Genomic DNA, 56,944 nt, shown 5'->3' with positions numbered 1-56,944 from the left:
TCGTTCGGCAACACCTGGCCGACGAGCTCGAGGTGGACCCGGACGCGATCTCCGAGGGGACCCGTCTGCGGGAGGACCTGGAGGCCGACTCGCTGGACCTGTTCACGCTGGTCCAGGAGCTCGACGACAGCTACGGGGTCACGCTGCCCGATGACGAGGCAGCGCGGATCACGACCGTCGGCGAGGCCATCGACTGCGTCCTGCGCCACCTGCCGGCCGCCGCGTAGGGCGGGATGTCCGACGACGTCCCCACGCGGAAGCTGCGCGAGCTGCTGGACGCCCTGCCCGCCTCCGCGCGCCGGCCGGTGCTCAGCCACGCGTCGTGGACGGCCCGTCGTTCAGAGAGCTACGAGCGGCTCGCCTTCCTCGGCGACAGCGTGCTCGAGCTGGCGATCTCGACCCACATCTTCCGGACCCTCGACGCCGACGCCTTCGGGGCCGGACGGCTGACCGAGGTCCGCGCCGGGACGGTCTCCGCGGTCCCCTGCCAGCGGGTCGCCGAGCGGCTCGGGGTGCCCGAGCGGATGGCGGAGATCGCTCCGGACAACCTCCGCAAGCGGGTCGCCGAGCTGACCCGGACCGAGCGGGTGCTGGCGTCGGTCTGCGAAGCGGTGATCGGGGCCTGCTACCTCGAGTTCGGCTACGAGCGGACGGCCGAGGCGGTCGTCGAGGCGTTCGCGCCCGAGCTGGGGGAGGCGCTCGACCACCCCGCCGACCACAAGAGCCGGCTCCAGGAGCTGCTGATGGCGCGCGGCCAGAAGGTCGTGTACCGCGTGACCGAGGAGATCGGCGAGCCGCACGCGCGGACCTTCGTGGTCGAGGCCGACGTCGAGGGCGACGCCGTCGGAGCCGGTCGCGGGCGCTCCAAGAAGCTCGCCGAGCAGGAAGCGGCGCGGAAAGCGCTCGGCACGCTCGGAGCCTGAGCCGTGCACCTGAAGGCGGTAACGCTCAAGGGCTTCAAGTCGTTCCCCGACCGGACCCGGCTGGAGTTCGATCCCGGCGTCTCGGTCGTCGTCGGCCCGAACGGGTCGGGCAAGAGCAACGTGACCGACGCGATCCTCTGGGCGCTCGGCGAGCAGCGGCCGCTCGCGATCCGCGGCCAGTCGATGCAGGACGTGATCTTCGGCGGCGGCAAGGGCGTCCAGGCCCGCAACGCGGCTGAGGTCGAGCTGATCCTCGACAACTCCGACGGCACGATCGACCTCCCGGTCAGCGAGATCTCGGTGATCCGGCGGCTCGACCGCTCCGGCGACGGCGGCTACCGGCTGAACGGCGCGAAGTGCCGGCTGACCGACGTCCAGGAGGTGCTCTCCGACACCGGTCTCGGCAAGGAGGCGCACTCGGTCATCTCGCAGGGGCGGGTCGAGGCGATCGTGACCTCGAAGCCGAAGGACCGGCGGCTGCTGATCGAGGAGGCGGCCGGACTCGGCAAGCACCGCAAGCGCCGGCGCCGTGCGCAGCTGAAGCTCGACCGGACCCGCTCGAACCTCGACCAGGCGCTGCTCGTCGAGCAGGAGGCCCGCAAGCAGCTCGGCCCGCTCAAGCGCCAGGCCGAGTCGGCGGAGCTCCACGAGCGGCTCGAGCGGCAGACCGTCGAGGCCCGCTGGGAGCTGGTCCGCGACGGGCTCCGGGCGCGACGGGCTCAGCGCGCCGCCGCCGAGACCGAGACGACCGCCGCCCGCGCCGAGCGGGAGCTCCTCCAGGGCGAGCTCGACCAGGTCGTGGCCGAGCGCCGCGAGGCCGAGGAAGCGCTGGCGCAGCAGGCCCAGCGTCGCGACCAGCTCGCCTCGCGGGCGCGACGGGTGAGCTCGTCGGGCGAGCGCGTCGAGCTGCGGCTGGAGCGCGTCGCCGACCGCCGTCAGACCCTCGCCGAGCGGATCGAGCGGCGTCAGGAGCAGTTGCAGGAGCTGCAGGCCGCGGCCGCGGTCGACCAGCCCGACGAGGTCGGTCGCTCGCGGATCGCGGCGCTCGAGGACGAGCTGGAGCGGCTCGACCAGGAGCGGCAGGAGCTGCTCGAGCGCGAGGTCGCCCAGCTGGAGACGGCTCGGGTCGCGGCCGAGCAGCAGGTCACCGTCGCCCAGGCCGCCGCCGAGCAGGTGCGGGAGGCGGGGCGCGAGACCGAGCAGCGGGCGGAGCAGGTCCGGACCCGCCGTCGTGAGCTCGAGCAGGCCGCCGAGCGGGCCCGCCGTGAGGCCGCTGCGGTCGGCGCGCAGCTCGCCGCCGCCAACCAGTTCCTCCGGAGTCACGGGGGCGGGGCCTTCCCCGGCGGACGCAAGGGCGGACCGGCGGTCGGATCGCTGGCCGACGGGCTGCGGGTCGACGACGGCTGCGAGCTCGCCGTCGCCGCAGCGCTCGACGGGCGTCTCAGCGCCGCCGTCACCAACGACCCCCGGATCGGCCGCGAGCTGCTCGGCCACGGCGGCCGGGACGGTGCTCGGGTCCTGCTCGGGGGCGCGGCCGCGACCGCCGAGGCCGCCGACGACGTGCCGCCGGTGCCGGACGCCGTCCCGCTCGCCGACCGGGTCCGCGGCGACGACGTCGCGGTCGCGATCGCCGGGCGCCTGCTGACCGACGTCTGGCTCGTCGAGGTCCTGCCCGACGTCGTGCCGCTGATCTTCACCGGCACCCTCGTGACCCCCGACGGACACGTCTGGCGGGTGGGACTCGGCGAGCTGCAGCGGCACCCGCAGGGCGGCGAGGATCGCGTGCTCGCCGAGCGCAACCGTCGCGACAAGCTGGTCGGGGAGAGCGAGCAGGCCGCCCGCGCCGAGCAGGTCGCCGTCGCCGAGGTCAGCGCGCTCAAGGACGAGCTGTCGAGCGTCGACCGCGATCGCGAGACCGCCGAGCAGCAGTCCCGCGAGGCCCGCCGTGCGGTCGTCGACGCGGAGGAGGCGCTGCGCGACGCGACCCGCGCCGTCGACCGTCGCCGCAACGCCCCGGACGAGGGGCCGAGCGCCGTCCGCCGGGCCCAGATCGTCGGTGAGCTCCAGGCCGAGCGGCGGACCGCCGAGCGGCAGCAGCGCGAGCGGGCCGAGCGCAACGTCCGGGTCGAGGCGCTGGAGCGGCAGATCGCCGCCGACGAGGCACTCGTCCCGACCGGGGAGCGGATCACCGCGGCACTGGCCGAGGCGCTCCGGATCGTCCGTGAGCGCGGCGTCGTGCTCGACCGGGCCGTCGCCGAGGACCGGGCTGCGGGTGACGACGTCGCCGGCCGGCTGCGCTCGTGCGCCCAGCGCGAGGCCGACCTCAGCCAGCGGCTGCGCCGGGTCGGCGACCGGCTGACGACGGCCGAGGTCGCCGCCCAGCGCGCCCGCGACCAGGAGCAGGAGATCGTCGCCGAGCTCGAGGCGCTCGCCGAGCAGCTGGGGCTGCCCGCCGAGCCGGCGGAGGACGCGCTCGACCCCGAGGTCGCCGAGCAGCTGCGGCAGCGGATCGCGAAGCTCCAGCGCCGGCGCGAGCAGCTCGGCCCGGTCAACCCGCTGGCCAAGCAGGCCTACGACGAGGCGTTCGAGCACGTCGAGACGTTGGAGGCGCAGCGGACCGACCTCGAGACCGCCCTCCGCGAGCTGCGGGCGTTCGTCCGCGACACCGACCGCCAGATCCAGGAGACGTTCGAGCAGACCTTCCGGGCCTGCGCCAAGAACTTCGAGGAGCTGGCCGAGCACGTCTTCCCCGGGGGACGCGGCCGGCTGCGGCTGGTCCACGAGCACGAGGACGCGGCCGAGGACGGCGATGGCGAGCCGACCACCGGCGACGGTGACGAGGAGCAGCCCGACACCGACCGCGACGACGACGTCGGGGTCGAGATCGAGATCACCCCGGCGGGCAAGCAGATGAAGCGCCTGACGCTGATGTCCGGCGGCGAGAAGACGATGACGGCGATCGCCTTCCTGTTCTCGGTCTTCCTCGCCAAGCCGAGCCCGTTCTACGTGCTCGACGAGGTCGAGGCGGCGCTCGACGACCTCAACATCGACCGCTTCCTCCAGCTGCTGCGGCGCTACCGCGACCGCGCCCAGTTCATCGTCGTCACCCACCAGAAGCGGACGATGGACGTAGCCGACGCGCTCTACGGCGTCTCGATGGGCGGGGACGGCGTCTCCAAGGTCGTGTCTCGGCGTCTCGATCAGAACGGCGCGGGAACCCCGGAGGTCCCGGGCGCCACCACGGGCTGAGCGGGCAGCAGGCGGTCTGCGTCGTCCGTAGGCGCTTCGCATCTCGGCACGCCCGACGCTCGGCAGTGCGGGTGCACAGCTCTCGCATCGCGCGCGCCGACCTGCTCGACCTGCGAACACCTCAGACACGCCTGCGCCGGTCTGAGAGCCGGGCGGCGTGAGGGGAAGTGGAGGCCGAGCAGGTCGGGGCGGATGATGCGAGAGCTGGACGCCAGTCCTGCCGAGCGTCAGGCGGCCCGAGACGCGATGCGCCTACACACCCCTCACGTCCGCCCGCGGTATCTTCGGTTGTCGATGGCACGCGAGTGGACCGACCTCTTCCTCCTCGATGCGGACCGCGTGCCCGCACCGGCCGCGGACGCCCCGGAGAAGCGCGGACGGTTCTTCAAGCGCCTACGCCAGAACCTCAAGAAGACCCGTGAGGCGCTCGGCGCCGAGCTGACCCAGACGCTCTTCGACACGCTCGACGAGGAGACCTGGGAGCGCCTGGAGGAGGCGCTGATCATGGCCGACTGCGGCGCGAAGGCGACCGCCGAGATCGTCGGCCGGCTCGAGCAGGAGGCGACCACCGGCGGCGTGACCGATCCGCAGGCGCTCCAGAACCGGCTCGCCGAGCTGCTCGCCGAGGCCGCGCGGCCGACCGCCGAGGCGACGATCGACCTCCGCCACGGGCCGACGGTGATCATGGTCTGCGGGATCAACGGGACGGGCAAGACCACCTCGATCGGCAAGCTCGCCAACACCCTTACCACCGAGCTCGGCCAGAAGGTCGTGCTCGGCGCCGCCGACACCTTCCGCGCCGCGGCGGTCGAGCAGCTCCAGATCTGGGGCGAGCGAGCCAACGTCGAGGTCGTCACCGGGGCGCAGGACACGGACCCGGCGTCAGTCGCCTACGAGGCGGTTCGCCGCGGCCGCGAGGTCAAGGCCGACGTCGTGATCGTCGACACCGCCGGCCGGCTCCACACCCAGCTGCCGCTGATGGAGGAGCTGTCGAAGGTCCGCCGCGTCGTCGACAAGCTGATGCCCGGGGCCCCGCACGAGATCCTGCTGACGGTCGACGCGACCACCGGCCAGAACGGCCTCCGCCAGGCGGCCGAGTTCTCGAAGGTCGCGCCGGTCAGCGGGATCGTCCTGACCAAGCTCGACGGCAGCGCCAAGGGCGGGATCGCGATCGCGATCGCCCAGGACCTCGGGATCCCGGTCAAGCTGATCGGGATCGGCGAGGCGCTGGAGGACCTGCGCCCGTTCGACGCCGACGACTTCGCGCAGGCCCTCGTCCGTCCGGACGAGGTCGCCGCCCCGCGCGGCTGATCGCGATCGACCCGAGCCACCGGAGCCGCCCGTGACGCCGACCCACGACGACGGCATCACGCTCCGGCAGCTGCGCTATCTCGTCGCCCGTCGCCGAGCACGGCTCGTTCACCGCCGCCGCGGTCGAGCTGCACGTGGCCCAGCCGTCGCTGTCGCAGCAGGTCCGGCTGCTGGAGCGGACGGTCGGCGGCCCGCGGCTGGAACGGACTCCGCGCGGCGTCCGCCCGACGCCGGCCGGGCAGGTCTTCCTGCCGAAGGCCCGCAGCGCGCTGCTGGCCGCGGCCGACGGCGCCCGGATGGCCCGACGCGAGGTCGAGGAGCCGGGTGGCGTCTGCCTGGCGGTCGTCCCCGGCGCGCCGAACGGCCTGCTGGCTGCCGCCGTCGCCCGCTGGCGTGACGTCCACCCCGGCGCCGTCGTCCGCTGGCACGAGCATGCCGACGCCCGCCGCGTCGAGGAGAAGCTGCGCGACAGCCCCGGCGTGGTCGCGGTCTCGGTCGATCCGGGCCCCGGCCCGGGACGGCGGATCGCGCTCGGCGCCGACCCGCTGGTGCTGGTCCGTCCCGGGCACGAGACGGACGAGGGCCTGCCGCTGGCGGCCAGGGGCTTCGAGCAGCACGCGCCCCGTGGCCTGACCACCGCCGGCCAGATCGATGCCCCCGGGACGGACGCGGCGCTGGCTCTGGTCCGGGCCGGGATCGCCCGCGCGATCGTTCCGTCCTCGTTGGTCGAGGGGCTGACCGACCTGACGATCACGCCCTTGCCCGACCTGCCGCCCCGGCGCTTCGTCGCGCTGCTCGCCGACGAGCCGACCGAGGCCGCGGCGGCACTGGGGGAGCTGCTCGCCGACGTGGTCCGGCGCCGTGGGCCGCGCTCGCTCACCACTGCTGCCGTGGGCTGAGCCGCGCGCCAGAGGCGATGCCTCTGGCGTCATCGGCGATCGCTGTTGGCAGGGCGTCCGGCGCGGGCCTAGCGTGTCGTCCATGAGCTTCACCGGATCCCTCGCCCCGCGCACGCTCGGCCCCGACGCGGTCCCCGTCGGCCCGGTCGGTCTCGGCTGCATGGGCATGTCCTGGGCCTACGGCACCGACGACGACGAGGCCCGCTCGCACGCCGCGATCCACCGCGAGATCGCCCTGGCGGCGGAGGCGGGCCTGCGTCCCCTGATCGATACGGCCGACGTCTACGGGCCGTTCGTGAACGAGGAGCTGGTCGGGCGGGCGCTCGCCGGACGCCGCGACGAGGTCGTGCTCGCGTCCAAGGTCGGCCTGACCGCCGAGATCCCCGCCGCGGGTGAGGCGCCGGTCCTTCGTCGCGACGCGCGTCCGGAACGGATCCGTGCGGCCTGCGAGGACTCGCTCCGGCGGCTCGGGACCGACGTGCTCGACCTCTACCAGCTCCACCGTGTCGATCCGGAGGTCCCGATCGAGGAGAGCTGGGGCGCGCTCGCGGAGCTGGTGAGCGCCGGTCTGGTCCGCCAGATCGGGCTGTCGGAGGTCACCGTCGAGGAGGCCGACCGGGCGCACGCGATCCACCCCGTCGCCTCGATCCAGTCCGAGCTCTCGCTCTGGACCCGCGATCCGCTCGAGAACGGCGTGCTCGCCTGGACCATCGACCACGACGCGAGCTTCCTGCCGTTCTCGCCGCTCGGCCGGGGAGTCCTGACCGGTGCGGTCGATCCGGCCGCGCTCCCCAGCGGGGACTTCCGGACGACGCTGCCGCGGTTCCGCGGCGACGCGTGGGAGGCCAACCGCCGGTCGCTGGCGGTCGTCGCGGAGCAGGCGGAGCGGCTCGGCGCGACGGCGGCCCAGGTCGCACTCGCCTGGGTCCTGGCTCAGGGCGAGCGGGTCGTGCCGATCCCGGGCACCACCCGGCCGGAGCGGGTCGACGAGAACGTGGCCGCCGCGACGCTGGTCCTCGACCGCGAGGCGCTGACCGCGCTGGACGCGATCGGGTCGGCGGTCGGCGGCCGCTACTAGCGGGGCGGCGACCCCGGAGGGCGTTTGCGGCGACCTCGGAGCGGCGCCGCAGTAGGCTCCGTGCATGGACGCCTGGATCATCTGGTTGCTGCTCGCGGTGGCGTTCACGGTCGGCGAGGTCCTGACGATCTCGTTCTTCCTCGCTCCGTTCGCCGTCGGCGGCTTCGCGGCGGCGGCGACGTCGGCCCTCGGCGGCGGTACTGGGGCCTCGGTTGCGGTCTTCGCGATCGTGACCGGGCTGTCGCTCTGGCTCGTCCGGCCGATCGCGCGACGGCACCTCCGCCAGCCGCTCTCGACGATCACCGGGACCGCCGCGCTCGTCGGTCGCACGGGGGTCGTCGTCCAGCAGCTGGAGGGGCCGGAGCGGATGGGCCTGGTCCGGATCGACGGCGAGGTCTGGTCGGCGCGCTCGGCCGGTCTCGCCGAGATCGAGGCGGGGGAGACGGTGACCGTGCTCGAGATCCGCGGTGCCACCGTCGTGGTGACCGACTAGGCTGGAAACAGGCCGGTCGGGATGCCCCCGAAGACGCCGGCGAAGTCGCTCGATCCCCTCTGGAGCCACCATGGCTGTCCTCATCGTTCTCGTCGTCCTCGTCCTCCTGGCGCTGATCCTGGCGGCACGGACCGTTCGGATCATTCCCCAGGCACGGGCCGGGATCGTCGAGCGCCTCGGCCGCTACCAGCGGACGCTCGAGCCGGGTCTGCGGATCACGGTCCCGTTCGTCGACCGGCTGCTGCCGCTGCTCGACCTCCGCGAGCAGGTCGTGAGCTTCCCGCCGAACGCGGTGATCACCGAGGACAACGTCTCGGTCTCGATCGACACCGTCCTCTACTTCCAGATCACGGACCCGAAGTCGACCACCTACGAGGTCGCCAGCCCGCTGCAGGCGATCGAGCAGCTGACGGCGACGACGCTCCGCAACGTGATCGGCGGCCTGACGCTCGAGCAGGCGCTGACCTCGCGCGACGAGATCAACGGCCAGCTGCGGACGGTGCTGGACGAGGCGACCGGCAAGTGGGGGATCCGCGTCGGCCGCGTCGAGCTGAAGGCGATCGACCCGCCCGCCTCGATCCTCGACGCGATGGAGAAGCAGATGCGTGCCGAGCGCGACCGTCGCGCGGCGATCCTGACCGCCGAGGGCTCGAAGCAGGCGCAGATCCTGACGGCTCAGGGTGCCAAGGAGTCGGCGGTCCTGACGGCCGAGGGCGCGAAGACCGCGGCCGTGCTCCGCTCCGAGGGCGAGGCCAAGGCGATCGACACCGTCTTCCAGGCGATCCACGCCGGCAACCCCGACCAGGGGCTGCTCAGCTACCAGTACCTCCAGATGCTGCCCGAGCTGGCCAAGGGCGAGGCCAACAAGCTGTTCATCATCCCGTCGGAGTTCACCCAGGCGCTGGCCGGGCTGGGTGGCGTCGTCGACAGCCTCCGGGGTGCGGCGGCACCCGCTGCCGCGCCGTCGGCCTCGGACCGCCCCGCCGACGCGGCGCGCCCGTCGGACCCCCCGCGTGAGATCGACCCGCCGCGTCCGGCGGATCCCGCCCGCCCCAACTAGGCCCGCGGCCCCGGCCCGTCCCGGGGCCTCGCTCCTCCCGCCCGCCACGCTCGGTCGGGTGGGCGCGGTTCGGCCGGGAACGGCGCCGCGTGCGACACTTCAGGTTCCGTGTTCGACGCCCTCTCAGAGAAGCTCCAGGCCACCCTCGACGACGTTCGCCAGCGCGGGACGCTCACCGAGAGCGACGTCAACGCCGCGATGCGCGAGATCCGTCTCGCGCTGCTCGAGGCGGACGTCAACTTCAAGGTCGTCAAGTCGTTCACGAACACCGTCAAGGAACGGTGCCTCGGGTCCGACGTGATCGGGCAGCTGAACCCCGGTCAGCAGGTCGTCAAGATCGTCCACGAGGAGCTCGTGGACCTGATGGGGGGCCAGTCGGAGGGCATCACCTTCGCGTCGAGCCCGCCGACCGTGATCCTCATGTCCGGCCTCCAGGGCTCGGGCAAGACCACCGCGGTCGCCAAGCTCGCGCGCTGGCTGAAGGAGGAGAAGGGCTCCTCGGTCGCCGTCGCCGCCTGTGACGTCCAGCGCCCGGCCGCGGTCGAGCAGCTGCGTCTGGTCGGTGGCCAGGCCGGGGCGACGGTCTACGACCGCGGCACCGAGCTGTCCGCGGTCGAGGTCGCCCGCTGGGCGCTCGACCAGGCGAAGCAGGACGGCAAGGACGTCCTGATCGTCGATACCGCCGGCCGTCTGCACGTCGACCAGGACCTGATGGACGAGCTGGTCGCGATCCGCGACGCCGTCCGTCCCGACACGGTGCTCCTGACCGTCGACGCGATGACCGGTCAGGACGCGGTCAACGTCGCCGAGCAGTTCGCCGCTGCGGCGGGCTTCGACGGCGTGGTGATGTCGAAGCTCGACGGCGACGCTCGCGGCGGTGCCGCACTCTCCGTCAAGGCCGTCACCGGCAAGCCGATCCTGTTCGCCTCGACCGGCGAGAAGCTTCCCGACTTCCAGGCCTTCCACCCGGACCGGATGGCGCAGCGGATCCTCGGCATGGGCGATGTCCTGTCGCTGATCGAGCAGGCCGAGAAGCAGTTCGATCAGGACGACGCCAAGGAGATGGAGCGCAAGCTCCGGCGCAACGAGTTCACGCTCGAGGACTTCCTCAAGCAGATGAAGATGATCCGCAAGATGGGGCCGCTGAGCAAGGTCCTCGGGATGCTCCCGGGCGTCGGCCAGCAGCTCCAGGGCGCGCAGATCGACGACCGTGAGATGGACCGGGTCGAGGCGATCATCCTCTCGATGACCCCGAAGGAGCGGCGCTCGCCGGAGCTGATCAAGGGCGGACGCCGCCTGCGGATCGCCAAGGGCTCCGGGACGACGGTCCAGCAGGTCAATCAGCTGGTCAAGAACTTCCAGCAGATGCGCAAGATGATGAAGCAGATGAGCCGCGGCAAGATGGGCGACCTCGGCCAGATGATGGGTGGTGCCGGCGGTGCCGGTGCCCTCGGCCAGGGTGGCCAGGGTGGCCCGGGCCAGCAGGTCGGCGTCCGTGGCGGTAGCCGCGCGGCCCGCCGCCGGAAGCGCTAGCGAGACGCCTGGGGCGCTCCGCGAGGCCGGCTCGGTGCCGTCCGCGGGCTGCTCGACGGGTGGCGCGCGACGACGTTACCCCTGGTCGCGCTACTCTTTCTGATCTTCGGTGTGGGGGTTCTGGATCGCCCTGCGCCAACCTTTGACCGTGACTGAAGGACGTTCGTGGCTGTTCGACTGAGGCTCACCCGTGTGGGGAGCAAGAAGAACCCGGTGTGGCGCGTTGTCGCCACAGACTCGCGCAACCAGCGTGACGGTCGGGTGATCGAGACCGTAGGCCAGTACAACGCGCAGACGGAGCCGTCCACGATCGTCCTCAAGGAGGATCGCGTGCGTCACTGGCTCGGGGTCGGCGCACAGCCGTCCGGCACGGTGAAGAAGCTCCTGCGCACGCAGGGCATCGAGGTCAGCTGACGCCCGACGTGTCGCCCGACGCCGAGCCCAGCGTGGTAGCCGATCTGCTCGCTGAGCTGACGCGGGCGATCGTCGATGACCCGGACGCCGTCGAGGTGGAGCCGGTCGAGGACGAGGGCGACGGCAGTGTCGTCCTCGAGCTTCGGGTGGCCGACGGCGACTACGGCAAGGTCATCGGCCGGGGCGGACGCACCGCGTACGCCCTGAGGACGGTCGTGAAGGTCGCGGCCGCCCATCGGGACCAGCGTGTGCTCGTCGACATCGTCGACGACTGACGTGGCTGCTGCCACGCCGCCCGCGGAGCCGGAACGCTCCGCCGTACCCAACGACGCGCAGGCGCAGCCCGCCGACGAGGCGCCCATGAATTCTCTGGACTCCGACGCGGTCGACGCGTCGGCCCCCGGCGACGCGGATCCCGCGGTCGCCTCTTCGGCCGCAGACGAGCCGATCGATCCGTCGATGCTCTCGCTCGGCCGGGTCGGCAAGCCGCACTCGCTCGACGGCACGATCCGCGTGACGCGACCCCGCGGCCGCCTGCTCCTGGCCGGCACGGTCGTCACGATCGCCGGCGTCGAGCGCGAGATCGTCCACCGCGGGGGCACCGATGCCCGTCCGCTGCTGCACCTGGCCGGTGTCGACGGGATCGATGCCGCCGAGGCGCTGCGGGGCCGGGAGATCCTGATCCCGCGCGAGGTCGCGCCGGAGCTGGACGAGGACGAGTACTGGCCGGAGGAGCTGGTCGGCCTGCCCGTCAGCGCCACGACCGGTGAGTCGATCGGCGAGGTCACCCAGGTCCTCGGGCTGCCGTCCTGCGACGTGCTCGAGGTGCGACGGCCCGAAGGTGCCGACCTGCTGGTGCCGCTGCACCACGAGGCGGTCCCGGAGCTGGACGTCGCCGCGCGGAGGATCGTGATCGACCTCGAGTTCCTCGGCGAGGCGCCGTCCGCGCCGTCCGGCGACGACCGGCCCGCCGAGCAGGGCTGATCCGTGCAGCTCGACGTCGTCACCCTCTTCCCCGACTGGTTCGACTGGTTCCACCAGCAGCGCCACGTGCAGAACGCGGCCCGGGACGGTCATGAGGTCCGGACCTTCAACCCCCGCGATCACACGGTCACGACCGCACGTCAGGTCGACGACACCCCCTTCGGTGGTGGCGCGGGCATGGTGCTCCGCGTCGACGTGATGGATCGCGCGCTGCGCGGCATCTACGACGAGGATCCCGTCGAGCTCCGCAAGAAGCGGCGCGTGATCGCGCTGACCCCCGGCGGGCGGGTCCTCGACGATGCCTACGTCGACGAGCTGGCGGCCGAGGAGGAGGGCATCACCCTGCTCTGCGGGCGCTATGAGGGCTTCGACGAGCGGATCGTCCAGCACTTCTGCTCCGACACGCTCTCGATCGGCCGCTACGTGCTGGCCGGGGGCGAGCTGGCGGCGATGGTCGTCTGCGATGCGGTCCTGCGCAAGCTGCCCGGTGCGTTGGGGCACTCCGCCTCGGCCGTCGAGGAGAGCTTCAGCGTCGCGCTCGGCGGCGATCCCGAGTACCCGCACTACACCCGGCCGGCGGAGTACCGCGGCTGGAAGGTCCCCGACGTGCTGCTCTCCGGGCACCACGCGGAGATCGAGACCTGGCGTCGTGCCCGGAGCCGCGAGCGCGGCGACGAGGGCACGCGTCTCGGTCGCGACGGCTGAGGAAGCTGTTTCCCTGCACCTTGCGGGTGCCACAGCGCGTGAAGCGGTCGCCTTCGCTAGGCTGGTCACCTTGCCCGGATCACGCGCTGGTGCGTGTTTTCCGACCAGTCCGGGCCCCTCGCTGATGACCACCGTAATCGAGAAGCTCGAGCGTGAACAGCTCCGCTCGCAGCCCGACTTCCAGCCCGGCGACCGCGTTCGCGTGCACTTCCAGGTCGTCGAGGGCACGCGTCGCCGTACGCAGGTCTTCGAGGGCATCGTCATCAAGCGCCAGGGGCACGGTGCTCGCGAGACGTTCACCGTCCGCAAGCAGTCGTTTGGCGTCGGCGTCGAGCGCACGTTCCCGCTGAGCTCGCCGAAGATCGAGAAGATCGACGTTGCCGCCCGCGGCGACGTCCGTCGCGCGAAGCTCTACTACCTGCGCGGCCGGGTCGGCAAGGCCGCCCGCGTGCGGGAGAAGCGCTACGTCGCCCCGGAGCCGGCTGCGGCCGCGCCGGTCGACGAGGCGCCTGTCGCTGCCCCCGAGGCCCCGGCCTCCGACGAGGCCGCTGCCGCGACCTCCTCGGACGCCTAGGCGGCAGCACTCCGCCCGTGGACGAGGACGCCCGCTCATCCCGGTCTAAGACCGGGGTGACGGAGAGGCCCCAGGAGAAGCGCAAGCGCCGTCTCAACCCGATCGTCGAACTGGTCGGGCTGGTGGTGATAGCGCTGCTGCTGGCGCTCGGCATCCAGGCGTTCCTCGTCAAGCCGTACCAGATCCCCAGCGGGTCGATGCTTCCCACGTTGGACATCGGCCAGCGGGTCCTGGTCAACCGCATCTCGCACCGCCTCGGCAGCGATCCGAAGGTCGGCGACGTCGTCGTCTTCCATCCGCCGCGCGGTGCCCAGCCCGACAAGTCGGGCCTGGAGGTCGGCAGCGAAGGCGCCGGCGAGTGCGGCGTGCGGGACAACATCCAGCTCGGCGAGCCCTGCCCGAAGACGGTCGGCGGCGAGTGGTCGGATGAGAACTACATCAAGCGCGTAGTCGGCGCCCCGGGCGACACGATCGCCGTCCGCGCCGGCCGGGTCATCCGCAACGGTGCCCCGACCCGCGAGCCCTTCATCAGCTCGACCTGCGACGGCCAGGGAAGCGGGAACAACCCCTGCACCCTGCCGAAGGCGATCAAGATTCCGCCCGGTCAGTACTACATGATGGGTGACAACCGTGGCGAGTCGAACGACAGCCGCTTCTGGGGCCCCGTCCCGCGCAGCTCGATCGTGGGCAACGCCTTCGCGACCTACTGGCCGCCCAAGAAGATCGGTGGCCTCTGAGGCCAGCACATCCACCGGGTCAGCCGCATGAGTCGCGGCCGGCAACTGGTGGAGTTCGACCGCGGCACAGGGTCGCGGTTCGTGGTCGGGGCCGACGAGGCCGGCCGGGGATGCCTGGCCGGGCCGCTCGTGGCCGGAGCCGTCCTGATCGACCTCGAGCGGATCGGTCCGCGTGAGGTGCGCGCTCTCGGCGCGCTCGACGACTCGAAGAAGCACACCGCGGTCGAGCGCGAGCGCCTCTTCGGGATCGTGCTGCGGACGGTGGAGCGGATGACCGTGGTCAGCCGCTGCGTCGAAGGACTCGACGCTCGCGGGCTCCACGTCACCAACCTCGAGGCGCTCTCGACCGCCGCGGGCGTCGTCGCGCGCCCGGGATCGCTCTGCCTGATCGATGGCTTCTCGGTCCCGGACAACGGGTACCAACAGCGCGCCGTCGTCGGCGGCGACGGGCGAAGCGCCGCGATCGCGGCGGCATCGATCGTGGCCAAGGTCACCCGCGACCGGTTCATGCACCGCGCCGCCGATCGGCTCCCGCACTGGGGCTTCGAGCGGCACATGGGCTACGGCACGGCGGCCCACCAGTCGGCGATCCGGAGCCACGGGCTCAGCGAGATGCACCGGCGATCCTTCCGTTCGGCCGCCTACGAGGGTCTGCTCTAGTCCCGAAGGTCAGCACCGGCTCAGAAGGCCCCTTCGATGTGGTCCAGCCGGATCAGTCGACCGCCCGGGTCGAGCAGGACGCCGATCGCGTCGAACCGGAGGTCGCGGGAGCGGGGGCGCTCCGGCGTGTCGGCGAGCCAAGCGGCCGCCAGCCGGCGGACCTGGCGCTGTTTGCCGGCATGGAGCGAGGTCCAGGGGACGCCCATCGCCCGCGCGATCCGCGTCTTGACCTCGCAGAACACGATCGTCGTGTCGTCGTGGACGATCAGGTCGATCTCGCCCCAACGGGTCCGCGCTCGCTCGGCGAGCACCACGAAGCCCAACCGGATCAGGTGCTGGCGGGCGTGACGCTCGCCGACCCGTCCGGTCTGCGGGCGGTGGTCGGGAGGGGCGGAGTCGGGGGACTGGCGGTGGGAGGGCACACGGTCGACGCTACGGACGAAGATGTGACTCGTGGCGCGCCAGATGTGCCAACTTCGTGCCGATGTCGCCCCGACATCGTGTCGTCGATCCAGCAGCTCCGTTCGGCACGGAATTGGTTCGCGCTCGGCACGGAATTGGCACGCTTCGGGGGCTGATCGGACACAGGCATCGGGCCTAGCGTGGTCGACATGTTGGCCCGCGTTCACACCTTCACCATCGACGGCCTCGAGCCGCGTCCCGTCGTCGTCGAGGTCGACGTCCGGCCCGGACTCCCGGCGTTCACGATCGTCGGACTCGGGGACCTGGCCGTCCGCGAGTCCCGGGAGCGGGTCCGTGCGGCCCTCGGCAACCAGGGCTTCGAGCTGCCACAACGGCGGATCACCGTCAACCTGGCTCCGGCGAGCCTGCCGAAGGGTGGCCCCGGCTTCGACCTCGCGATCGCGATCGGTCTGCTGGCGGCGAGTGGGCAGGCCCCGGGCATCGATCTGGCCGGGGTGGCGGTGGTCGGGGAGCTCTCGCTCGGCGGGGCCGTGCGCTCCGGTCGCGGTGCTCTGGTCGTCGCCGAGGGCGCACGTTCGGCCGGCCTGGTGGCCGTCGTCCTGCCGCGGGCGCAGATCCGGGAGGCGGCGCTGGTCCCGGGCCTGGCGGTCCGCGGGGTGGAGACGTTGCGCGAGGCGGTCACCGCGATGGCGAATCCGGCCCGCGACGATCGCGCAGAGCTGCCGATCGCGGAGTCGGTCGTGGCCAGCGGCGCCGCGGTCCCGGATCTCGCCGACGTCCGCGGTCAGCGGTTCGCTCGCCGCGCCCTCGAGGTCGCTGCCGCTGGTGGTCACAGCCTGCTCCTCCTCGGACCGCCCGGGACGGGCAAGACGATGCTGGCCCGGCGCCTGCCCGCGTTGCTCCCGCCGTTGCGTCCGGGCGAAGCGCTCGAGGTGACGCGGATCCACAGCGTCTGCGGGCTGCACGACAGTGGTGGGCTGGTCCAGGAGCGGCCGTTCCGCGCGCCCCACCACGGAACGTCGGCGGCCGGGTTGGTCGGTGGCGGCAGCGTCGCCCGCCCGGGAGAGATCACGTTGGCCCACGGAGGGGTGCTGTTCCTCGACGAGCTCCCCGAGTTCCGTCGTGACGCGCTCGAGGCGCTCCGCCAGCCGCTGGAGGACGGGAGGGTGGCGCTGGTCCGGCAGGGGCACACGCGGACGTTCCCCTCACGCACGTTGCTGGTTGCGGCGGCGAATCCCTGCCCCTGCGGCTACGGCGGCGACGCCCGATGCCGCTGCACCGAGGCCGACCTCGACCGCTACCGGCGGAAGCTCTCCGGGCCGTTGCTCGACCGGATCGACCTGCACGTCCACTGCCCGCGGCCGTCGACGACGGAGATCGCCGGGCCTCCATCGTCCGGATCCGCGGAGGTCCGCGGGCGAGTGATCGCCGCGCGCGGGTTCCGCAGCGAACGCCACCGGATGGCCGGCCCGCGACCATTGGAGGACGATCTCTCGCGGAGCGCGCGGGAGACGCTCGAGCGGTGCTACGCGAGCGGGTTCCTCTCCGCCCGAGGACGCGCCCGGGTGCTCCGACTCGCGCGTACGATCGCGGACCTCGAGGGTTCGGCGGGGATCGACGCCGCCCACCTCGGGGAGGGGCTGCACCTGCGGCAGCAGGTCGAGAGCGACCGCCGGGCGGTGGCGGCGTGAGGGCCTGCGCGGCGTGCCTCCGCCGGACCCAGCTCGTGGCGGAGCTCAGCCCGGCGCTGGAGCGGCGCTTCTCGGGCAACCGACCGGGCGGGGTGCTCGCGCTCGCCGACGAGGAGCTGGTCGAGACGTTGCTCGGCCGCTCCGCCGATGCGGGGACGCGTCCGGCAGCCCTGAGGCGTTCCGCCGACGAGCTGCTGACGCAGGCCGACAACCACGAGCGGCTGCTCGGGGTGACCGCGATCTGTCGCCACGACGCCGCCTATCCCGACCGGCTGTTCGACCTCTACGACCCGCCCGCGGTGCTGCATGTGCTGGGTGGGGTCGAGCGTCTGCCGGAGGCGTTCGTGGACGGGGCGCAGCAGCCGTCGGTGGCGATCGTCGGGGCGCGACGTGCGTCCGACGAGGCCCGCACGGTGGCTCGCCGCTTCGCGGAGGCAGCGGCTGCGACCGGGATCGTGGTCGTCAGCGGCATGGCGTTCGGGATCGACGCCGCCGCCCATGATGGGGCGCTCGCCGGCCTGGCCGCGGGGCGCGCACCCGGAGCCGCTCTGCCGGGGACGACGGTGGCGGTGCTGGCGGGAGGCGTCGAGCGGCCGTCACCGGCCCGGTTGCGACCGCTCTACGAACGGATCGCCGTCCACGGTGCGGTGGTCGGGGAGCTTCCGCCGGGCACGACACCGCGCCGTTGGGGCTTTCCGGCCCGGAACCGCCTGATCGCCGCGCTCGTCGACGCGGTCGTCGTCGTGGCAGCGACGAAGAAGTCGGGTTCGCTGATCACGGCCGGCTTCGCTAGCGAGCTCGAACGTCCGCTCGGGGCGGTGCCCGGATCGGTGACGGCCGCGGGCTGCGAGGGCTCCAACGCCTTGCTGCGGCTTGAGGGCGTACGGCCGGTCATCGAGCCCCAGGACATCCTCGACCTGCTGCCGGAGGACCTGACCGCACCGCTCGGCGGGCGGATCGCGACGGTCGATCCGCTGAGCGGACTTGAGGGCGGGGCTCGGTCGATCGCGGCTCGGCTGGTCGACGGCCCGTGCACCATCGAGCAGCTGCTGGAGGAACGGGACGCTCACGAGATCCTCGAGGGGCTGGGGGCGCTGGAGGCGAGTGGGCGGCTCCAACGGGGCCTGACGGGGCACTTGAGCCTGCTGCCGCGCCCGTCTCCCGGCAACGGATGAGGAGGAAACGGCCGGGATGTCGCTCGCACGGTTGCCAGTCGCGGTAGCCTCGGTTGACATGGTCGTTCGGACACGCATCTGCTTGACCATCGCCTGCTCCGACTCCGGTGGCGGCGCGGGGATCCAGGCGGACCTCAAGGCCTTCGCGGCCCAGGGCGTGCACGGCACGAGCGCGATCGTTGGGCTGACCGCGCAGAACACCGTCGAGGTGACGCGGATCGAGGCGATCTCCCCAGCGATGATCGTCGCCCAGGTCCGCGCCGTGGCCGAGGACATCGGAGTCGACGCCGTGAAGATCGGGATGGTCGGCTCACGGCCGAGCATCGCCGCGATCGTCGAGGCACTCGACCTCCTGCCGGCCGGTACGCCGGTGGTCCTGGACCCGGTGATGGTCGCCGAGTCCGGGGCCCGTCTGCTCGAAACGGATGCCGAGTCCGACTTCGTGGCCGACCTGCTTCCGCGGGCGACGGTCGTGACGCCCAACCTTCCCGAGGCGCTGGTGCTCGCCGGCCGCGGTGGCGAGGTCGGTGGCGTGCAGGACGACGGGGACGAGTACGTCGAGGACGTGGCCCGTTCCGTCGCTGCGCTCGGGCCGCAGGCGGTGCTGATCACCGGCGGGCACCGTGGGCAGGCCCACGATCTGTTGTTGGCCCCCGACGGGTCGGTGAGCGTCTTCGCGGGGGAGCGGCACCCGGACGGCGCGGCCCACGGGTCCGGCTGCACGCACTCGAGCACGCTGGCCGCCCGGTTGGCGCTCGGGGACGATCTCGGTCGAGCGGCTCGCGTGGCCCGGGCGGTTGCGGGGGAGGCGGTCCGTCACGGCTTGCGCGACGTCGGGGCGGGGGCGGGACCGATCGACGTGCTCGACATCGCGACCCTCCGCGCACAGGCCGAGCGGTTCGCCGAGACGGTCGCTCCACGACGAACGCAGGTGCAGATCCCATGATCACCATCCTCGCGATCGTGGCGCTCGTCGCCGCCGTGGTGCTGCCGCTGTCGCTGACGGTGGGCGCATGGCTGCCGGCGGTGCGTCGTCGCCTCGCGCAGAGCCGCGCCTGGGAGATCCAGGGGCCGGCCGGTCGCGCCGAGCGGCGTCGTGCGGAGAGCACCGCCCGCGAGCTGCTGCGGACGTGTCTCGACGAGGACAGCTGGGCCATGTACCGGGCGCTCGGGTTCGTGCGCGTCTGGGGCCACGAGGGGCGCGCTCCGGCGCCGTCGGGGCGTCGTCCGCCGCCGGGCGTCGCCTACGCCTACCTGGTCTACCCGCACCACCCGTACGTGGTCTACCTGCCCCAGACGACTACGTTGCTCGGCGAATGCCGAGTCCAGCTCGCCGGGCTCGGTCCCGACGACGCGTTGGCGGCCAGCGACGACCTGCTCGCGCACTGGATGGCGCTGACCGGCGATGAGCACGGCGTGATCGCCTCCGCGCGGATCGCGACCCCGGGAACCGAGATGTCGCGGCGGCGGATCCGGCGCGACCTGTGGCGGCTGCGGGAGTGGGAGCGCGAGCGGGCCGAGCGCGCCGCGGCGACGGTCGGCGCCCGCCGGCTGGGCGCCTCGCAGCGGGGACGCGCCCACCCCTGAGCGGCCGGTGAGCAGTCGCGGGAGCGGGCAAGGTCACCGACACCCGTGGGCGCCCCCGTGTCCAGACTCACGCCGCGGCGGCTCGAAGGCCTGAGGGAGTAGCGTTCAGGCTGATGAGCAGCACGGACAGCGTCGACCTGAAGCAGAACAGCCGGCAGGTCACCGAGGGGCCGCAGCGTGCCGCGGCACGCGCATATCTGAAGGGGATCGGCTTCGACAACGAGGCGCTGAGCAAACCGATCATCGGCGTCGCGCACGGCTGGATCGAGACGATGCCGTGCAACTTCAACCACCGGGTGCTCGCGGCCAAGGTCAAGGACGGCATCCGCGCTGCCGGCGGCACCCCGATGGAGCTCAACCACATCGCGATCTCCGACGGGATCACGATGGGCACCAGCGGCATGAAGACCTCGCTGGTCAGCCGCGAGGTCATCACCGACTCGATCGAGCTGGTCGCCCGCGGGCACCTGTTCGACGGCCTGGTCGTCATCACCGGCTGCGACAAGACGATCCCGGCCGGGATCATGGCCCTCGCGCGGCTGAACATCCCCGGCCTGATGCTCTACGGCGGCTCGATCCCGCCCGGCCACCTGCACGGCAAGCAGGTGACGATCCAGAGCGTCTTCGAGGCCGTCGGCCAGCACTCCGCCGGCAAGATGACCGACGAGGAGCTCGACGAGCTGGAGAACGTCGCCAGCCCCGGCGCCGGCGCCTGTGGCGGCCAGTTCACCGCCAACACGATGGCGATGGCCTTCGAGGCGATGGGGATCAGCCCCAGCGGCGCGGCGATGGTCCACGCCCAGGCCCCCAGCAAGGCCGAGGTCGCCTTCAAGACCGGTGAGCTGGCGATGGAGGTGCTCCGGCGCGACCTGCGCCCGAGCGACCTGATCACCAAGGAGTCGCTCCAGAACGCGGTCGCGGCGGTCGCCGGCTCCGGCGGCTCGACCAACGCCGTCCTGCACCTGCTGGCGGTGGCGAAGGAGGCCGGCGTCGACTTCGACATCGACGACTTCGACCGCATCAGCCGCTCGACCCCGCTGCTCTGCGACCTGCTGCCGGGTGGACGGTTCAACGCCGTCGACCTCTGGCACGCCGGCGGCACCCCGGTCTTCCTCCACCGGCTGAAGCAGGCCGGGCAGCTGCACGAGGGGCAGCCGACGGTCACCGGGCCGACGATCGGCGAGCTCGCCAGCGCGAAGGGCGAGGCCGAGGGCCAGGAGGTCATCCGCCCGCTCGACAACCCGCTCCGGGACTCCGGCGGCCTCGCGATCCTGCGCGGCAACCTGGCGCCCGAGGGCTGCGTCGTGAAGCTCTCCGGCCACGAGCGCCGCCAGCACACCGGCCCCGCCCGCGTCTTCGAGCAGGAGGCCGACGCGATGGAGCAGGTCACCTCCGGCGGCATCAAGCCCGGCGACGTGATCGTGATCCGCAACGAGGGCCCGACCGGAGGCCCCGGGATGCGCGAGATGCTCGCGGTCAGCAGCGCGCTCAGCGGGATCGGCATCAGCGGCGAGGTCGCCCTGATCACCGACGGCCGCTTCTCCGGCGCGACCCACGGCTTCTCCGTCGGCCACGTGGCCCCGGAGGCCTTCCACCGTGGCCCGATCGCCGCGGTCCAGGAGGGCGACATCGTCACCATCGACGTCGACGATCGGCGCCTGTCGGTCGACCTCACCGACGAGGTCATCGCCGAGCGGTGTGCCGCCTACGAGCCAGTCACCAGCCCCGACTCGACCGGCGTGCTCGCGAAGTACGCCCGCCTCGTCGGCAGCGCGAGCGAGGGCGCGGTCACGGTCTAGATGGTCGTTTCCTCGATCCTGCGGCGCGGTGCACGCACCGGGCGGCGCCTGAGGCCCGCCGGCGTCTCGACGATGCCACCGGCATCGCCCTCGACGCCGACCGGCACCAGCCATCCGCGCGACACGCACCTCGCATCCACGACCTCCCCGGAACCCACCATCTAGCGTGGAGCGCGCGCACGACACCCTCCCGGTCGTCGAATCCGATCGCGACCTCGACGACTGGGGTCGCTCGGCGCGGCTGACCGATGCGCTGGACCGGACCGTCTGGGAGGCGGCCTACAAGCTCTGGTTCCGGGCGGAGCTGGAACAGGCGGCGCGGATCCCGGCGTCCGGCGGCGCGCTGCTGATCGTCAACGGGGGCGGGGTCGTGTCCCCGATCGCGTCACTGCTGGCGAAGGCGATCCGGGAGGACCATCCGCGTCGCCGCGAGGCCCGCGTCTGCCTCGGCCGGGGGCTCTTCGAGCAGCCCGGCCTGTCCGTGCTGCTGGCCCGCTCGGGGGCGGTCGGCGCCCACCCCGACGACCTCCGGCGGCTGCTCGGGGACGAGCACGCGCTCGTCGTCCTCGCCGTCCGCAGCGACCAGCTCGACGACGAGGCCGCGGCCGCCACGCTGGCCCAGCATCCCGCGGTGTCCGCTGCGGTTCGGACCGGGACGCCGATCGTGCCGGTCGCGGCGGTCGGGGCCGACGACGCCCAACCGGTGTTGGGTCGTATCCCGCTCCCCGGCGGACGGCGGCTGCCGATCACCCTCGGCTTCCCGCACCTCGGGCCGCTGGCGCTGCTGGCCTTCCTTCCCGCGAAGATCCGCCTGCGGGCGCTCGACGCGATCGTCCCGGACGACACCGGGGCGCTGGCCGACGACGCCGAGCGGGTCGCCCTCTCGGTATCGCGTCGGCTGCGCCACGAGAGCGCCGACATGGTTCGTGCTCGCGGCTCACGGTGGCTCGGATGAGCACCGGCGAGCGGACGGACGACGCGCCTCGCCGGGCCCGGGTCCTCGTCACCGCGGCCGCCTCCCGCCTCGGCGGGCTCGTGATCGCCGAGCTCGAACGGCGGGACGACGTCGAGACCGTGATCGCGGTCGACGACCACGCGCCGCCGGCCCCGTTCGCCGGGGCCGAGTTCGTGCGGCTGGCCGGGGGCCACGTCCAGCTCGCGCGGGTGGCGCGCGGGGCAGGGATCGACGTGCTCGTCGACGTGCGGGCGGCCGCTGCGGTCGCCTCGCTCGACGAACGACCGCTCCGCGACCACGCCACCGTCACCGGCCGTGTCGACGAGGCCTGTCTCGACCACGGATCGCCGATCCGTCGGCTCGTCACCGTCGGCTCGGTGCACCGCTACGGCTGGGGCCGCGACCTGCCGGCCTTCGTCGGGGAGGGCGCCCCCGTCGGCGAGCCGCGCGGGAGCTTCCAGCGGGGACTCGCCGAGATCGAGGCGGCCGCCGAGGCGACCGCCGCCCGTCGGCCCGACCTCGAGCTCGCGACGGTCCGGCTGGCCGATCCGGTCGGGCCCGCCGGGACCGGGGTCCTGCAGGCGGCGGACCGTCTGCCGCTGCTGCCGACGGTGCTGGGCTTCGATCCCGCGATCCAGGTCGTCCACGAGCAGGACGCGGCCCGGGCGGTCGCCCACGTCGTCGGCGAGGCCCTGACCGGCGTCTACGTCGTCGCCGCCGACGGCACGCTCTCGTTGAGCGAAGCGCTCCGGGAGCTCGGCCGAGCCCACGCGCCGCTGCTGCCGCCGTGGGGCATCGGCGTGCTCGCCGGGGCGCTCCAGCGGGCGGGGGTAGGGGCGGCGCACGATCTCGCCGGTCAGCTGCGGCGCGGGCGCGGGCTCGACAACCGTCGGCTCAAGGCGACCGGCTTCGGGTACCGCGCGACGACCCGTGAGGCCCTCCGTGCCGCCGCCGGGGTGCGTCGCCGTCGGCGGGTGCTCGCCCCGGGCGTGCCCGCGCCGTACGAGCCGGAGGTCGAGGCCTTCCTCCGGTACAGCCCGTCGGCGCGACCGCTCGACGTCGTCGAGGAGTCGGGAGAGCTGGGCATCGGCGCGCTCGAGGTCGATGCGCTCGTGGCGCTGTTGCCCTCGCTCGATCCCGAGGCGCTCGTCGCGCTGCGGGGCCACGAGCAGCGCGGTCCGGCCCGCCGACGGGTGCTCGACGAGATCGATCTGCTGCTGGCCCGCGCCGGAAGCAGCCTGCCGCGCGGTTGACCGCGAGGACGGTCGGCGGTGCCGCTGGTGATGGAGCGGGAGGCCACACGCACCGGCCCCGCTCGCGTCTGACCGACTGACCGACCGTCTGATCGGGGCGGGCCGTCGAGCGTCGGTTCCGTCGAACGGGGCCGTCCGGGTCGGTCCGCGCGGTCGCCCCTGCTGGCCGCCACGAGCGCGATAGGGAACGGGGTAGCGGACTGCAGCACCCCGTATCGCTGTACGCATCGCTACCATACGCGTCTCCGTCATGCGTCAACGTCCCGTCCTGGTCATCACGAGCGTTCTGCTCGTCCTGCTGCTCGCCTGCGCTGGAGTGCTGGTCGCCGACGCCAGTACCCGCAACAAGATCCCGGACGGGGTCGAGATCGGCGGGGTCCCGGTCGGGGGCCTGAACGCCGAGGCGGCCGACAACAAGGTCCGCGCGGCGCTGCTCGACAAGCTCCGTCGACCAGTCCGCGTCGTGCACTCCGGGCGCCACTGGACGCTGACCCCGAAGCAGGCGAAGGTCGACGTCAACCTCGACGAGGCCGTCGCCCAGGCCGTGGCCCTCGGGAAGAGCGGCAACGCCTTCTCCCGCGTCTACCGCGAGGTCAGCGGAGGCACGGTCGTCCGCAAGATCGACCCGACGAGCACGTACTCGAAGAAGTCGATCACCCGCCTGCTGGACCGCGTCGAGAAGGACCTCAACCGCAAGCCGAAGGAAGCGGCGGTCAGCTTCTCGGGCGGGAAGCTCTCGATCGACAAGGGTGTCGTCGGGCTCGAACTGCGACGGCCGGTGGTCATCAGCAAGGTCCGCAAGGCGCTGCTCGATCCGTCTGCACCCCACCAGATCTCGGCGTCGACCCGCAAGCAGCAGCCGAAGATGACCACGGCCGAGGTCAAGAAGAAGTACCACACGGTCCTGGTCGCGGATCGCAGCAGCTTCCGGCTGACGCTCTACAAGAACTTCAAGGTCTCGAAGAGCTACGGCATCTCCGTCGGCAAGGCCGGCCACGACACCCCGTCCGGCCAGTACACGATCGCCAACAAGGACGCGAACCCGGCCTGGCACGTGCCGAACTCGGCCTGGGCGGGGGACCTCGCCGGACAGGTGATCCCGGCCGGCGATCCCGCCAACCCGATCAAGGCCCGCTGGATGGGGATCTACGACGGGGTCGGGATCCACGGCACCAGCGACGACGCGTCGATCGGGACCAACGCCTCACACGGCTGCCTGCGGATGCACGTGCCGGACGTCGAGGACCTGTTCCCGCGGGTGCCGGTCGGCACCCCGATCTGGATCCTCTAGGTCACGCCGCGCCGCTCAGGCGTCCCGCGGGCCGTCCGGAACGCCCAGCGCCCGGACGTCGCTCTGCAGCTGCGCGTCGTCGTTGGAGGCGCCTAGCTCGCGGACGGCGTCCTGGAGATCGTCGTCGGGCTCGCCCCCGGACGGGGCCGCGGGACCGAAGGCGACGATCTCCTCGACCGGAACCTCTTCCCATCCCTGACTCAGCAGCAGGGAATGGTGGTCCTGATGGCGAAAGGTCAACGTGCCCAACCAGATACCGCGCTCCTGCTTCCGCAGCACGGCATACCAGAGGGTCGACGCACCGATGTCGGCGCGGATCTGGTGCCACGGACGCGGGGGCGGGTCGACGTCATCCCCCAACCCGGCCGCGCTCAACTGACGACGCGTCGCGATCCGGCCAGAGTCAGTGTCGATGAAGAACGTGCCCACAACAGGACAGGATACGGACGAGCTGCCGTCCGGATGGACCGAGGCGCTTGCGCTGTTCGACGCCGAGCAGGCCCGGCTCGGCGCGGCCGAGCGGACACGGCGTGCCTATGCCGGTGATCTACGCCGGTTCGCGGTCTGGTGCACCGCGCGCGGCGTCGACGGCCCGCCCGCTGTCGATCTACGCACGGTCCGTCGCTACACCCAGACACTGACCGAGGCCGGTGCCGCACCGGCATCGGTGACCCGCGCGCTGGCCGCGCTGCGGGCCGCGTTCCGTGCGCTCAGCCGCGCCGGCGTGGTCGAGGGCAATCCGGCCGAGCTGGCGCCCGGGCCGCGCAAGCCGCAGCGGCTGCCGCGGGTGGTCAAGCCGACCGAGGCGGCCCGGCTGCTCGACGAGATCCCGGCCGACCAGGATCCACTCGCCCTGCGCGACCGGGTGATGCTCGAGATCGCCTACGGCAGCGGCCTGCGTGCGGCCGAGCTGGTGCGGCTCGACGTGACCGACGTCGACCTCGAGGGACGGCAGCTGCGGGTGACCGGCAAGGGCGAGAAGACCCGCACCCTGCCGCTGGGCGACCCGGCCGCCGACGCCGTCCGCCGCTACCTCTCGCGCGGGCGACCGGTGCTGACCGACACGCCCTCGGAGGGCCCGCCGGAAGCGGCCCTGCTGGTCTCCCGGCGGGGCCGTCGACTCTCGACGAGCGATGTCCGCCGGCGGATGCAGATCTGGGTCCGAGCGGCGAATCTCCCTAGCGACCTGCACCCGCACGCGCTCCGGCACTCGTTCGCGACCCACCTCCTCGACGGGGGCGCGGACCTCCGTGCCATCCAGGAGCTGCTGGGACACGCACGATTGTCCACGACGCAGGTCTACACTCGGGTAGAGTCGAGCCGACTGAAGTCGGCCTATCGTCGTAGCCATCCCCGGGCTTGATTGGCTGACCATCCGGTGTCTGAACTCGTGTCAACCGCTCCATCGCCCCCGAAACGGGAAACCCTCCCGGTGCAGGTAGAACCCCGTCAACGGGACCTGCGCGAGCTGTGGAAGCGGCTCAGGGACAACCACGACGTCTCCGCTCGTGAGCAGCTGGTGCTCGCCTACGCGCCGTTGGTCAAGTGGGTGGCCGGTCGCGTCGCCGCGACGCTGCCCCCGCATGTCGAGGAGGCGGACCTGATCTCGTACGGTCTCGTCGGCCTGACGACCGCCGTCGATCGCTTCGACCTCGAGCGCGAGATCCGCTTCGAGACCTACGCCGTCACCCGCGTCCGGGGCGCGATCATCGACGAGCTGCGCTCGCAGGACTGGGTCCCGCGCTCGGTCCGGCAACGCGCCCGCGACATCGAGCGGACCCACACCCAGCTCGAGCACAAGCTCCACCGCGCGCCGACCGACGAGGAGATGGCGAGCGCGATGGAGGTCAGCGTCCGCGAGTTCCAGGACGGTCTGCTCCAGGTCTCGCAGTCGACGATCCATGCGCTCGACGAGATGTGGACGGTCGGGGATGCGAGCGGCGACCAGGTCTCGCTGCTCGACACGATCCAGGACCACCAGGCGCCGGATCCCGAGACGCTGCTCGCGGAGCAGGACCTGCGCGATCAGGTCGGCGACGCGATCCAACGGCTGCCGGAGCGGGAGAAGGTCGTGATCGCGCTCTACTACTACGAGAACCTCACCCTTCGGGAGATCGGCGAGGTTCTCGGCGTGACCGAGTCGCGCGCCTCGCAGCTGCACACGAAGGCGGTCCTACGGCTGCGCTCGCGGATCGACCCGGCGGACCTCGCGGCCTCCTGACCGGCGCCGGCTGACCGTTGCTAGGCTCGACCGGGTGTCGACCCCCGGTAACTACGTGGCCTGCGCGTTCTGCGAGCGTCACCTCCTGCGGGGCGAGCAGCCCGAGGTCTTCCTGAACGACGGCGAGCGCCGGGAGGTCTGCGAGCTCTGCGTGCCTCAGGCGCTCTACGCGGGCTGGATCCGCGTCGGCGTCAACGACGCGCCGACCCTGGCCCCGAACCGCAAGCGCGGCGCCTGGTCGTTCCTCGACCGCTTCCGCAAGCGCAGCGGCCCCGGCCGGTCCGCGCCCGAGGCCGCCCCGGAGCGGCCCGCCGGCCGCCACCGCCCGGTCCCGAAGGCGACCCCCGTCGCGGTCGAGTCCGAGCCCGTGGAGCGCCGCAGCGAATGGCGGCCGCACCGGATCGAGGACGAGGTCGCCTCGCTGGCCCTCGCCAAGAAGCAGCAGGCCGCGCCGCTGGCGGCCTACACCACGACTGCGACCGGGGATCCGGCCCAGGTCACGACCGCCGGCGCGCGGATGGCCGCTCGTGCGGTCGACCTCTACAACCACTCCGAGCATCCGCGGATGCTGTCGGGGATCGGCCGCTCGCTCGGCGCCCCGTGGGTCACGATCCGGACGCTCGAGGGCTCGCGGATGCAAGTCGTGATCGCCTGGGAGCTGAGCTGGTACCGCTTCGAGCTCGATCTCGCCCGCGAGTCCGACGGCGTGCGCGCGACCGGCCGGGGGACCTCGCTCCAGGAGCTGGAGACCGGCGACGTCGATCCCAACGCCGTCGCGGACGAGAACGGCTACCTGTACCTGCGGATCGCGGGAGCTCCCGCGGCCTGAGCCCGGAGCTAGTCCCGCGGCCGGCGGCCCTCGCCGAGCCGCTGCTCGCGGTCCGTGCGCTTGGTGTCGAGCTCCTCGATCTCCTCGCGCAGCTCGAGGAACGACTTGCGGCGGGCCTCGGGGAGGTCTCCGGCCTCGACGGCGGCGCGCACCGCGCAGCCGGCCTCACGGTCGTGGCGGCAGTCGGCGAAGCGGCACTGCGGGGACAGCCCGTCGATGTCGACGAACGCCGCGGCGAGTCCACCGGTGTCGCGCACGAGGCCGAGCTCGCGGGTACCGGGGGTATCCAGCAGGCAGGTGCCGCCGCCGAGCGGAACGAGCTCACGGGCGGTGGTGGTGTGGCGACCCTTGGCGTCGGTGCTGCGGACGGCGGCGGTCGCGAGCAGCTCGCGACCGAGCAGCGCGTTGACGATCGAGGACTTGCCGGCGCCGGACTCGCCGATCAGGGCGGTGGTCTCCCCGCGGGGAAGGAGGGCGAGCAGATCGTCGAACCCGCGACCGTCGCGCTTGCTGACGGAGACGACCGGTGTTCCCGGCGGGATCTCGTCCTGGAGCGCCTGCCACTCGGCGGGCAGGTCGAGGTCGGCCTTGGTGGCGACGACGATCGGCTGGACGCCGCCCTCGTAGGCGATCACCATCGAACGTTCGATCCGGCTCGGCCGCAGCGGCCGGTCGAGTGCGTGGACGATGAGGACGGCCGCGACGTTGGAGGCCAGCACCTGCTCGAGGAGCTCACGCGAGGGATCGCGGCGCCCGACGCGGCGGCGGCGGGGGGCGACGGCCACGGCGAGCAGCCGGTCGTCGCTGCTGTCGCGCTCGGTGGCGACCCAGTCGCCGACCGCCAGCGGGGTCGAGGCGCGGTCGTCGTCGAAGTCCGACGTGCGGCCCAGGCGGCCGACGCCGGGCCGGCGGCCGATCGCGGTCACGAGGTGGCAGCCGCCGTATTCGATCCGCGCCACACGCGCGGGAAGCCGGTTGCCGGTGAGGAGCGGCTCGAGGTCGGCGGCGACCTCCGCGTTCCAGCCCGCTTCCGCGAGTGGGTCCGGGCCGTCCCAGAGGTCGGACATCGCCTCGCCGTCGTGGACGACGTCGGCACTGCTCATCGGCCCGTGATCCCTGGCTGCATCCGGCCTGATGCTACGCGCTCGCGACCATACGGGCGAGGGGCGGGTCGCGGGCGGGCGGGGAGACGCGGGGCGGAGGGCCGGTCGGCGGGCCGGGAGATCCGGGGCGCAAGACGGGGCACGGGCAGGAGATGAGGCGCCGAAGGTTGCTCGACAGGCGGGAGGGGAGGCGAGGGCCCAGGTCGGTCGGCAGGCCGGGCGACGCGGGCTCGAAGGTGGTCGAGAGGTCGGGCGCGGGCGGAAACGACGGGCGTGGAGACGCTCAGATCCAGTCCCGAAGCGGGGTTCGGGCCGAATCCGGGGACGAGCCGACACGGATTCTCATCGCTCGCTATATTTCCGGTCCCGCGCGGATGTAGCTCAGTTGGCTAGAGCGTCTGCTTGCCATGCAGAAGGTCGTGGGTTCGAGTCCCATCATCCGCTCCTAGGGAAGTGAAGTACCAGAAAGCCCCGCTAACGCGGGGCTTTTTGCGTTGTTGGGGGCGGGGGCGGGATGGATTCGGCGGGTGGGCGGCTAGGCACTAGTGCCTGAGATTCGCCAGATGCCTGACGATCCCTGAGGGATCCCCGCGGATCCCGGCGATCCAGGCCGTCGCTCCGCAGCTTCTACGCTCTTTCCAGGTGTTCATGGCGCGGTCCGCGAGAGGCGGCGAGTGCAGATTCCCGCGGATCCCTGGCGATCCCGGCGCTGGAGCGGAGGCGCCTGGCGTCGGATCCCGGCGGCAGTCCGAACTGGCGTCGGTACTCGCGGCTGAACTGGGAGGCGCTGTCGTACCCGACGCGATAGCCGATGGTGGCGACGTCATCGACCCCGGTCAGCAGCAGCAAGCGCGCCTTCTGCAGGCGGATCTGCTTCTGGAACTGGATCGGGCTCAGCGCCGTGACTGTCTGGAAGCTGCGGTGGAACGCGGACGTGCTCATTCCGCACGAGCGAGCGACCTCCTCGACGCGGAACGCCTGGTCGTGGTGCTCGGTGATCCAGCGCACCGCCCGGCTGATCAGCGAGAGGCTGCTGTCGGTCAGTCCGATCTGCCGAACCGACGCCCCGAGCGGGCCGTTGAGCAGCCGCCAGAGGATCTCGCGCTCGATCATCGGCGCGAGGACATCGCGGTCGTCGGGGCTGTCGAGCAAGCGGACCATGCGGACGACCGCGTCGAGGAGCTCCGGTGAGGCGTCGGCGACGCCGAGCCCTGGACGCGCGGGCGAGGCCCGTCGCGGCGGCGTGCGGTCGCGGGTCGTCCCGGCGTCCAGCAGCAGCGCCGCGATCGCCTGGGGCCGGAGGAGCAGACCGAACCCCAGCGCCGGCTCGTCCGCGGCGGCGTGGGTGTAGTGGCCGGTGATCGGCAGGTCGACCGAGGCGACGAGGTACTGCCCGGGGCCGTAGTCGTAGACGCGGTCGCCGATGGCCAGGCGCTTGGCGCCCTGGGCGATCAGCGCCATGACCGTCCCGGTCCTCGAAGGCTGGGGCTCGCCAGGGCGGCCGGCGGCCGACAGGAGGACCCCGTCGACGGCCGTCGTCTCGTCTGCGCGAGCGTGCCGGGCGATCAGCGCCCGCAGCTCCGCGATCGGTTCCATGCGCGGATCGTACATCTCGACCGGGGGTCTGGAGGGGGACTAGCTAGGCGTTTCGGCGGGCTCCGGGCGAGCATCGAGCAGGATCGTGCAATGACCCTGGAGCTTCGTTCTCACGCACCCAGCCCGGTCTGCGGTTCGCTTGCTGCATGACGAACAACGAGTCCTCGACCACCCGCGACACCCCCGCTGACCAGACCGTCCTCATCACGGGCTGCTCGTCCGGCTACGGCCTGGAGACGGCCCGGCACTTCCTCGCCCGGGGCTGGAACGTCGTGGCCACCATGCGCACGCCCCGACAGGACCTGCTGCCGAAGTCCGAGCGCCTGCGCGTGCTTGCGCTCGACGTCACCGAGCCGGCGTCGATCGCGGCCGCGATCAGGTCGAGCGGGCCGATCGACGTGCTGGTCAACAACGCGGGCGTGGGGGCGATCGGCGCCTTCGAGCTCACGCCGATGGCGACGGCGCGCGAGATCTTCGAGACCAACACCTTCGGCGTGATGGCGATGACGCAGGCGGTCCTGCCGCAGTTCCGCGAGCGCCGGTCGGGCGTGGTGGTCAACGTGACGTCCAGCGTGGCCCTGGCGCGCATGCCCCTCGTCGCCGTCTACACGGCCAGCAAGACCGCCATCGAGGGCTTCACCGGGTCGCTCGCGCTCGAACTGGAGGAGTTCGACGTCCGCGCGAAGCTCGTCGAGCCCGGGTACGGCCCGACGACGAGCTTCGGGAGCAACGGGGCGGAGCGCATGGAGGGCCTGCTGGCCGAGCCCTACGCGGCCTACGCCGACCGCGTCATGGCCGACTTCCAGGCGCCCGCGGTCGTGACGACGGAGGCCGACGTCGCCGAGGCGGTCTGGCGCGCCGCCACCGACGAGACCGGCCAGCTGCGCTTCCCGGCGGGCCCGGACGCCGTGGCGCTGGCGCAGGTGAGGTAGCGCGCGTTCCGTCGAACGGAAGTCCGCGCGCCGTCTGACGAGACCCGCGCACAGGGGCTGCCACTGGGCCTGACCGTGACGAAGGGCCAGCCACGCTCTGATCCGTCGATGCACCTGCAGGCCACGTCGAGCCCCGCATTTCGCCGGACCGCTGGACCGGTTCTGTAGCGCCCGATGCGAGTGGCCTCCCGGCGAGGCACATTCATCAAGAAGTGCCTGGATCGCCTTCGGCCGCGCCTTGCCAAGCGCGGTGAGGACTGCAGCTAGGCCGTGCGATCCAGCTGGCCGGTGGTCACGTAGCGCAGGATCGAGACGACCTGCTCGGGCTCGCGGGTGACCGCGAGCGCTGCCCGGTCGACCTCCTTGAGCGCGTGGTCGTGCTCGGACGGGTGCAGGGTGATCAACGGCTTGCCGAGGGCGGAGGCGATGCCCGCGTCGAAGGCCGCATTCCACTGGCGGTACTGCTCGCCGAAGCGCACGACGACGATGTCGGCTCGCTCGATCAGGGTGCGGGTGCGGATCGCGTTGACGCCGGCGCCCAGGTTGTCGCGCCAGAACGACTCGGTCGGCTCGCCGAGGATCGCCGCACCGCAGTCGTCGCTGGACGAGTGATCGGTCACCGGACCGGTGAAGGCGACGTCGAGCCCGGCGGCCTTCGCACCCTGCTCGATGCGCTGGCGCCAGTCGGTGTGGATCTCTCCGGAGAGGTAGATGGTCCAGGTCATACGCCCGATTGTGACGACCGGTGGGATCCGGCCGTTGTCGTCGGGCGGTGGGCTGTGGTCAGTGGGCGGTGGGGGCGTCGACTCGTGTCGGATGGTCGCGCGGAGCTCGACGCGACCTGCACGCGTGTCCCGCCAAGGTTCCGGTGGGCCTGGGCGTCGGAGCGCGCCGCGGCGCAGGGCGTCTGAGAACGGCGGGTGCGTCGCGCCCGGTGGGCACCTAGGTCACTAGCGCAGCGCCCGGAGCACTGATCGGATCCTGGGCGGAGGCGCGCGCGACGCGTGGCTCGCTGTCCGAGACCCAGAGGAAGACCACGTGATGAGGATCCCCGCCCCCCGGGCGCCAGGCAACCGGCGCCGTTCCGTCGCGATAAGCAGCGTTGTCGGCTGCGCGCTGGCGGCGATGCTGCCGCCGGCGCCGGCAGCGTTCGCTGACGTGTCGCAGACGTTCTCGACCCCCGGCGCAACGCAGTTCACCGTCCCGGCCGGCGTCACGAGAATCGCTATCGACGCGATCGGCGGGCAGGGCGGCGGCGCGCTCCAGACGCCGCCGTTTCGGTGCCAAGGCGGTGCCGGCTCGCGCGTGAGAGGGACGATGGCCGTCACGCCGGGGCAGAGCTTCTGGGTCGTGGTCGGCGGCGCTGGCGGCGACGCGATCGGGTCGCCCCAAAGCACCGTTGGCGGCTACAACGGCGGCGGCAACGGCCGCTCCCAGCAGTGGCCGAGCGGTGGCGGGGGTGGCGCGTCGGACATTCGCACGCTGCCCGTCGCCAGCGGGCTGACGCCGACCGATTCGCGCCGGCTGGTCGCCGGTGGCGGTGGCGGAGCCGGTGGCGACAACCGCGACGCCTGCCCCTCCGGTGGCTCGGGAGGCGCGACCCCTGGGGCCGGGCACGGAGGCGCGTTCGGCACGACGGCCGGCCAGCCCGGCACGTCGTCGGCCGGCGGCGCACGCGGGCTCTCGGCGGTCTGCACCACGGCCGTCCCGTCGACCGACGGGGCGCTCGGCGTCGGCGGGATCGGCGCCTACGAGAGCCAGTCCAACGGCCTCTGCAGCGGCAGCGGCGCCGGCGGGGGCGGCGGCCGCTACGGCGGCGGCGGAGGCGGAGCGAGCCAGCGGAGCCTGCTCTACGGGGGTGGTGGCGGCGGCGCCGGCTCGAACTACACGGCCGGGACGATCACCGGCGTCGAGATCACGACCGCCCCCGGCGGGTCAACGGACCCGCTGAACGGTTCGGAGGCGCCGCTGAACGGCTCGGTGAAGATCAGCTACACCCCGCCGGCGCCGACGGCCTCGATCAGCTCGCCGGCGAACAACCGGACCTTCGCGCAGGGCGCGACGGTCGCGACGAGCTTCACCTGTGCCAAGAGCGACACCGGGACCGCGATCGAGTCGTGCGAGGACGGGGCAGGCTCCACCAGTCCCGGCACGCTCGACACGAGCACCCCCGGAACGCACACCTACACCGTGACGGCGACCTCCGAGAGCGGTGAGACCGGGACGGCGTCGATCACCTACACCGTCGCGGCGGCACCGACCGCCACGATCACGACGCCCGCGAACAACCAGACGTACGCCGTGGGCCAGGTCGTCGCCACCGGCTTCAGCTGCGCGGAAGGCGCCAGCGGCCCGGGGATCGAGACCTGCGAGGACGAGGCCGGGGAGTCCAGCCCCAGCGTGCTCGACACCGACACCCCCGGCACGCACACCTACACCGTGACGGCCACGTCCGAGAGCGGTCAGACCGGGACGGCAAGCATCACCTACACGGTCGCGGCGGCGCCCACGGCCACGATCACCGGTCCGGCGAACAACCAGATCTACGCCGTGGACCAGGTCGTGCCGACGGCCTTCACCTGCGCCGAGGGCGCCAGTGGCCCGGGGATCGATTCCTGCGACGACGGGAGCGGATCGGCGAGTCCGGGCGCACTCGACACGAGCGAGACCGGAACGTTCACCTACACCGTGACGGCGACGAGCGAGACCGGCCAGACGGGCACCGCGTCGATCACCTACACCGTCGCGGCGGCACCGACAGCGTCGATCGACGCGCCGGCCAACGGCAAGACCTACGCCGTGGACCAGGTCGTGCCGACGTCCTTCACCTGCACCGACGGAGCCAGCGGTCCCGGCATCGACAGCTGCGAGGACGGGTCGGGGGCGACCAGCCCCGGCACGCTCGAGACGAGCGAGACCGGCACGCACACCTACACCGTCACGGCGACGAGTGAATCCGGGCAGACCGGCACCGCGACGATCAGCTACACCGTCGCGGCGGCGCCGACCGCAACGATCACCGGTCCGGCGAACAACCGGATCTACGCCGTCGACGAGATCGTGGCGACGGCCTTCAGCTGCGAGGAAGGGGCCAGCGGTCCGGGGATCGAGTCCTGCGAAGACGGGGACGGATCGGCGAGCCCGGGCACGCTCGACACCGGCGAGACCGGCACGTTCACCTACACGGTGACGGCGACGTCGGAGAGCGGGCAGACCGGCACCGCGACGATCAGCTACACCGTCGCCGCGGCGCCGACCGCCTCGATCACCACGCCGGAGGACGGCCAGACGTACGCCGTGGACGAGGTCGTAGCGACCGACTTCAGCTGCGAGGACGGGGCGAGCGGCCCCGGCATCGACACCTGCGAGGACGATCAGGGGAAGCGCAGCCCGAGCAGGCTCGACACCGGCGAGACCGGGACGCACACCTACACGGTGACGGCGACGTCCGAGAGCGGTCAGACCGGGACGGCGAGCATCACCTACACGGTCGCGGCCGCGCCGACGGCGACGATCACCACGCCGGCGAACCACCAGACGTACACGGTGGGAGAGACCGTCGCCACCGCCTTCCGCTGCACCGAAGGGGCCAGCGGCCCGGGGATCGAGTCCTGCGTCGGCGGGAGCGGGACGGCGAGCCCCGGCACGCTCGACACCAGCAAGATCGGCACGTTCACCTACACGGTCACGGCGACCAGCGAGACCGGACAGACGGGGACGGCCAGCATCGGCTATACGGTCGTGGCGCGGCCCTCGGTGCCGACCACCCCGGACGGGCCGACCACCACGCCCGACGGGCCCTCCAAGCCCGGCGCGCCGACGACGCCCGGGACGTCGGGGGCCGGAACGACGCCGCTCCGGCTGTCGCAGGTGAGGACGAGCCGCACGTGCGTCGGCACCGGCCCGCGGGCCGGCCGCGACGTGACCGTGCGCTACACGCTCGACGCCGACGCCTCGGTCAGCTTCGTCCTCGAGCGGCGCGTGTCGCCGAGGCCGACGCGGGTGTCGCGGTGCCCCGGGGAGTCGACCACGAAGCACGCCGGAGACAAGCCGGCGGTCTACCGGGCGGCGACGACGAGCATGGTCCACGCACGGGCAGCGCCGCCGTTGCGGATCACGAAGAGGCTCCGGTCGGGGCCCCACCAGATCGCGCTGCTCCGCGCTCTGAAGGCGGAGAGGCTGGCACCGGGCCGCTACCGGGTACGGATCACGCCCCGAAGCGGCGGCAAGAACGGCAAGACCACCGTCGTCCACTTCTGGGTGATCGGCTGAGGGCCGGGTGCAGGGATGACCGGCGCCTCCTGCGAGAGGCGCCGGTGTAGGTCCTAGCGCGACAGGTGACGGACGACCGCGAGGACGCGACGGTGACCGTCGGCGTCCTGGTCGAACCCCAGCCGCTCGTAGATCCGCGAGACGTTGCGGACCACGCCCCGCTCGGTGATCCCGAGTCGGGTCGCGATGGCAGCGTTGCTGAGGCCCTCGGCCATCAGCGCGAGCACCTCGCGCTGATGGTCGGTGAGGTCCGCCAGCGGGTCGTGCGGCCTGACCCGCCCCATCATCGTCGTCACCACCACCGGGTCGAGCGCGGTACCGCCCGCGACGACTCGGTGCAGGTCCGCGACGAACCGGTCGAGGTCGGCGATCCGCTGCTTGAGCAGGTAGCCGACGGCGCGCTCTCCGGTCTCGAGCAGTTCCGTCGCGTACGCGCGCCGCACGTGTTGGGACAGCACGATCACCGGCAGGTCGGGGCGCTCGGCCCGCAGCTCCAGCACCGCCCGCAGCCCGTCGTCGGTGTTGTCCGGCGGCATCTGGATGTCGGCGACCACCAGGTCGGGGCGCAGCGCGCGGGCCCGCCGGACGAGCGACGGCGCGTCCTCGGTCACCGCGTCGATCACGAAGCCGGCGCGCTCGAGCACGAGCTTGAGCCCCTCGCGCATCAGCAGCTGGTCCTCGCCGATCACGACCCGCACGGGATCACCGCCTGCACCTGAGGGCCGGCCCCGTCGTCCTGCACCGCGATCCGCAGCTCACCGTCGACGCGTTCGAGCGAGACCGTCAGCGCCGTGGCTCGCGCGTGCTTGACGGCGAGCGGAAGTGATGGTGGCGCGGTGCGTATGCGGCGTAGCGTCGCAGAACCGTGAGGGCGAGGGAACGGACGACGGAGAACCCGCCGCCTCACCGACCGATGCGGATTCGGTCACGCACGACACCGAGATCCGCATCAGTCGGGTTGGGGCGCTCGCTGCGGAAGCCGATCGCGCCCCGAGCGGTCGCCCGGCCTGGATGCGCGAGTCCGGGGCCCACCCGGATCTGAGCTACGCGGCTCTCGGGGCGCGCCGCTCAGAGCACCCGGTTGACCGCGTCGGGGTGCGAGGCCGCCGCGACCTTGTCGGCCCGCAGCAGCGCCTGGGCACAGCGGCGGACGTGGGTCGCCAGGTCGGCGGGCGCGAGCTCGTCGAGGTCGGCGGGCAGCGGGATCGCGTCGGCCACGGTCTTGTCGCGCTCCGTCAGCCAACGGATCAGGTAGCGGTCGAGCTGCGCGTGGATCTGGCCCTGCGAGGCCTCGCCCGCGAGCTGCTCGCGGGGCCGCGAGCCGTCCCAGGCCGCGGGGGCGCCGTCCTCGCCGGCGGGCCCTGCCTCGTCGCCGCGGACGGGTCGATGGTCCGGCACGACGAATTCGCGCGAGGCCGGGTCGGCGGTCGAGCCCGCGTCGTGCCAGTTGTCGTCGCCGCGGGGCTCCGGGCCGTCGCCGGGACGGAAGACGCCCTTGACCGGCGCGGGCGCCTTCGGTCCGCGGGTCTCGCCGAAGGTCTCCCGGATCTCGGCGGGCGTCATGTCGCCCTGCGCCACCTGGCCGGCGAGGTCGATCGCCTGCTTGCTCGTGATCGCGCCCTTGTCGGTCTGCCGGCGCAGCAGATCGGCGATCGTCAGCGACAGGTCGCCGTCGGCGACGCGCTGTTGGACCTCGTCGGGCAGCTCCAGCAGCTTGAGGTGGCGGCGCACCCACGATGGCGACAGGCCGATCGAGCGGGCGACCTCGGCGGCGCTGGACCCGTCGCGACGCTTCATCAGCAGCCGGAGCCCGCGGGCGGCCTGCATCGGTTCGAGCTGGACGCGCTGGACGTTCTCCAGCAGCTGGATCTCGAACGCCTCGTCCTCGTCGATGTCGACGATCTCGTCGACCGGCGTCGTCTCCCACCCCAACGCGACGAGCGCCGCGTGCCGTCGGTGGCCGGCCACGAGGAGGAACTCTCCGTCGCCCTCCGGCTTGCGACGGACGAGCGGCGGCGTCAGCAGCCCGCGCTGCCGGATCGACAGCGCCAGGTCGTGGATCTCGGGCAGGTCGGGCCGGATGTTCCGGTCCGCCGCGATCCGGTCGACCCGCACGACCTGTCGGATCCGGTCCTTCGTCGCCGTGTCGTACTCCGGCTCGGCCGCCAGCTCCGCGGCCAGGCGGTCACGCTCCTTGCCCGCGCGCTCGGCGTTGAGCTGGGCGACCGCCTCCTCGCCCTTCTGGAAGTCGTCAACCGACATGCAGCACCGTCCTCGTCATCGGGGAGGCACCTTAGCCAGGCTTCGATCGGGGAGCCGTCAGCCGCTGTGAGCGCCGTGTGCGGATGCTGTGAGTGGCGTCGCCGATGCTCCCGGCATGAGCACCACGGCCACCACACCCCTAGCGGCGTCGCCGCGGGTCTACACGTCGCTCCGTGCAGCGTGGATCCCACTTGCCGCGCTCTGCCTGGCCTTCTTCGTCGAGATGGTCGACAACACGCTGCTGTCGATCGCCCTGCCCACCATCGGCCGCGACCTGGGCAGCGGCACCACCGGTCTGCAGTGGGTCACCGGCGCGTACTCGCTGACCTTCGGTGGCCTGCTGCTGACCGCCGGATCGATCGCCGACCGCTGGGGACGACGGCGCGTCCTGATGATCGGGCTCGGCGTGTTCGGCGCGTTGAGCCTCTGCGTCGTCTTCGTCCACTCCGCCGGCGAGCTGATCGCCCTGCGCGCCGGCCTCGGCATCGCCGCCGCGATGATGGCGCCGATCACCAACTCGCTCGTCTTCCGCCTCTTCGACGACAAGGCGCTGCGGATGCGCGCGATGACCGTGATGATCGTCGTCGGCCTGTCCGGGTTCGTCCTCGGCCCGCTGCTCGGCGGCACCGCCCTGGCGCACGTCAGCTGGGAGTGGCTGCTCGTCATCAACGCCCCGATCGCGCTGATCGCGTACGTCGGCGTCCGTGTCGGCGTCTCGGCCGACCGCCGGGAGGACCTGACCGAGGACAAGCTCGACCTGCCCGGGGCCGTCCTCAGCGTCCTCACGATCGGCCTGGCCTGCTACTCCCTGACCAGCGGCGTCGAGCACGGCTGGCTCGGCGCGGGCACCCTCGCGGCGGTCGTCGGCGCGGTCGGTGCGGCCGTCTGGTTCGTCCGGCACGAGCGCCGCACGGCGGCGCCGATGCTCGACCTCGGCCTGTTCAAGAACGGCACCGTCCGCGGCGCCGCGATCGCGCAGGTCGGCACCTCGATCGCCATGGCCAGCGTGATGTTCGGCCTGATCCTGCACTTCCAGTACGCCTACGGCTGGAGCCCGGTGCGGGCCGGCCTCGCGAACCTCCCGCTGATCGTGACGATGCTGCTCGCGTCCCCGCTCTCCGAGGGGCTCGCGAAGCGCTTCGGGCATCGCGTCGCCTGCATGATCGGTGCCGCCCTGCTCGCCGGCTCGCTGGCCGGCATGTCGTGGGGCGTGTACCACGGGTACCTGGCGATCGCGGTCTCGATGGTCGTCATGACGATCGGCCTGCGCACGATCATGATCATCTGCGCGGTGGCCCTGGTCGACGCGATGCCGGCCAACCGCACGTCGATCGGCACCGCCCTGAACGACACCGCGCAGGAGGTCGGCACGAGCGTCGGCACCGCCGTCGTGGGCACGCTGATCGCCGTCCTGGTCACCACGGCGCTGCCGGCCGGCAGCTGGAGCGACGATCTCGTGACCTCGTTCTTCCACGGCGAGCGCGTCACCTTCGGCATCCTCGCGATCGTCGTCGGCCTGGTTGCCGGCTACGGGGCCTGGACGCTCACCGACTCGCGCTCCACGGAGGAGGCGCACTGAGCCTGGAGCCGTCGAGGCCGGGGCACGGTCGGTGGCGGCGGTCCGGTGGTCGGCGCAGCCGGGCTCAGGTGCCGACGGTCGCCGGGTCGAGTCGCCGCAGGGCCGCGTCGCGCTCCTGCCAGCGGTCGGCCCCGAACGCGGCCTCGTAGGCCTCGTCCCCGAGCGTCTCCCGCAGGTGCGCGGTCAGGCGGACGATGGCGGGGTCGGTGCGGTCCTCGGCGCCGCGCAGCCGGGCGGCGGCCCCGAGGATCTCGGCGGCCGCGGTGGCGTCCCCGACGCGGCTCGCGTACGCGGCGAGCGCGACGCCGACGAGGGCGACGATCGGTTGGTCCTGGGTCTCGATCGCCGCGGGGTAGGCGATCTCCAGATGCTCCCGTGCGGTGTCCGGATCGTCGTCGTCGACCGCGATCAGGGCGGCGGAGGCGCGGACCGCCGACTGGATGTGGGCGCGCTCGGGACGGCCCGGAGCGACGCGCTCGATCGTCCGGAGCGCGGCGGTGATCAGCTCGCGGGCCTCGTCCTCGTCCCCGAGGAGCCAGCCCAGGCGGGCGAGGAAGGCCCCGGCGAACGCCGACTCGATGCCGCCGACGTCGGTCGCGTCCCGGGAGCGACGCGCGTAGTCGCGGGCACCCTCGAGGTCGCCCTGGCGCCAGCGGACGCCGGCGATGTCGAGCAGCAGTCGCGCGTTGTCGCTGTCGGCACCGAGCTGCTGGAAGAGCGCGCGGGCCTCCTCGAGCGCCGCCGCGGCACCGTCGAGATCGTCCTCGAGCATGCGCAGGCTGGCGACGGAGCTCAACGTCGCGGTCAGGCCCCAGCGCTCGCCGAGCGCGCGGAAGGCGACGAGCGCCTGCTCGAGGTGGCGCCGGACGCCCTCGACGTCGCCCACGTTCTCGGCCGTCTGCGCGAGCGCGAGCGGGACCGTCGCCCGGACCCAGGCGTCGTCGCTCTCCAGGGCGCGGGCGAACAACCGCTCGGCGCGCGCCGGCTCCGACGAGAACCAGGCGAGGACCGGCGCGGCGGCGACGGCCACCGGACGCGGCGACAGGTCCAGCTGGTCGAGCTCGTCGAGCAACGCCGCGAGGTCCGTGCGGACGTCGGCGGTCATGGCGTCATCCCCGAACAGGAGCAGGTTCTCGGCGATCAGGCGGTCGAGCGGGTCGGCGTCGCCGGGGACGGCGTGCGCGAGCCGGATCGCGGCGGTCGCGTCGTTCGGGCTGCCGGACAGCACCCAGAACCAGCCGAGGGAGATCGCGAGGCGCAGCGCGCGGCGGGCGTCACCGTCGTCGGCGAGCCAGCGGAGCGCGGCGAGCAGGTTGTCGCGCTCGGCCTCGAGGCGACGGAACCAGTGCAGCTGCTCGGGGCCGCGCAGGTGCGCGTCGGCGTCGTCGGCCAGCATGGCGAAGTAGTGCGCGTGGGCGGTGCGGGTGGGGGAGAGCTCGTCGTGCTCGGCGAGCTGCTCGATGCCGTACTCGCGGATCGTCTCGAGCATCCGGTAGCGCGGCGCGCCCCGATCGATGAGGGCCAGCAGCGAGCGATCGACGAGCGCCGCGAGCAGGTCGAGCACCGCGTGGGCGTCGAGGTCGTCGTCGGCGCAGACCGCGGCGGCGCTCTCCGGCGTCACCCCGGCGGGGAAGACCGCCACGCGGCGGGCGACGAGCCGCTCATCCTCGGTCAGGAGGTCCCAGCTCCAGTCGACGACGGCGCGGAGGGTCTGCTGGCGCGGCAGCGCGGCGCGGCTGCCGCCGGTGAGCAGGCGGAACCGGTCGTCCAGGCGCGCGGCGATCTGGGACACGGGCAGGGACCGCAGGCGCGCCGCGGCGAGCTCGATCGCCAGCGGCAGGCCGTCGAGGCGCCGGCAGATCTCCACGACGCTCCCGACGCTCGCGGCGTCGACCGCGAACCCCGGCGCGGCGTCGGCTGCGCGGTCGGCGAACAGCCGGACCGCGGGATGCTCGAGCGCCGCCTGCGGATCGGCGTCGGCGGGCGGCAGGCCGAGCGGGGGGACCATCTCCAGGCGCTCCCCGGCGATGCCGAGCGGCTCGCGGCTGGTGGCGATGATCCGCAGTCCCGGGCAGTGCGCGAGCAGCTGGTCGGCGAGGACGGCCGCCGCGTCGACGAGGTGCTCGCAGTTGTCGAGGACCAGGACGGTCTCGCGCTCGGCCAGGACGTCGAGCAGGTGCGCCACCGGGTCGCTGTCGGACGGTCCGCCCGATCCCGCCCCGCCCGCCGCCGACTGCCGGAGCAGGCTCGCCTCGCGCAGGCCGAGCGCCCCGAGGACGCCCGCGCCGATGTCGGCCGGGTCGCTGATCGTCGCGAGCTCGACCATCCAGATGCCGTCGGGCGCCCGGCTGTTCTGACGGCCTGCGACCTCGCCGGCCAGACGCGTCTTGCCGGCCCCGCCGGGACCGATCAACGTGACGAGGCGGTGCTCGGCCAGGAGCGCGTCGAGGCGCTCCACATCGTCCTCGCGGCCGACGAAGCTCGTCAGGCTGTGACGCAGGTTCGTGCGGCGGGGAGAGGCGGCGGTAGGCATGACCGCGGTCGGGGCAGCGGCGGTCGCGGGCGCACCGGCCGTCCCGTCGATCACCGCGAGGTGGGCGGCCCGGAGGTCGGCGGACGGGACCGCACCGAGCTCCTCGTCGAGACGGACGCGGACCTGCTCATACGCGTCGAGCGCCTCGGCCGCCCGGCCGGCCGCCGCCAGCGCCCGCATCCGTTGCGCGGCGAGGCGCTCGTGGAGCGGGTGGGCCGCCGTCAGCCGGTCGAGCTCGGGGACCAGGCTGGCTCCGCTACCGAGCAGCAGGTCGGCCTCGATGCGGTCGGCGGTCGCGGCCAGGCCCAGCGCCTCGAGCCGGTCCGCCGCCTCCGTCGCGAACCGCTGGGCACCCGCGAGCTCGCCGAGCGCCGGCCCGCGCCAGGTCGCGAGCGCGTCCCGGAGCGTCTCTGCGGCGCCCAACGCGTTCCCGGCCCGAAGCGCCGCAGCGCCCGCCCGAGCGGCCGTCTCGAACGCGAGCGCATCGACGTCCTCGGGGGCGACCGCCAGCCGGTAGCCGGCCGCCCCGGAGAGCACCGCCTCGGATCCGAGCGCACGCCGCAGCCGCGAGACCAGCGCCTGCAGCGCGTGGCCGGCGTCGTTCGGTAGCGCCGCCTCCCAGATCGCGTCGATCAGCGCACCCCGGCTGACGTCCCGACCCGCATCGAGCGCGAGCCGCACCAGCAGCGCACGCACGCGAGCACCCGCGACGGGCACGGGGCTCCCGTCGCGCCAGACCTCGAGGGCTCCGAGGATGGCCACGCGCACGCGCCCACTCTTGCATGGACGTCGCAACGCTCCATGGGTGCCGCTCGCGGCCTATCTCGGGCCCGGGTTCTGCGGCGGATTCGCGAGCTTGTCGGCCGGCCTGCGGTGGGCGTCTCCACGGACCGATGATTCTGGGTCGGACGCGCGGTCCTACCGGCATGCCTCACCCTGCGAAGACCAACCGCACCCCGTCGCTGGACGGCTCCCCGTCGGCCCGGCCCCGCACGACATCGGCCGGGTCGTCGCGCACGCTCGGGCCGGACGCTGAAGGAGCCCTTCGATGACCATCACCATCACCGCCTTCGAACGCTCGCCCGACGGCGGCAGAGGACTGGCGCGGGACACGCGCGTGCGCTGGGCGCTCGAGGAAGTGGGCCAGACGTACGAGGTCCGCCCCGTGTCGTTCCAGGCGAAGCGGGAGCCGGCGCATCTGGCGCTGCACCCCTTCGGGCTGATCCCGACGTATGAGGAGGGCGATCTCGCGCTGTTCGAGAGCGGATCGATCGTGCTCCACCTCGCCGAGCGCCACGAGGGGCTGTTCCCGAGTGATGCGGATGCGCGGGCGCGGGCGATCACCTGGATGTTCGCGGCGCTCAGCACGGTGGAGCCGCCGATCCTCGACCTCTCGATGGCCAAGGTCGTCGAGAGCGACACGTCGTGGAGCCAGGAGCGCCTGCCGTTGGTGCAAGAGCGTGTTCGCGACCGGCTGGGACAGCTGTCCGTCCGTCTTGGCGACGCCGACTGGCTCGATGGAGCGTTCAGCGCGGGTGACCTGATGATGGTGTCGGTGCTGCTCAGGACGAGGCCCTCGGGCATGCTGGACGAGTTCCCGAACCTGGCCGCCTACGTCGCCCGTGGCGAGGCGCGGCCGGCCTACGAGCGAGCGTTCGCGGCGCAGTTGGCGCAGAACACCGGCGCGCCGCTCTCGTGACGGGCCCGCACCGACGGTCAGTCGGGGGCGCCGAGAACGGCCCGCAGCCGCCGTGAGCGCCGCACGCTCGCGGGGTGCATGCGGGCGATCGGCCCGTCGACCGCCGCGCCGGCGAGCACCTCGCCGAGCAGGGCGGCGGCCTCCTCCCCGAACGCGAACGGGGTGAGGTCGATCGTCGTGATCGTCGGGTCGTTGAGCTCGGTGGCCGGGTCGCCGACGAGCGACACGAGATCGAAGTCGTCGACGACGTCGCGTCCCGTCGCGGCGAGGAAGCCGCGGGCGCGGCCGGCGAACCCCTGCGGTGCGCAGACGAGCGCGTCGACCCCGGGGGCGTCGACGAGGCTCTCGACGGTCCGGCGCGCCTCGTCGGGGCCGGCGGTCACGGCGATGTCGTCGACGCGGGGCTCGACCCGGCGGTCGGCGCACCACGCGAGGTACGCGGCGCGCACGTCGAACGCCCAGGACGAGAAGAACTGGGGGTCCGAGCCGAGGAACGCCGGTCGGCGGCGGCCCGCGGCCCAGAGGTCGTCGAGGATCTCGCGGACGCAGGCGCTGTGCGTCGCCTCGATCGTCGCGTCGACCGCGGGCGGGTCGTCGCCGAGGCAGCGGCCAGCGGTGACGACGGAGAGGCCCTGCTGCTTCAGCCGGCGGACGATCGGGTCGTCCGGCAGCGGATCGACGACGATCGCGCCGTCGACGGCGAAGGGGCGATCCGCGGCGTGCTCGGGATCGCGGGCGAAGAGGACGAGATCCGTGTCGAGCGCCGCGGCGCCGCGGACGGCCCCGAACGCGAACTCCATGTAGAACGCGAACTGGCGGACGATCGGCGGCACGTGCAGCCCGACGGCACCGACGCTGCTCGTGCGCAGGCTGCGGGCGGCGCGGTTGTGGACGTAGCCGCGTTCCGCGGCGGCGGCGCGGACCCGTTCGCGGGTGGCCGGCGCGACCTGTCCGCGGCCTTGGAGCGCGTCGGAGACGGTGGTCTTCGAGAGGCCGAGCTCCCGTGCGAGATCGACGATGGTGACGCGGCCCTGGGACATCGACGCCGATCGTACGGGACGAGTCGGGGCGGGGTGGCGCGCCGAGTGCCCTTGACAGGCTGGGTGACAGCCATCACTCTACGCCTCACCCGGAACGTTCCGGGTGGCCACGAATCCTCGGTCCACGGACCCGTCCCCGGAGACCCCCGCATGCTCACTCCCGCCCGACCGACGACCGATCCGCCGATGACGGACGCGCGTCGCCGCAACCGCCGGCTGATGGTCGCCATCGCCGTCGTCGACGCCGTGCTGCTGCTGTTCGCGCCGATCCAGTGGTGGCTCGCATCGGGCACCGCCGCCGTAGCGATCGGCTACTTCGTCTTCGCCGGCCTGTTCGTGGTCGGAAGCGTGGTGGTGATCCACCGCCTCGATGCCGCGGGGGAGGACGACCGGTGAACATGGTCCTCGGCTACGGCGGCGTCGCGCTGCTGTTCCTCGTCATCGTCGTGGTGCTCGAGCGCACGCGACGCGCCAACACGTCGTTCAGCGAGTACGCCACCGCCAGCGGCCAGTTCGGTCCGTGGTACTCGATGATGGCGTTCGTCAACACGTGGTACCCGGGCACGATCTTCATCTCGTTCGCCGGGCTCGCCGCAGCCTCCGGCGTCATCGGCTTCTACTTCGTGCCGTACTCGCTGCTGGCCGTGGTGCTCATGTACTTCCTCGCGCGGCCCGTCCACGTGTGGGGCCGAGAGCACGACCTGCGCACCCAGGCCGACCTGCTCGGCCTGCGCTACGGCTCGACCGCGGTCCGCGTCGTCGCCGCGATCATCGGCCTCGTCGCGTCGTTCCCGTGGCTGGTGCTCGGCATGCAGTCGCTCACGCTCGTCTTCACCTACCTCTCCTTCGGGCGGGTCGAGGCGACCGACGCGGTCTACATCGGCATCGCGGTGATCGTGCTGCGGCAGCTCTGGACGATCCGCATGGGCGCCCGTGGCCTGGTGATCTCCGACATGGTCCAGGGGATCGTCGCCTACCTGCTGGGCACGCTGTTGCTCGTCGGGATGCTGACGTGGCTGGTGACGAACGGGCACGGCTTCGGCAAGCCGGAGGCGTCGTTCTTCACGATCCCCGGCCCGGGCAGCGCGACCGGCGCCCTCTACTACCTCTCCCTCGTCCTGACCGGCACGCTCGGCGGCTGGTGCTGGCCCGACATCTTCGTGCGCCTCTTCGCCTCCCGCGGGCCCGAGACGATCAAGCGGGCCGCCGTGCGCGCCGCGCCGCTGATGTTCGTCTTCGGCACCGCGGTGGCGCTGATGGCGATCGCGGCCTCCACGCTCCCCGGCGTGGCCGACGCGCCCGACGCGGTCTTCTTCCTCACCGCCGACGCGATCGGCCCCATCGCCGTCACGCTCGCCGGCATCTGCGTCGTCGCGGCGACGATGGGCAACGTCGGCGCGAACCTCCAGGCGCTCGGCGCGCAGACCGCCAACGACATCGTCGGCGTGCTCCGCGACCGCCGGGTGGAGAGCCCGCGCGTCGGCCAGGCGGCGGTCGCCGGCCTGCTCGTGCTCGCCGCGGTGTTCGCCGTCTCGACCGCGAACACGACGTCGAACCTCGTCGAGCTGGCGATGATCTCCTACGCCGGCATCTCCCAGCTCGCGCCGACCCTGTTCCTCGGGATCTTCTGGCGCCGCGGCAACGCGACCGCGGCGACCGTCTCGATGGTCGGCGGCTTCGCGACCGCCGCGATCCTGCAATGGCAGTACCCGACGTCGATCCCGGGGCTCGAGGGCCTCACCGCCGGCGTCGTCGGCCTGGTCGTCAACGTCGTCCTCTACGTCGGTTGCGCGCTGCTCGTGCGCACGCCGGAGCACGAGCGCGAGCGCGTCGACGAGCTGTTCGCGAGCGTCGACCGGCCCGAGCCGGCGACGCCCGTCACCCCGTCCCTCGTCCTGGAGCCCACCGCATGACCCGTCGCACCGCCTACGTCTGGCACGAGCGCTACGCCTGGCACGACACCGGCACCGCCATCGGCATCTACCCGTCGGGCGGCATGAGCCAGCCGTACCACGCGTTCGAGTCCACGCAGTCCAAGGCGCGGATCGCCGGGCTGATCGAGGTCTCGGGGATGCTCGACGCGGTCGACCGGGTCACGGCCCGGCCGGCCACGCGGGAGGATCTGACACGCGTGCACACCCCCCAGCACGTCGACCGGATCGCGCAGCTCAGCGCGGCGACGGGCGGCGACGGGGGCGACGGCGCGACGCCGTTCGGCCCGGGGTCGTACGAGATCGCGTGCCTCGCGGCCGGCGGCACGATGGCGGCCACGGAGGCCGTCGTCGCCGGGCGTGCCGACAACGCCTACGCCCTCGTGCGCCCGCCCGGCCATCACGCCGTCGCGGGCACCGGGATGGGCTACTGCCTGTTCAACAACGTCGCTGTCGCGATCGAGGACGCGCGGGCGCGGCTCGGCGTGCGGCGCGTGGCGATCGTCGACTACGACGTCCACCACGGCAACGGCGCCCAGTCGATCTACTGGGACGACCCGGACGTACTGACGATCTCGCTCCACCAGGAGCGGTTGTTCCCGCAGGACAGCGGTGAGCTGGCCGAGACCGGCGGCCCCGCGGCGCACGGCGCGTGCATCAACGTGCCGCTGCCCGCCGGCTCGGGCAACGGCGCGTACCTGGCCGCCGTCGATCGGGTGGTGGCGCCGGCGGTGGAGGCGTTCGCGCCCGACTTGATCATGGTCGCCTCCGGCTTCGACGCCAGCCCCCTGGATCCGCTGGGCTGCATGACCGTCACGGCCGTGGGCTTCGGCGCGATGGCCGCCCGCCTCGTGGCCCTCGCGGAGCACGTGTGCGACGGTCGGCTCGTGTTCTCGCACGAAGGCGGCTACTCGCCCGTGCACGCGCCGTTCTGCGCGCTCGCCGTGCTCGAGGCGCTCTCGGGGCACGACACCGGCGTCGTCGACCCGTTCGACGCTGGCTTCGAGCACTCGCCTGCGCACGCGCTCAAGCCGTGGCAGGACGAGCGGATCGCACAGGCGGAGGAGGTCGCCCGGGCGCTCGGCGCGGTATAGCGACGAGTGCCTGATCGGCGTTGCTCGTCGATCGAGGCGCCGCGAGTGCCTTGGGCCTGCGGGACCCGACCGGCCCGGGGGCCGGTCGGGCTGCTGCCACGGTGCATGCGGCGCGCCGCTAGTGGAGGGGCTCATTCTGGAATGACGCATGCCATGAGTCAAATCTTGGCAAGCCAAAGTCTTGCTACGGTGTCGGCGTGCGCCAGATCAATCGACGACAACTGCTCGGCGGGGCAGCGGCGGCCGGGGTCGCCCTGCCCGTGCTCCACGAGCTGGTTCCCCACCAGAACCTGCACGGCGGTTCAGCCGCTGCCGCCGCGAACCCGCACGCCGGGCACGGCGCGGGAGGCGGCGCCGCGGGCGGTGGGATGAGCCACGGCGGTGGTCACGAGGGGCCGAGCTTCAGGCGCGGGAGTACCGTCGACCATCGCGCCAACGGGTTCAACCCGACCGACGTCCTGCGCGACTTCGACTACGGCCGGACCACCCGGCTGCCGGGCGGACGCGTCCTGCGCGAGTACCAGCTGATCGCGCAGGACAAGGAGATCGAGGTCGCTCCCGGCGTGAAGTACCCGGCGTGGACCTACAACGGCCGCATTCCGGGCCCGACCTTGCGTGCGACCGAGGGCGACCTGATGCGGGTCCGCTTCGTCAACGCCTCCGCGCACCCCCACACCGTCCACTTCCACGGCTTCCACCGGCCGGAGATGGACGGGATTCCCGGGGTCGGGGCGGGGGTGATCGCGCCAGGCAAGAGCACGACCTACGAGTTCGAGGCCGAGCCGTTCGGCCTCCACCTCTACCACTGCCACGTCGGCCCGCTGGCGGAGCACATCGCCCGCGGGCTCTACGGCACCTTCGTCTGCGACCCCCGGGGCGGCCGCGCCGATGCCGACGAGCTGGTGATGGTGATGAACGGCTTCAACACCAACTTCGACTTCGAGGGCAACCAGATCTACGCGGTCAACACGGTCGCCTTCCACTACATGAACGAGCCGATCAAGCTCAAGCGGAACGAGCTGGTCCGGATCTACCTCGTCAACGCGCTGGAGTACGACCCGCTCAACTCGTTCCACGTCCACGCGAACTTCTTCGACTACTACCCGACGGGGACCCGGCTGCAGTCCAGCGAGTTCACCGACATCGTCACGCAGGCCCAGGCCCAGCGCGGGATCTGCGAGATGCGCTTCAAGCACCCGGGGCAGTTCATGTTCCACGCCCACAAGACCGAGTTCGCCGAGCTCGGGTGGATGGGCATGTTCGAGGTCGCCTGATGACGACCGATACGGCTCCCGTCCCCACCCCTCCGGACCGCGGGCGCCTGCCGACCTGGGCCCTGGGCCTGGTCCCGCTGGTCCTGATCGTCGCCGCGCTGGTGACGCTCCTGACCCTCGGCGGCGGCACCCTCGGCGAGCGCAACGGCCCTCCGGTCGAGGACGTCGCCGTCGAGCGCACCGTCCTCCGCTCGGGCGCCATCGACCTGACCGTCCGCAACGTCGGCCCCGACCCGGTCGCGATCGCCCAGGTCGCCGTCAACGACGCCTACGTCGACTTCCAGACCGATCGTGACGAGATCGGCCGGATGGCGACCCAGAAGCTGACCCTCGACTACCCCTGGCAGGAGGGCTCGCCGCTGGTCGTCTCGCTGCTGCTCTCGTCGGGCGCGACGGTCGAGCACGCGGTCGACGTCGCCGTGGCGACCCCCGAGCCCGACGGCCGGTTCTTCGGCCTGATGATCCTGCTCGGCGTCTACGTCGGCGTGATCCCGGTCCTGCTCGGCATGCTCTTCCTGCCGTTCCTGCGCCGCGTCCGCAAGGTCTGGATCCGGGCCTTCCTCGCCGCCACGATCGGCCTGCTCGGGTTCCTCGCCGTCGACGCCTACCTCGAAGGCAGCGAGATCGCCGAAGGCAGCGGCGGCGCGTTCGGCGGCGTCCAGCTGCTGTTCCTCGGGGCCGCGGTGGCCTACTTCGCGCTGGTCGCCCTCGACCGCTGGATGCGCAGCCGCCAGGCGCGGGCGGCTGCGCGCGGCGCCAGCGCCTACCAGCTCGCGCTGCTCGTGGCGATCGGAATCGGCCTGCACAACCTCGGAGAGGGCCTGGCGATCGGGTCGGCCTACGCGATCGGCGAGCTCGCCCTCGGCGCGTTCCTGGTCTTCGGGTTCGCGCTCCACAACACCACCGAAGGACTGGCGATCGTCGCGCCGCTGGCCGACCGCCGACGGCCCTCGCTGGCCCGGCTCGGGCTGCTGGGCCTGATCGCCGGCGCGCCGGCGATCCTCGGCGCGGTGATCGGCGCCCGGGCCTTCAACCCCGAGCTGGCGACGCTGCTGCTCGGCGTCGGGATCGGGGCGATCATCCAGGTGATCGTGCAGCTCGTCCCCGCGATCCGCGACCGAGCGGGGAGGGTGCTGTACCCCACCACCGTCGGCGGCCTGCTCGCCGGCATCCTCATCATGTACGCCACCAGCCTGCTGACCGGCGCATGACCACGGTCCTGCGTCACGGCATCGGGCCGCGCCCGCCGCTTCGACCGGCGGCGGTCACCACTCCGTGCGGCCGAGCCGATCGGGCGGCGCGATGAGGACCGTCGGCGCCTCCGGGGGAACCGGACTCGCTCGCCTGCTGGGGCGGACAACGGCTACGCCCGCGGCGCACATCCTGCTGGCGCTCTCGGCGATGGCGGTCCTGGTCGGGGCAGCCGAGCACGCCTTCCTGTTCGCCGGCCGCTACGGCGCGGTCCCGACGGTCGGACCGCTGTTCCTCGTCAACGCGATCGTGTCCGTCGCGGCGGTCCTGCTGCTCCTCGACCGGCGGCTGGTCGCGTACGTCGTCGCGGCCCTCGCGGTCTCGCTGCTCTCGATCGGCGCGATCCTCCTGACCCACGGCGGCGGCCTGTTCGGCTACCAGGAGGGCGGCTACGACGGCCACGGCACCGTGACCCTCGTCGCCGAGATCCTCGCCGTGATGCTCGTGGCCGCCGCGATCGTTGCCGACCGTGGGGCTCGAGCGCCACGGGGCCGAGGTCGACGGGTTGCGCGCAGCGCGAGCGGAGCGGGGGCGGGTCGCGGTTGGCGCGCGGCGGCCGGCGTCACGGCGACGGTGCTCGTCGCGGCGCTCGCCTGCGGTGCGCTCCAGCCGGCAGGGCCGGAGCACGCCACGCCGACCCGTGCGACCGGGACGACGACATCCCGTCCGCGCGTGGTGGCGGCGGTCGTTCAGCGCGGCCGGGACGTCTTCGGCGGTGCCGGAGCCTGCGGTGGGTGCCACACCCTCGCCGATGCCGGCACGCGCGGGCGCGTCGGTCCCGACCTCGACCAGGCCCTGAGCGGTCGCGACCAGGCGTTCATCCGGCGGGGCATCGTCGACCCGCAGGCGACGATCGCCGAGGGCTACGCCGGTGATCTGATGCCCCAGGAGTACGGCGAGCGCCTCGATGCCCGGGACCTCGACGCGCTCGTGCGCTACCTCGAGGCCGTCGCGAACCCGTGATCGTCACTCGATCACCCAGCTCCTCGACGGGCTGGTCCCCTGCAACCAGCAGCGGCCGTGCGCTGCTCTGGGCGGCAGGCCTCCGGTCTGCCGGGTCCGGCCGGGACCCGGCGTCTAGACCGGAGCAACGTCCCGGGTCTTACACCTAGGGCCCGGGGCCTAGGCCTAGACAGCGACGGGCGCGGTGTAGCGCACGCCGGTCAGCTGCTCGGAGAGGTCCCACAGGAGCTTGGCGGTCTCGGGGTCGCTCGCCGCGGCGGTCCGGCCGACGAGGGTCGGGCTGCCGCGCAGCTCGCCGAGGCCGTCGGGGCCGACGTACGACGCGCCCGGCAGGTCCTGCGACGCGGCGAACAGGGTCGGGGCCGCGCCGGCGGCGTCGTCCTGGGCGATCACCCGGTTGCCGATCTTCATGCCGAACCGCTGCAGCGGGTGGGTGGTTGCGGACTGGAGGTTGGTCGCGGCGTACCCGGGGTGGGCGGCGAGTGCGCGGACCGGGGAGCCAGCCGACCGCAGCCGGCGTTCCAGCTCGAGGGTGAAGAGCAGGTTTGCGAGCTTCGACTGGCCGTAGGCGGCCCAGTTCTTGAACTCCCGCCGCTCCCAGTTGACGTCCGACAGGTCGACGTGTGCGCCGCGGTGGGCGCCCGAGGCGACCGTCACGACGCGGTCGGTGACGTGGGGCAGCAGCAGGTTGGTGAGCGCGAAGTGGCCCAGGTGGTTGGTGCCGAACTGCAGCTCGAAGCCGTCGGCGGTCGTCCCGCGCGGCGGGATCATCACGCCCGCGTTGTTGATCAGCACGTCGATCTTGCCCTCCCAGGCGTCGGCGAACGCACGGACCGAGGCGAGGTCGGCGAGGTCGAGCCGGCGGACCTCGACGTCGCCGTCGATCGTCGCGGCGGCGCGCTCGCCCTTCTGGAGGTCGCGGACGGCGACGATCGTGCGGGCGCCGACCCGGGCGAGCTCACGGGCGGCGATCAGGCCGATGCCGCTGTTGGCGCCGGTGACGACGACGGTCCGGCCGGCGTAGGAGGGGAGCGAGGAGGCGGTCCACTTGGAGGAGGGCATGGCTTGAATGTAGGCACTGGCAACTCAGTTGTCAATGACAACATCGTGCGGCGCTCGGCGCTAGGCTGGGGCGGTGGCGTCCCCGACCGACACCGACATCCCTCGGCCGTACCATCACGGCAACCTGCGCGGTGCGCTGCTCGCCCGCGCCGAGGAGCTGCTGGCCGAGACTGGGGTCGACGGGCTCTCGCTGCGGGCGATCGCCCGCGACGTCGGGGTCAGCCACGCCGCGCCCCGCCGGCACTTCGTCGACAAGCAGGCGCTGCTCGACGCGCTGGCCGAGGACGGCTTCCGACGGTTGGGCGAGGCGCTCGACGAGGCGCTGCAGGAGCCGGCCGACGGCTTCGTCGAGCGGCTCGGTGCGGTCGCGGTCGCCTACGTCGTGTTCGCCACCGAGCACGCCGCGCTGCTCGACGTGATGTTCGCCGGCAAGCACCGCCCGGGGGCGTCGGACAGGCTCTACGCGGCGGCCGAGCGGGCGTTCGCGGCGCCGCTCGAACTGATCGCGTCGGGCCAGGCCGAAGGCGAGGTCGTCGCGGGCGACGCCGAGCAGGTGACGTTGGCGGCCTGGGCCGGCGTCCACGGGCTGGCGACGATGGTCAACGCCGGTCTGCTGGATCCGGTGGCGCTGCCCGACCTGGTCCGCGCCACCGCCGAGCAGCTCGTGCTCGGGCTGCGACCCCGGACCTGAGGCGTCCGGCCGGCGTTCTCAGTCGCGCTCGAGATTCGACCTGGACCAGGGATTGTCGCGGAGCGATCCCGGCACGATCAGGACCCCGATGCTGCCGAGCAGGCCGATCGCGAAGATGATCGCCGAGTCAGAGGTCGTGAGGGGCCAATCACTACTCCTCGACGTGACGGCCAGGGCGACGCCGGCCATGGCACTCAAGGCGAGTCCCGGAGCCACGCGGGCGCCCACGCCTTCTCGCTGCTTGGCGATCTCGAGCGAGATGACGAGCCAACACGCCACGCCGGCAACGATGGCCAGGGCCACAACGTCAGCACGGGGCTCAAAAGGGGCGAACGGGTGGCCGAAATGCCTGATGACGTAGATCCCGCCCGCTGTGATGCCAACGGCGAGCGCGCCCAGGCGGCAGATCCAGAGGTCGTAGCGCATGCCTAGCTGACCAGTTTCGGCGGTGTCCGGGAAGGGACTACGTTGCTCGGTGTCTGCGCGGTGCTCGGGCGTGTTCCGGAAACGTCGTACATAGGTCGCTTCGGTCCGTGGGCTGGAACATGCAAGAGCCCAGTCTCGCCGAACCAGCCCTGTGACCACGGCTTGAACCGCGGCGGTGGTCAGACCGAGACGTCGGCGTCCTCGAGGGCGACTGGGTACGCAGTCCGCTCGCGTGTGCCGAGCAGCTCGGTTCCGACGGCATCATCGTCCAGGCGGCGCGCCTCGAGGTCGGAGCTGACCTTGGCTCCTGGCATCGAGGGGATGTAGACGAGTCGCAGTCCGGCGGCTTGCGCGGCGGCGGCGCCGACCGGCGAGTCCTCGAGCGCGACGGCGCGCGAGCTGGCGACGCCGAGCTTCGCGCAGGCGGCGATGTACACGTCGGGGGCGGGCTTCCCGGGGCCGCCGTCGGCGCTCACGACGGCGTCCAGGTATCGATCGAGGCCGGCGCGCTGGAGGGCGAGCGTCGCGAGCTCGCGCGGAGCGTTGGTGGCGACCGCGATCGGCAGGCGTCCGAACAGGCTGGCCAGCAGCGTGCGGGCGCCCGGCATGGGGGTCGGCGATGGGCCCGTCTCGAAGGCCTCGGTGAGGGCGTCGTGCAGGGCCGCGACCGGGACCTCGAGCACCGCGGCCGCCGACGCGACGGACGCGCCGTTGAGGCGGGCGAGCAGCTCGTCATCGAGCTCGCGCCCGCGGAGCTCGAGCACGCGCTCGTACGCCGCCTGCCACGACGCCGCGGAGTCGACGAGGAGCCCGTCGCAGTCGAAGATCGCGGCGGCTGGCCGCTCCCGCCCAGCGGCCCGACCCGTGGGGGCCTTCGCGCGGGCCGTCACCCGCTCGATCGCGGTCGACCGCCCGTCGAGCCCGACGGTCACGAGCATCGCCATCAGGACGCCGTCGCCGGTGGTCACCGGTGTCGGCAGCGCGGGCCGGCCCACGCGTTCGTTGCCGACGATGTCCTGCGGCTCGAAGCCGATCAGCGCGTCGTCGGCAGCGCCCGTCATCCCGACGTCGGTCACGTAGGCCGTCCGGCCCGGGAGGATCCGGGCGTCGGCGGTCGGCACGTGAGTGTGCGTGCCGAGCACCGCGCTGACGCGCCCGTCCAGCATCCACGCCAACGCCAGCTTCTCCGCCGGCCAGGACGCGTGGACGTCCACCAGGACGATGTCCGAGAGCTCCGCGATCCGCTGCACCTCATGCTCGGCGCCGTCGCAGGCGGAGATCGGTGCCTGCCCTTCTCGCCCTCCGATCACGTTGACCACGCCGAGCCGCACGCCGTCACGCTCGACGACCAGGCCGGCCCGGCCGCTCCCGTGCCGCGGAAGGTTGTCCGGGCGCACGATCGGGGAGTCGGAGCCGAGCAGCGAGTCAGCGCCTGGGGCGTCGTAGGCGTGGTTGCCGGTGGTGATCACATCGACGCCCGCAGCGAGCAGGCGAGCGGCGCCGGTCTCGTCGAGGCCGGCGCCGTTGTCGAAGGAGTTCTCACCGTTGGCCACGCAGAAGTCCACCGCATGGTCGTGGCGCAGTCGCGGCAGAAGCGACTCGACCGCGGTCAGTCCGAGCGGGCCGACGACGTCGCCGACGAACAGGATGCGGGCCAAGGTCTCGGGCGTGGGGGGAGGCTGCTGCTGGGTCACGCGAGCAAGCATATTCACAACTTGGCCGATAACAGAAAATTTACTTGCTCATCGGCGGGCCGGGCCTAACATGCACCGCATGCCGTCCCCTTCTCAGCCGCCGGTGGCCCCAGCCGTCGTGGCCCAGATCCGTTCCGCGCTGCCGGCCTTGCGGCCGAGCGACGCCAAGGTCGCCCGGGTCTTGATGGACGCGCCAGGCTCGCTCATGTCGCTGACCGTGGCCGAGGTCGCCGCCGCGGCGGGCGTGTCCGACGCGACGGTGATCCACTGCTGCAAGGAGCTCGGGTTCTCCGGCTTCCAGCACCTGAAGTTCGAGCTCGCTCGCGATCACGCTCCGGCCTCGGGGCTCCTGCACGAAGCGCAGAGCCTGGGCAGCGGGTCGCCGACGGCCGACGTCGTGGCCGACGTGCTGGGCTCCACGGTCAGCGCCGTGCGCGACGTCTCCGCGACGCTGGACGTCAAGCAGTTCGAGGCGGTCGTCGAGGCGATCCTGCGCGCGCAGCGGATCTGCGTGATCGGGGCGATGCCCTCGCTGATCCTGGCCGAGGACGCCGCCTACCGGCTGTCCACGATCGGCCGCCCCGCCGAGGCACCGGCGACGGACACCGCACAGCGCCTCGCGTGCACGCGGCTGACGCCGGGCGACCTGTGCCTGGTGATCAGCCACACCGGGGCGACCAAGCAGAGCTTCGCGGCGGTCCAGGCGGCGGCCGCGACCGGCGCGACGACCGCGGCCATCACCAGCTTCGCCCGCTCTCGCCTGGCGTCGTCGGTCGATCACCCGCTGATCGCGGGCGCGGCGGCGGTCTCGGTGCGCGTGGAGGCGATGGCGAGTCGCTTCGCGCACCTGGCCGTGATCGACGCGCTGTACGTCGCCACGGTCCTGCGCGACGAGCAGACGGCGCTGCAAGCCCGCCGCGTCGCCGACGCGATCCACGCCGAATCCCAGCTGTGACCATGACTGACACGATCTCCACGGCCGTCGGCCGCTCGATGACGCTGCGCGTCCTGACGCTGAACGTCTGGAACACCGACGGCGCGCCCGAGCGCCAGGAGCTGCTGCGGGCGGGCATCGCCGAGCTGCAGCCCGACCTGATCTCGCTGCAGGAGGTCGTGCGGACCGACGACTACGACCAGCTCGGCTGGCTGCTCGGCGACTCCGGCCTGCACGCCGTGCACCAGCTCGACCTGATCGACGCGCCGTCGTGGGGCGGTACCGCCCTCGCCTCGCGGTGGGCGCCGGCCCGCACGGTGGGGACGCTCCTGCCCGGCACGGTGGTCGGCGCCTGCACGATCGCCGCGGTGATCCCGCTGCCGATCGGCGTCGACCTGCTGTTCCACGCGGTCAAGCCGTCGGCGCAGTTCGACCACGAGGCCGACCGCTGTCGCCAGGCGATCGCGATCACCGCCCTGGACGAGCAGCTGCGTGGCCCGGCGCCGAGCATCATCGCCGGCGACTTCGACGCCACTCCCGACGCGGACTGCATGCGGTTCTACACCGGTCGTGGCGTGCTCGACGGCCGCAGCGTGCACTTCCGCGACGCCTGGGTGCAGGCCGGCGACGGCGGACCGGGCTACACGTGGACGTCGGACAACCCCGGCGTGGCCGCGACGACGGCGTTGGGCTGGATCCAGATCCCGCACCAACGACGGATCGACCACATCCTCGTCGGCGGACCGTTCGCCCACCCCGACGTC

At 72.8% G+C, this 56,944-nt stretch carries 51 protein-coding genes, 1 tRNA gene and 1 pseudogene (2 of these 53 only partly in view); 41 read left to right on the top strand and 12 right to left on the bottom strand.

Annotated features, from left to right (window positions below; genetic code table 11):
- The 16 genes and pseudogenes from ACVUH9_RS01500 to ACVUH9_RS01425 all read left to right on the top strand — a co-directional run.
- Positions 1–227: the 3' portion of an acyl carrier protein gene (locus tag ACVUH9_RS01500; protein ID WP_475753239.1), read on the top strand. It extends 25 nt beyond the left edge of the window; 227 of the gene's 252 nt are visible here — the last part of the coding sequence; the start codon falls outside the window, past its left edge; it ends in the stop codon at positions 225–227.
- 6 nt (positions 228–233) lie between these two features.
- A complete protein-coding gene (locus tag ACVUH9_RS01495) occupies positions 234–923 on the top strand; it encodes a ribonuclease III family protein (protein WP_475753237.1) in 690 nt (229 codons plus the stop codon).
- A gap of 3 nt (positions 924–926) precedes the next feature.
- Positions 927–4,172, top strand: coding sequence for a chromosome segregation SMC family protein (locus tag ACVUH9_RS01490; protein WP_475753236.1), 3,246 nt, complete (start codon positions 927–929; stop codon positions 4,170–4,172).
- Positions 4,173–4,466: 294 nt separating this feature from the next.
- Positions 4,467–5,483: a signal recognition particle-docking protein FtsY gene (ftsY, locus tag ACVUH9_RS01485; protein ID WP_475753234.1), complete on the top strand. Its 1,017-nt coding sequence runs from the start codon at positions 4,467–4,469 to the stop codon at positions 5,481–5,483.
- Between the two features lie 77 nt (positions 5,484–5,560).
- Complete coding sequence (locus ACVUH9_RS01480; protein ID WP_475753982.1) at positions 5,561–6,382, top strand: LysR family transcriptional regulator; 822 nt, start codon at positions 5,561–5,563, stop codon at positions 6,380–6,382.
- Between the two features lie 82 nt (positions 6,383–6,464).
- On the top strand, positions 6,465–7,460 hold the full coding sequence (locus ACVUH9_RS01475) for an aldo/keto reductase (protein ID WP_475753232.1): 996 nt from the start codon (positions 6,465–6,467) through the stop codon (positions 7,458–7,460).
- 64 nt (positions 7,461–7,524) lie between these two features.
- Positions 7,525–7,953: an NfeD family protein gene (locus ACVUH9_RS01470; RefSeq protein ID WP_475753230.1), complete on the top strand. Its 429-nt coding sequence runs from the start codon at positions 7,525–7,527 to the stop codon at positions 7,951–7,953.
- A gap of 70 nt (positions 7,954–8,023) precedes the next feature.
- A complete protein-coding gene (locus tag ACVUH9_RS01465; protein ID WP_475753228.1) occupies positions 8,024–9,013 on the top strand; it encodes an SPFH domain-containing protein in 990 nt (329 codons plus the stop codon).
- Between the two features lie 108 nt (positions 9,014–9,121).
- Positions 9,122–10,546 carry a signal recognition particle protein gene (gene ffh, locus ACVUH9_RS01460; RefSeq protein ID WP_475753226.1) on the top strand — a complete coding sequence of 475 codons (1,425 nt, stop codon included), beginning with the start codon at positions 9,122–9,124 and terminating at the stop codon, positions 10,544–10,546.
- Between the two features lie 165 nt (positions 10,547–10,711).
- Positions 10,712–10,960: a 30S ribosomal protein S16 gene (gene rpsP / locus ACVUH9_RS01455; protein WP_475753224.1), complete on the top strand. Its 249-nt coding sequence runs from the start codon at positions 10,712–10,714 to the stop codon at positions 10,958–10,960.
- 8 nt (positions 10,961–10,968) lie between these two features.
- Positions 10,969–11,235, top strand: coding sequence for a KH domain-containing protein (locus tag ACVUH9_RS01450; RefSeq protein WP_475753222.1), 267 nt, complete (start codon positions 10,969–10,971; stop codon positions 11,233–11,235).
- An 85-nt stretch (positions 11,236–11,320) separates the two neighbouring features.
- Positions 11,321–11,944, top strand: coding sequence for a ribosome maturation factor RimM (rimM, locus tag ACVUH9_RS01445; RefSeq protein ID WP_475753220.1), 624 nt, complete (start codon positions 11,321–11,323; stop codon positions 11,942–11,944).
- Positions 11,945–11,947: 3 nt separating this feature from the next.
- Positions 11,948–12,649 carry a tRNA (guanosine(37)-N1)-methyltransferase TrmD gene (gene trmD, locus ACVUH9_RS01440; RefSeq protein ID WP_475753218.1) on the top strand — a complete coding sequence of 234 codons (702 nt, stop codon included), beginning with the start codon at positions 11,948–11,950 and terminating at the stop codon, positions 12,647–12,649.
- Between the two features lie 124 nt (positions 12,650–12,773).
- Positions 12,774–13,112, top strand: a pseudogene (rplS, locus tag ACVUH9_RS01435) (50S ribosomal protein L19); the annotation flags it as partial.
- Positions 13,113–13,279: 167 nt separating this feature from the next.
- Positions 13,280–13,960, top strand: a complete 681-nt coding sequence (gene lepB, locus ACVUH9_RS01430) for a signal peptidase I (RefSeq protein WP_475753216.1) — start codon at positions 13,280–13,282, stop codon at positions 13,958–13,960.
- A 27-nt stretch (positions 13,961–13,987) separates the two neighbouring features.
- Positions 13,988–14,620, top strand: coding sequence for a ribonuclease HII (locus ACVUH9_RS01425; protein WP_475753215.1), 633 nt, complete (start codon positions 13,988–13,990; stop codon positions 14,618–14,620).
- 20 nt (positions 14,621–14,640) lie between these two features.
- Here the strand turns inward: ACVUH9_RS01425 and ACVUH9_RS01420 are convergent, their stop codons facing one another.
- Positions 14,641–15,042 (bottom strand): YraN family protein, encoded by a 402-nt coding sequence (locus ACVUH9_RS01420; protein WP_475753213.1) that lies wholly within the window; start codon positions 15,040–15,042, stop codon positions 14,641–14,643.
- 189 nt (positions 15,043–15,231) lie between these two features.
- Between ACVUH9_RS01420 and ACVUH9_RS01415 the strand changes: the two genes are divergently transcribed.
- The 8 genes from ACVUH9_RS01415 to ACVUH9_RS01380 all read left to right on the top strand — a co-directional run bounded on the left by ACVUH9_RS01415 (position 15,232) and on the right by ACVUH9_RS01380 (position 24,794).
- The gene (locus tag ACVUH9_RS01415; RefSeq protein WP_475753211.1) at positions 15,232–16,734 is read left to right on the top strand and encodes a YifB family Mg chelatase-like AAA ATPase; all 1,503 of its coding nucleotides are present in this window, start codon (positions 15,232–15,234) and stop codon (positions 16,732–16,734) included.
- Positions 16,735–16,769: 35 nt separating this feature from the next.
- Positions 16,770–17,909 (top strand): DNA-processing protein DprA, encoded by a 1,140-nt coding sequence (locus tag ACVUH9_RS01410; protein ID WP_475753209.1) that lies wholly within the window; start codon positions 16,770–16,772, stop codon positions 17,907–17,909.
- Positions 17,910–17,967: 58 nt separating this feature from the next.
- Positions 17,968–18,855 carry a bifunctional hydroxymethylpyrimidine kinase/phosphomethylpyrimidine kinase gene (gene thiD, locus ACVUH9_RS01405; RefSeq protein ID WP_475753207.1) on the top strand — a complete coding sequence of 296 codons (888 nt, stop codon included), beginning with the start codon at positions 17,968–17,970 and terminating at the stop codon, positions 18,853–18,855.
- Positions 18,852–19,496, top strand: a complete 645-nt coding sequence (locus ACVUH9_RS01400) for a hypothetical protein (RefSeq protein WP_475753205.1) — start codon at positions 18,852–18,854, stop codon at positions 19,494–19,496. Before thiD ends, ACVUH9_RS01400 begins: the two co-directional genes overlap by 4 nt.
- A gap of 113 nt (positions 19,497–19,609) precedes the next feature.
- Positions 19,610–21,295 carry a dihydroxy-acid dehydratase gene (gene ilvD / locus ACVUH9_RS01395; protein WP_475753203.1) on the top strand — a complete coding sequence of 562 codons (1,686 nt, stop codon included), beginning with the start codon at positions 19,610–19,612 and terminating at the stop codon, positions 21,293–21,295.
- 166 nt (positions 21,296–21,461) lie between these two features.
- Positions 21,462–22,250 carry a lysophospholipid acyltransferase family protein gene (locus ACVUH9_RS01390; RefSeq protein ID WP_475753201.1) on the top strand — a complete coding sequence of 263 codons (789 nt, stop codon included), beginning with the start codon at positions 21,462–21,464 and terminating at the stop codon, positions 22,248–22,250.
- Positions 22,247–23,503 carry an NAD-dependent epimerase/dehydratase family protein gene (locus ACVUH9_RS01385; protein WP_475753199.1) on the top strand — a complete coding sequence of 419 codons (1,257 nt, stop codon included), beginning with the start codon at positions 22,247–22,249 and terminating at the stop codon, positions 23,501–23,503. Before ACVUH9_RS01390 ends, ACVUH9_RS01385 begins: the two co-directional genes overlap by 4 nt.
- A gap of 250 nt (positions 23,504–23,753) precedes the next feature.
- Positions 23,754–24,794: a L,D-transpeptidase family protein gene (locus ACVUH9_RS01380; RefSeq protein WP_475753197.1), complete on the top strand. Its 1,041-nt coding sequence runs from the start codon at positions 23,754–23,756 to the stop codon at positions 24,792–24,794.
- Between the two features lie 15 nt (positions 24,795–24,809).
- Here ACVUH9_RS01380 and ACVUH9_RS01375 read toward each other — a convergent pair whose 3' ends face one another.
- Positions 24,810–25,223 carry a hypothetical protein gene (locus ACVUH9_RS01375; RefSeq protein WP_475753195.1) on the bottom strand — a complete coding sequence of 138 codons (414 nt, stop codon included), beginning with the start codon at positions 25,221–25,223 and terminating at the stop codon, positions 24,810–24,812.
- Here ACVUH9_RS01375 and ACVUH9_RS01370 point away from each other — a divergent pair.
- The 3 genes from ACVUH9_RS01370 to ACVUH9_RS01360 all read left to right on the top strand — a co-directional run bounded on the left by ACVUH9_RS01370 (position 25,207) and on the right by ACVUH9_RS01360 (position 27,844).
- Positions 25,207–26,157 carry a tyrosine recombinase XerC gene (locus ACVUH9_RS01370; protein WP_475753193.1) on the top strand — a complete coding sequence of 317 codons (951 nt, stop codon included), beginning with the start codon at positions 25,207–25,209 and terminating at the stop codon, positions 26,155–26,157. The genes ACVUH9_RS01375 and ACVUH9_RS01370 overlap by 17 nt on opposite strands.
- Before the next feature lie 69 nt (positions 26,158–26,226).
- Entirely contained in the window at positions 26,227–27,015 is a 789-nt protein-coding gene (gene whiG, locus ACVUH9_RS01365; RefSeq protein ID WP_475753191.1) for an RNA polymerase sigma factor WhiG, read from the top strand.
- A gap of 34 nt (positions 27,016–27,049) precedes the next feature.
- Positions 27,050–27,844: a hypothetical protein gene (locus tag ACVUH9_RS01360; protein ID WP_475753190.1), complete on the top strand. Its 795-nt coding sequence runs from the start codon at positions 27,050–27,052 to the stop codon at positions 27,842–27,844.
- 8 nt (positions 27,845–27,852) lie between these two features.
- Here ACVUH9_RS01360 and rsgA read toward each other — a convergent pair whose 3' ends face one another.
- On the bottom strand, positions 27,853–28,947 hold the full coding sequence (gene rsgA / locus ACVUH9_RS01355) for a ribosome small subunit-dependent GTPase A (RefSeq protein WP_475753188.1): 1,095 nt from the start codon (positions 28,945–28,947) through the stop codon (positions 27,853–27,855).
- 370 nt (positions 28,948–29,317) lie between these two features.
- Here rsgA and ACVUH9_RS01350 point away from each other — a divergent pair.
- Positions 29,318–29,391 (top strand) — tRNA-Gly (locus ACVUH9_RS01350).
- Positions 29,392–29,574: 183 nt separating this feature from the next.
- On the opposite strand, the gene ACVUH9_RS01345 is transcribed toward ACVUH9_RS01350, so the two are convergent.
- Positions 29,575–30,543 carry an AraC family transcriptional regulator gene (locus ACVUH9_RS01345; protein WP_475753185.1) on the bottom strand — a complete coding sequence of 323 codons (969 nt, stop codon included), beginning with the start codon at positions 30,541–30,543 and terminating at the stop codon, positions 29,575–29,577.
- 146 nt (positions 30,544–30,689) lie between these two features.
- On the opposite strand from ACVUH9_RS01345, the gene ACVUH9_RS01340 reads away from it, so the two are divergent.
- A complete protein-coding gene (locus ACVUH9_RS01340; protein WP_475753184.1) occupies positions 30,690–31,475 on the top strand; it encodes an SDR family oxidoreductase in 786 nt (261 codons plus the stop codon).
- A 263-nt stretch (positions 31,476–31,738) separates the two neighbouring features.
- Here ACVUH9_RS01340 and ACVUH9_RS01335 read toward each other — a convergent pair whose 3' ends face one another.
- Positions 31,739–32,200: a YtoQ family protein gene (locus tag ACVUH9_RS01335; protein ID WP_475753182.1), complete on the bottom strand. Its 462-nt coding sequence runs from the start codon at positions 32,198–32,200 to the stop codon at positions 31,739–31,741.
- Between the two features lie 316 nt (positions 32,201–32,516).
- Here ACVUH9_RS01335 and ACVUH9_RS01330 point away from each other — a divergent pair, with 316 nt between their 5' ends.
- Positions 32,517–35,747 carry a glycine-rich protein gene (locus ACVUH9_RS01330; protein ID WP_475753180.1) on the top strand — a complete coding sequence of 1,077 codons (3,231 nt, stop codon included), beginning with the start codon at positions 32,517–32,519 and terminating at the stop codon, positions 35,745–35,747.
- Positions 35,748–35,800: 53 nt separating this feature from the next.
- Here the strand turns inward: ACVUH9_RS01330 and ACVUH9_RS01325 are convergent, their stop codons facing one another.
- Both ACVUH9_RS01325 and ACVUH9_RS01320 read right to left on the bottom strand, forming a co-directional pair.
- Positions 35,801–36,445, bottom strand: a complete 645-nt coding sequence (locus ACVUH9_RS01325; RefSeq protein WP_475753178.1) for a response regulator transcription factor — start codon at positions 36,443–36,445, stop codon at positions 35,801–35,803.
- A gap of 370 nt (positions 36,446–36,815) precedes the next feature.
- Positions 36,816–38,009 (bottom strand): ParB/RepB/Spo0J family partition protein, encoded by a 1,194-nt coding sequence (locus tag ACVUH9_RS01320; protein ID WP_475753176.1) that lies wholly within the window; start codon positions 38,007–38,009, stop codon positions 36,816–36,818.
- Between the two features lie 115 nt (positions 38,010–38,124).
- On the opposite strand from ACVUH9_RS01320, the gene ACVUH9_RS01315 reads away from it, so the two are divergent.
- Positions 38,125–39,588 (top strand): MFS transporter, encoded by a 1,464-nt coding sequence (locus tag ACVUH9_RS01315; RefSeq protein ID WP_475753174.1) that lies wholly within the window; start codon positions 38,125–38,127, stop codon positions 39,586–39,588.
- A gap of 64 nt (positions 39,589–39,652) precedes the next feature.
- Here ACVUH9_RS01315 and ACVUH9_RS01310 read toward each other — a convergent pair whose 3' ends face one another.
- Positions 39,653–42,889, bottom strand: coding sequence for a BTAD domain-containing putative transcriptional regulator (locus ACVUH9_RS01310; protein ID WP_475753172.1), 3,237 nt, complete (start codon positions 42,887–42,889; stop codon positions 39,653–39,655).
- A 280-nt stretch (positions 42,890–43,169) separates the two neighbouring features.
- On the opposite strand from ACVUH9_RS01310, the gene ACVUH9_RS01305 reads away from it, so the two are divergent.
- The gene (locus ACVUH9_RS01305; RefSeq protein ID WP_475753170.1) at positions 43,170–43,820 is read left to right on the top strand and encodes a glutathione S-transferase family protein; all 651 of its coding nucleotides are present in this window, start codon (positions 43,170–43,172) and stop codon (positions 43,818–43,820) included.
- Between the two features lie 17 nt (positions 43,821–43,837).
- Here ACVUH9_RS01305 and ACVUH9_RS01300 read toward each other — a convergent pair whose 3' ends face one another.
- On the bottom strand, positions 43,838–44,860 hold the full coding sequence (locus ACVUH9_RS01300) for a LacI family DNA-binding transcriptional regulator (protein WP_475753168.1): 1,023 nt from the start codon (positions 44,858–44,860) through the stop codon (positions 43,838–43,840).
- Between the two features lie 186 nt (positions 44,861–45,046).
- Between ACVUH9_RS01300 and ACVUH9_RS01295 the strand changes: the two genes are divergently transcribed.
- The 6 genes from ACVUH9_RS01295 to ACVUH9_RS01270 all read left to right on the top strand — a co-directional run bounded on the left by ACVUH9_RS01295 (position 45,047) and on the right by ACVUH9_RS01270 (position 51,373).
- Positions 45,047–45,256 (top strand): hypothetical protein, encoded by a 210-nt coding sequence (locus tag ACVUH9_RS01295; RefSeq protein WP_475753167.1) that lies wholly within the window; start codon positions 45,047–45,049, stop codon positions 45,254–45,256.
- A gap of 2 nt (positions 45,257–45,258) precedes the next feature.
- Positions 45,259–46,773 (top strand): sodium:solute symporter family protein, encoded by a 1,515-nt coding sequence (locus ACVUH9_RS01290; protein ID WP_475753980.1) that lies wholly within the window; start codon positions 45,259–45,261, stop codon positions 46,771–46,773.
- A complete protein-coding gene (locus ACVUH9_RS01285; protein ID WP_475753165.1) occupies positions 46,770–47,885 on the top strand; it encodes a class II histone deacetylase in 1,116 nt (371 codons plus the stop codon). The genes ACVUH9_RS01290 and ACVUH9_RS01285 overlap by 4 nt, the downstream gene beginning before the upstream one ends.
- 197 nt (positions 47,886–48,082) lie before the next feature.
- Positions 48,083–49,159, top strand: coding sequence for a multicopper oxidase domain-containing protein (locus ACVUH9_RS01280; RefSeq protein ID WP_475753163.1), 1,077 nt, complete (start codon positions 48,083–48,085; stop codon positions 49,157–49,159).
- Entirely contained in the window at positions 49,159–50,370 is a 1,212-nt protein-coding gene (locus ACVUH9_RS01275; protein WP_475753161.1) for a ZIP family metal transporter, read from the top strand. Before ACVUH9_RS01280 ends, ACVUH9_RS01275 begins: the two co-directional genes overlap by 1 nt.
- A gap of 91 nt (positions 50,371–50,461) precedes the next feature.
- A complete protein-coding gene (locus ACVUH9_RS01270; RefSeq protein ID WP_475753159.1) occupies positions 50,462–51,373 on the top strand; it encodes a c-type cytochrome in 912 nt (303 codons plus the stop codon).
- 165 nt (positions 51,374–51,538) lie between these two features.
- Here the strand turns inward: ACVUH9_RS01270 and ACVUH9_RS01265 are convergent, their stop codons facing one another.
- Positions 51,539–52,435: an oxidoreductase gene (locus ACVUH9_RS01265; RefSeq protein ID WP_475753157.1), complete on the bottom strand. Its 897-nt coding sequence runs from the start codon at positions 52,433–52,435 to the stop codon at positions 51,539–51,541.
- 73 nt (positions 52,436–52,508) lie between these two features.
- Between ACVUH9_RS01265 and ACVUH9_RS01260 the strand changes: the two genes are divergently transcribed.
- Positions 52,509–53,126, top strand: a complete 618-nt coding sequence (locus ACVUH9_RS01260; protein ID WP_475753155.1) for a TetR/AcrR family transcriptional regulator — start codon at positions 52,509–52,511, stop codon at positions 53,124–53,126.
- An 18-nt stretch (positions 53,127–53,144) separates the two neighbouring features.
- On the opposite strand, the gene ACVUH9_RS01255 is transcribed toward ACVUH9_RS01260, so the two are convergent.
- Together ACVUH9_RS01255 and ACVUH9_RS01250 are read right to left on the bottom strand one after the other, a co-directional pair.
- Positions 53,145–53,552, bottom strand: a complete 408-nt coding sequence (locus ACVUH9_RS01255) for a hypothetical protein (protein WP_475753153.1) — start codon at positions 53,550–53,552, stop codon at positions 53,145–53,147.
- Positions 53,553–53,731: 179 nt separating this feature from the next.
- Positions 53,732–55,246 (bottom strand): YmdB family metallophosphoesterase, encoded by a 1,515-nt coding sequence (locus tag ACVUH9_RS01250; RefSeq protein WP_475753151.1) that lies wholly within the window; start codon positions 55,244–55,246, stop codon positions 53,732–53,734.
- Positions 55,247–55,325: 79 nt separating this feature from the next.
- On the opposite strand from ACVUH9_RS01250, the gene ACVUH9_RS01245 reads away from it, so the two are divergent.
- Both ACVUH9_RS01245 and ACVUH9_RS01240 read left to right on the top strand, forming a co-directional pair.
- Positions 55,326–56,201, top strand: coding sequence for a MurR/RpiR family transcriptional regulator (locus ACVUH9_RS01245; RefSeq protein WP_475753149.1), 876 nt, complete (start codon positions 55,326–55,328; stop codon positions 56,199–56,201).
- A 2-nt stretch (positions 56,202–56,203) separates the two neighbouring features.
- Positions 56,204–56,944, top strand: partial view of an endonuclease/exonuclease/phosphatase family protein gene (locus tag ACVUH9_RS01240; RefSeq protein WP_475753147.1) — the 5' portion only. Its footprint extends 105 nt past the window's final position; the window shows 741 of its 846 coding nt (coding positions 1–741); the start codon lies at positions 56,204–56,206; the stop codon falls past the right edge of the window.

The sequence above is a fragment of the Patulibacter ginsengiterrae genome, assembly GCF_056269115.1.
The sequence above is the reverse complement of the archived record's forward strand: the minus strand, read 5'-3'. Positions and strand labels throughout refer to the sequence as shown.

Excerpts from the sequence above, each read along its gene's own strand:
- ACVUH9_RS01340 (WP_475753184.1), top strand. The coding sequence starts at position 30,690 with ATGACGAACAACGAGTCCTCGACCACCCGCGACACCCCCGCTGACCAG.
- rsgA (WP_475753188.1), bottom strand. The coding sequence starts at position 28,947 with ATGAGCAGTGCCGACGTCGTCCACGACGGCGAGGCGATGTCCGACCTC.
- ACVUH9_RS01295 (WP_475753167.1), top strand. The coding sequence starts at position 45,047 with ATGACGGACGCGCGTCGCCGCAACCGCCGGCTGATGGTCGCCATCGCC.
- ACVUH9_RS01475 (WP_475753232.1), top strand. The coding sequence starts at position 6,465 with ATGAGCTTCACCGGATCCCTCGCCCCGCGCACGCTCGGCCCCGACGCG.
- ACVUH9_RS01270 (WP_475753159.1), top strand. The coding sequence starts at position 50,462 with ATGAGGACCGTCGGCGCCTCCGGGGGAACCGGACTCGCTCGCCTGCTG.
- ACVUH9_RS01345 (WP_475753185.1), bottom strand. The coding sequence starts at position 30,543 with ATGGAACCGATCGCGGAGCTGCGGGCGCTGATCGCCCGGCACGCTCGC.
- thiD (WP_475753207.1), top strand. The coding sequence starts at position 17,968 with ATGGTCGTTCGGACACGCATCTGCTTGACCATCGCCTGCTCCGACTCC.
- ACVUH9_RS01380 (WP_475753197.1), top strand. The coding sequence starts at position 23,754 with ATGCGTCAACGTCCCGTCCTGGTCATCACGAGCGTTCTGCTCGTCCTG.
- ilvD (WP_475753203.1), top strand. The coding sequence starts at position 19,610 with ATGAGCAGCACGGACAGCGTCGACCTGAAGCAGAACAGCCGGCAGGTC.
- ACVUH9_RS01465 (WP_475753228.1), top strand. The coding sequence starts at position 8,024 with ATGGCTGTCCTCATCGTTCTCGTCGTCCTCGTCCTCCTGGCGCTGATC.
- ACVUH9_RS01385 (WP_475753199.1), top strand. The coding sequence starts at position 22,247 with ATGAGCACCGGCGAGCGGACGGACGACGCGCCTCGCCGGGCCCGGGTC.
- ACVUH9_RS01305 (WP_475753170.1), top strand. The coding sequence starts at position 43,170 with ATGACCATCACCATCACCGCCTTCGAACGCTCGCCCGACGGCGGCAGA.
- ACVUH9_RS01320 (WP_475753176.1), bottom strand. The coding sequence starts at position 38,009 with ATGTCGGTTGACGACTTCCAGAAGGGCGAGGAGGCGGTCGCCCAGCTC.
- ACVUH9_RS01290 (WP_475753980.1), top strand. The coding sequence starts at position 45,259 with ATGGTCCTCGGCTACGGCGGCGTCGCGCTGCTGTTCCTCGTCATCGTC.
- ACVUH9_RS01245 (WP_475753149.1), top strand. The coding sequence starts at position 55,326 with ATGCCGTCCCCTTCTCAGCCGCCGGTGGCCCCAGCCGTCGTGGCCCAG.
- ACVUH9_RS01315 (WP_475753174.1), top strand. The coding sequence starts at position 38,125 with ATGAGCACCACGGCCACCACACCCCTAGCGGCGTCGCCGCGGGTCTAC.
- ACVUH9_RS01330 (WP_475753180.1), top strand. The coding sequence starts at position 32,517 with ATGAGGATCCCCGCCCCCCGGGCGCCAGGCAACCGGCGCCGTTCCGTC.
- ACVUH9_RS01415 (WP_475753211.1), top strand. The coding sequence starts at position 15,232 with ATGTTGGCCCGCGTTCACACCTTCACCATCGACGGCCTCGAGCCGCGT.
- ACVUH9_RS01370 (WP_475753193.1), top strand. The coding sequence starts at position 25,207 with ATGAAGAACGTGCCCACAACAGGACAGGATACGGACGAGCTGCCGTCC.
- rimM (WP_475753220.1), top strand. The coding sequence starts at position 11,321 with ATGAATTCTCTGGACTCCGACGCGGTCGACGCGTCGGCCCCCGGCGAC.
- ACVUH9_RS01495 (WP_475753237.1), top strand. The coding sequence starts at position 234 with ATGTCCGACGACGTCCCCACGCGGAAGCTGCGCGAGCTGCTGGACGCC.
- ACVUH9_RS01425 (WP_475753215.1), top strand. The coding sequence starts at position 13,988 with ATGAGTCGCGGCCGGCAACTGGTGGAGTTCGACCGCGGCACAGGGTCG.
- ACVUH9_RS01275 (WP_475753161.1), top strand. The coding sequence starts at position 49,159 with ATGACGACCGATACGGCTCCCGTCCCCACCCCTCCGGACCGCGGGCGC.
- ACVUH9_RS01470 (WP_475753230.1), top strand. The coding sequence starts at position 7,525 with ATGGACGCCTGGATCATCTGGTTGCTGCTCGCGGTGGCGTTCACGGTC.
- ACVUH9_RS01400 (WP_475753205.1), top strand. The coding sequence starts at position 18,852 with ATGATCACCATCCTCGCGATCGTGGCGCTCGTCGCCGCCGTGGTGCTG.
- ACVUH9_RS01300 (WP_475753168.1), bottom strand. The coding sequence starts at position 44,860 with ATGTCCCAGGGCCGCGTCACCATCGTCGATCTCGCACGGGAGCTCGGC.
- ftsY (WP_475753234.1), top strand. The coding sequence starts at position 4,467 with ATGGCACGCGAGTGGACCGACCTCTTCCTCCTCGATGCGGACCGCGTG.
- ACVUH9_RS01335 (WP_475753182.1), bottom strand. The coding sequence starts at position 32,200 with ATGACCTGGACCATCTACCTCTCCGGAGAGATCCACACCGACTGGCGC.
- ACVUH9_RS01285 (WP_475753165.1), top strand. The coding sequence starts at position 46,770 with ATGACCCGTCGCACCGCCTACGTCTGGCACGAGCGCTACGCCTGGCAC.
- ACVUH9_RS01265 (WP_475753157.1), bottom strand. The coding sequence starts at position 52,435 with ATGCCCTCCTCCAAGTGGACCGCCTCCTCGCTCCCCTCCTACGCCGGC.
- ACVUH9_RS01255 (WP_475753153.1), bottom strand. The coding sequence starts at position 53,552 with ATGCGCTACGACCTCTGGATCTGCCGCCTGGGCGCGCTCGCCGTTGGC.